General features: G+C 70.1%; 54 protein-coding genes and 2 pseudogenes (1 of these 56 cut by a window edge). 16 read left to right on the forward strand and 40 right to left on the reverse strand.

The window, feature by feature from the left end; translation table 11 throughout:
• The first annotated feature begins 180 nt into the window (after positions 1-180).
• The 3 genes from StrepF001_RS06050 to StrepF001_RS06060 all read left to right on the forward strand — a co-directional run bounded on the left by StrepF001_RS06050 (position 181) and on the right by StrepF001_RS06060 (position 2,533).
• Positions 181-747: a SigE family RNA polymerase sigma factor gene (locus StrepF001_RS06050; RefSeq protein WP_129797212.1), complete on the forward strand. Its 567-nt coding sequence runs from the start codon at positions 181-183 to the stop codon at positions 745-747.
• Positions 744-1,613 carry a hypothetical protein gene (locus tag StrepF001_RS06055; RefSeq protein ID WP_129797213.1) on the forward strand — a complete coding sequence of 290 codons (870 nt, stop codon included), beginning with the start codon at positions 744-746 and terminating at the stop codon, positions 1,611-1,613. Before StrepF001_RS06050 ends, StrepF001_RS06055 begins: the two co-directional genes overlap by 4 nt.
• Before the next feature lie 86 nt (positions 1,614-1,699).
• Positions 1,700-2,533, forward strand: coding sequence for a pectate lyase (locus StrepF001_RS06060; protein WP_129797214.1), 834 nt, complete (start codon positions 1,700-1,702; stop codon positions 2,531-2,533).
• Between the two features lie 97 nt (positions 2,534-2,630).
• On the opposite strand, the gene StrepF001_RS06065 is transcribed toward StrepF001_RS06060, so the two are convergent.
• A complete protein-coding gene (locus tag StrepF001_RS06065) occupies positions 2,631-3,785 on the reverse strand; it encodes a right-handed parallel beta-helix repeat-containing protein (protein WP_129797215.1) in 1,155 nt (384 codons plus the stop codon).
• A 277-nt stretch (positions 3,786-4,062) separates the two neighbouring features.
• Between StrepF001_RS06065 and StrepF001_RS06070 the strand changes: the two genes are divergently transcribed.
• Positions 4,063-6,273, forward strand: coding sequence for a family 43 glycosylhydrolase (locus tag StrepF001_RS06070; protein ID WP_129797216.1), 2,211 nt, complete (start codon positions 4,063-4,065; stop codon positions 6,271-6,273).
• Here StrepF001_RS06070 and StrepF001_RS06075 read toward each other — a convergent pair.
• From StrepF001_RS06075 to StrepF001_RS06160, 18 genes are all read right to left on the reverse strand, one after another.
• The gene (locus tag StrepF001_RS06075; RefSeq protein WP_129797217.1) at positions 6,254-7,381 is read right to left on the reverse strand and encodes a dienelactone hydrolase family protein; all 1,128 of its coding nucleotides are present in this window, start codon (positions 7,379-7,381) and stop codon (positions 6,254-6,256) included. The genes StrepF001_RS06070 and StrepF001_RS06075 overlap by 20 nt on opposite strands.
• Complete coding sequence (locus StrepF001_RS06080) at positions 7,368-8,528, reverse strand: pectinesterase family protein (protein ID WP_129797218.1); 1,161 nt, start codon at positions 8,526-8,528, stop codon at positions 7,368-7,370. The genes StrepF001_RS06075 and StrepF001_RS06080 overlap by 14 nt, the downstream gene beginning before the upstream one ends.
• Positions 8,529-8,622: 94 nt before the next feature.
• Positions 8,623-9,939: a polysaccharide lyase family 1 protein gene (locus tag StrepF001_RS06085; protein WP_129797219.1), complete on the reverse strand. Its 1,317-nt coding sequence runs from the start codon at positions 9,937-9,939 to the stop codon at positions 8,623-8,625.
• Between the two features lie 18 nt (positions 9,940-9,957).
• Positions 9,958-10,761, reverse strand: a complete 804-nt coding sequence (locus StrepF001_RS06090) for a rhamnogalacturonan acetylesterase (RefSeq protein ID WP_129797220.1) — start codon at positions 10,759-10,761, stop codon at positions 9,958-9,960.
• A 129-nt stretch (positions 10,762-10,890) separates the two neighbouring features.
• A complete protein-coding gene (locus StrepF001_RS06095; RefSeq protein ID WP_129797221.1) occupies positions 10,891-12,252 on the reverse strand; it encodes a sugar ABC transporter substrate-binding protein in 1,362 nt (453 codons plus the stop codon).
• Between the two features lie 51 nt (positions 12,253-12,303).
• Positions 12,304-13,374 (reverse strand): right-handed parallel beta-helix repeat-containing protein, encoded by a 1,071-nt coding sequence (locus tag StrepF001_RS06100; protein WP_129797222.1) that lies wholly within the window; start codon positions 13,372-13,374, stop codon positions 12,304-12,306.
• Between the two features lie 28 nt (positions 13,375-13,402).
• Positions 13,403-14,926, reverse strand: coding sequence for a glycoside hydrolase 43 family protein (locus tag StrepF001_RS06105; RefSeq protein WP_129797223.1), 1,524 nt, complete (start codon positions 14,924-14,926; stop codon positions 13,403-13,405).
• The gene (locus tag StrepF001_RS06110; RefSeq protein WP_129797224.1) at positions 14,923-15,801 is read right to left on the reverse strand and encodes a PmoA family protein; all 879 of its coding nucleotides are present in this window, start codon (positions 15,799-15,801) and stop codon (positions 14,923-14,925) included. Before StrepF001_RS06110 ends, StrepF001_RS06105 begins: the two co-directional genes overlap by 4 nt.
• Complete coding sequence (locus StrepF001_RS06115) at positions 15,798-16,964, reverse strand: Gfo/Idh/MocA family oxidoreductase (protein ID WP_129797225.1); 1,167 nt, start codon at positions 16,962-16,964, stop codon at positions 15,798-15,800. The genes StrepF001_RS06110 and StrepF001_RS06115 overlap by 4 nt, the downstream gene beginning before the upstream one ends.
• Before the next feature lie 70 nt (positions 16,965-17,034).
• Entirely contained in the window at positions 17,035-17,910 is an 876-nt protein-coding gene (locus StrepF001_RS06120) for a carbohydrate ABC transporter permease (protein ID WP_129797524.1), read from the reverse strand.
• A 20-nt stretch (positions 17,911-17,930) separates the two neighbouring features.
• Complete coding sequence (locus tag StrepF001_RS06125) at positions 17,931-18,866, reverse strand: sugar ABC transporter permease (protein WP_129797226.1); 936 nt, start codon at positions 18,864-18,866, stop codon at positions 17,931-17,933.
• Between the two features lie 79 nt (positions 18,867-18,945).
• Entirely contained in the window at positions 18,946-20,676 is a 1,731-nt protein-coding gene (gene araD, locus StrepF001_RS06130) for an L-arabinonate dehydratase (RefSeq protein WP_129797227.1), read from the reverse strand.
• Positions 20,673-21,581: a dihydrodipicolinate synthase family protein gene (locus StrepF001_RS06135; protein WP_129797228.1), complete on the reverse strand. Its 909-nt coding sequence runs from the start codon at positions 21,579-21,581 to the stop codon at positions 20,673-20,675. Before StrepF001_RS06135 ends, araD begins: the two co-directional genes overlap by 4 nt.
• The gene (locus tag StrepF001_RS06140; protein ID WP_129797229.1) at positions 21,578-22,246 is read right to left on the reverse strand and encodes a GntR family transcriptional regulator; all 669 of its coding nucleotides are present in this window, start codon (positions 22,244-22,246) and stop codon (positions 21,578-21,580) included. The genes StrepF001_RS06135 and StrepF001_RS06140 overlap by 4 nt, the downstream gene beginning before the upstream one ends.
• A gap of 134 nt (positions 22,247-22,380) precedes the next feature.
• Positions 22,381-23,133 carry an MBL fold metallo-hydrolase gene (locus tag StrepF001_RS06145; protein ID WP_129797230.1) on the reverse strand — a complete coding sequence of 251 codons (753 nt, stop codon included), beginning with the start codon at positions 23,131-23,133 and terminating at the stop codon, positions 22,381-22,383.
• A 41-nt stretch (positions 23,134-23,174) separates the two neighbouring features.
• Positions 23,175-23,765 carry a TIGR03086 family metal-binding protein gene (locus tag StrepF001_RS06150; RefSeq protein ID WP_206306773.1) on the reverse strand — a complete coding sequence of 197 codons (591 nt, stop codon included), beginning with the start codon at positions 23,763-23,765 and terminating at the stop codon, positions 23,175-23,177.
• Positions 23,766-23,876: 111 nt separating this feature from the next.
• Entirely contained in the window at positions 23,877-25,040 is a 1,164-nt protein-coding gene (locus StrepF001_RS06155; protein WP_129797231.1) for a hypothetical protein, read from the reverse strand.
• Positions 25,037-25,978, reverse strand: a complete 942-nt coding sequence (locus tag StrepF001_RS06160; protein ID WP_129797232.1) for a 5-dehydro-4-deoxyglucarate dehydratase — start codon at positions 25,976-25,978, stop codon at positions 25,037-25,039. Before StrepF001_RS06160 ends, StrepF001_RS06155 begins: the two co-directional genes overlap by 4 nt.
• A 233-nt stretch (positions 25,979-26,211) precedes the next feature.
• Between StrepF001_RS06160 and StrepF001_RS06165 the strand changes: the two genes are divergently transcribed.
• The 8 genes and pseudogenes from StrepF001_RS06165 (at position 26,212) to StrepF001_RS06200 (ending at position 33,924) form a co-directional block, all read left to right on the forward strand.
• Entirely contained in the window at positions 26,212-27,036 is an 825-nt protein-coding gene (locus tag StrepF001_RS06165; RefSeq protein ID WP_129797233.1) for an NAD(P)-dependent oxidoreductase, read from the forward strand.
• Between the two features lie 293 nt (positions 27,037-27,329).
• On the forward strand, positions 27,330-28,100 hold the full coding sequence (locus tag StrepF001_RS06170) for a DeoR/GlpR family DNA-binding transcription regulator (protein ID WP_129797234.1): 771 nt from the start codon (positions 27,330-27,332) through the stop codon (positions 28,098-28,100).
• 78 nt (positions 28,101-28,178) lie between these two features.
• Positions 28,179-29,548 (forward strand): annotated as a pseudogene (locus StrepF001_RS06175) (sugar ABC transporter substrate-binding protein).
• Positions 29,545-30,486 (forward strand): sugar ABC transporter permease, encoded by a 942-nt coding sequence (locus StrepF001_RS06180; protein WP_129797235.1) that lies wholly within the window; start codon positions 29,545-29,547, stop codon positions 30,484-30,486. The pseudogene StrepF001_RS06175 and the gene StrepF001_RS06180 overlap by 4 nt, the downstream one beginning before the upstream one ends.
• A complete protein-coding gene (locus StrepF001_RS06185; RefSeq protein ID WP_129797236.1) occupies positions 30,483-31,334 on the forward strand; it encodes a carbohydrate ABC transporter permease in 852 nt (283 codons plus the stop codon). Before StrepF001_RS06180 ends, StrepF001_RS06185 begins: the two co-directional genes overlap by 4 nt.
• Positions 31,331-32,320 carry a zinc-dependent alcohol dehydrogenase family protein gene (locus tag StrepF001_RS06190; protein WP_129797237.1) on the forward strand — a complete coding sequence of 330 codons (990 nt, stop codon included), beginning with the start codon at positions 31,331-31,333 and terminating at the stop codon, positions 32,318-32,320. Before StrepF001_RS06185 ends, StrepF001_RS06190 begins: the two co-directional genes overlap by 4 nt.
• A 100-nt stretch (positions 32,321-32,420) precedes the next feature.
• Complete coding sequence (locus tag StrepF001_RS06195; RefSeq protein WP_129797238.1) at positions 32,421-32,645, forward strand: hypothetical protein; 225 nt, start codon at positions 32,421-32,423, stop codon at positions 32,643-32,645.
• A 64-nt stretch (positions 32,646-32,709) separates the two neighbouring features.
• Positions 32,710-33,924 (forward strand): TerD family protein, encoded by a 1,215-nt coding sequence (locus StrepF001_RS06200; protein WP_206306783.1) that lies wholly within the window; start codon positions 32,710-32,712, stop codon positions 33,922-33,924.
• A gap of 84 nt (positions 33,925-34,008) precedes the next feature.
• Here StrepF001_RS06200 and StrepF001_RS06205 read toward each other — a convergent pair whose 3' ends face one another.
• From StrepF001_RS06205 to StrepF001_RS06225, 5 genes and pseudogenes are all read right to left on the reverse strand, one after another.
• Positions 34,009-34,392, reverse strand: coding sequence for a VOC family protein (locus StrepF001_RS06205; protein WP_129797240.1), 384 nt, complete (start codon positions 34,390-34,392; stop codon positions 34,009-34,011).
• Positions 34,393-34,451: 59 nt separating this feature from the next.
• Complete coding sequence (locus StrepF001_RS06210; protein WP_129797241.1) at positions 34,452-35,468, reverse strand: 1-aminocyclopropane-1-carboxylate deaminase; 1,017 nt, start codon at positions 35,466-35,468, stop codon at positions 34,452-34,454.
• Positions 35,469-35,508: 40 nt separating this feature from the next.
• A pseudogene (locus StrepF001_RS47295) lies at positions 35,509-35,625 on the reverse strand (GntR family transcriptional regulator); the annotation flags it as partial.
• 311 nt (positions 35,626-35,936) lie between these two features.
• Positions 35,937-37,385 (reverse strand): alkaline phosphatase PhoX, encoded by a 1,449-nt coding sequence (locus StrepF001_RS06220; protein ID WP_129797242.1) that lies wholly within the window; start codon positions 37,383-37,385, stop codon positions 35,937-35,939.
• Between the two features lie 158 nt (positions 37,386-37,543).
• Complete coding sequence (locus tag StrepF001_RS06225; RefSeq protein WP_129797243.1) at positions 37,544-38,977, reverse strand: hypothetical protein; 1,434 nt, start codon at positions 38,975-38,977, stop codon at positions 37,544-37,546.
• A gap of 260 nt (positions 38,978-39,237) precedes the next feature.
• Between StrepF001_RS06225 and StrepF001_RS06230 the strand changes: the two genes are divergently transcribed.
• Positions 39,238-41,064, forward strand: coding sequence for an endonuclease/exonuclease/phosphatase family protein (locus tag StrepF001_RS06230; protein WP_129797244.1), 1,827 nt, complete (start codon positions 39,238-39,240; stop codon positions 41,062-41,064).
• 109 nt (positions 41,065-41,173) lie between these two features.
• Here the strand turns inward: StrepF001_RS06230 and StrepF001_RS06235 are convergent, their stop codons facing one another.
• The 4 genes from StrepF001_RS06235 to StrepF001_RS49405 are packed head-to-tail and all read right to left on the reverse strand — an operon-like array spanning position 41,174 to position 43,027.
• Complete coding sequence (locus StrepF001_RS06235; RefSeq protein ID WP_129797245.1) at positions 41,174-41,734, reverse strand: DUF3618 domain-containing protein; 561 nt, start codon at positions 41,732-41,734, stop codon at positions 41,174-41,176.
• Positions 41,731-42,180 carry a phage holin family protein gene (locus tag StrepF001_RS06240; protein WP_129797246.1) on the reverse strand — a complete coding sequence of 150 codons (450 nt, stop codon included), beginning with the start codon at positions 42,178-42,180 and terminating at the stop codon, positions 41,731-41,733. Before StrepF001_RS06240 ends, StrepF001_RS06235 begins: the two co-directional genes overlap by 4 nt.
• A 23-nt stretch (positions 42,181-42,203) precedes the next feature.
• Positions 42,204-42,896 carry a hypothetical protein gene (locus StrepF001_RS06245; RefSeq protein ID WP_129797247.1) on the reverse strand — a complete coding sequence of 231 codons (693 nt, stop codon included), beginning with the start codon at positions 42,894-42,896 and terminating at the stop codon, positions 42,204-42,206.
• The gene (locus tag StrepF001_RS49405) at positions 42,893-43,027 is read right to left on the reverse strand and encodes a hypothetical protein (protein ID WP_276322797.1); all 135 of its coding nucleotides are present in this window, start codon (positions 43,025-43,027) and stop codon (positions 42,893-42,895) included. Before StrepF001_RS49405 ends, StrepF001_RS06245 begins: the two co-directional genes overlap by 4 nt.
• 176 nt (positions 43,028-43,203) lie before the next feature.
• On the opposite strand from StrepF001_RS49405, the gene dapA reads away from it, so the two are divergent.
• A complete protein-coding gene (gene dapA / locus StrepF001_RS06250) occupies positions 43,204-44,121 on the forward strand; it encodes a 4-hydroxy-tetrahydrodipicolinate synthase (protein WP_206306774.1) in 918 nt (305 codons plus the stop codon).
• Between the two features lie 114 nt (positions 44,122-44,235).
• On the opposite strand, the gene StrepF001_RS06255 is transcribed toward dapA, so the two are convergent.
• The 4 genes from StrepF001_RS06255 to StrepF001_RS06270 form a co-directional block, all read right to left on the reverse strand.
• Positions 44,236-44,460: a hypothetical protein gene (locus StrepF001_RS06255; RefSeq protein WP_129797249.1), complete on the reverse strand. Its 225-nt coding sequence runs from the start codon at positions 44,458-44,460 to the stop codon at positions 44,236-44,238.
• Positions 44,461-44,604: 144 nt separating this feature from the next.
• Positions 44,605-45,594 (reverse strand): 2,3,4,5-tetrahydropyridine-2,6-dicarboxylate N-succinyltransferase, encoded by a 990-nt coding sequence (gene dapD, locus StrepF001_RS06260; RefSeq protein ID WP_129797250.1) that lies wholly within the window; start codon positions 45,592-45,594, stop codon positions 44,605-44,607.
• 53 nt (positions 45,595-45,647) lie between these two features.
• Positions 45,648-46,226, reverse strand: a complete 579-nt coding sequence (locus StrepF001_RS06265) for a TetR family transcriptional regulator (RefSeq protein ID WP_129797251.1) — start codon at positions 46,224-46,226, stop codon at positions 45,648-45,650.
• Entirely contained in the window at positions 46,226-46,546 is a 321-nt protein-coding gene (locus tag StrepF001_RS06270; protein WP_129797252.1) for a multidrug efflux SMR transporter, read from the reverse strand. The genes StrepF001_RS06265 and StrepF001_RS06270 overlap by 1 nt, the downstream gene beginning before the upstream one ends.
• Before the next feature lie 190 nt (positions 46,547-46,736).
• Here StrepF001_RS06270 and StrepF001_RS06275 point away from each other — a divergent pair, with 190 nt between their 5' ends.
• A complete protein-coding gene (locus StrepF001_RS06275) occupies positions 46,737-47,558 on the forward strand; it encodes an AbfB domain-containing protein (protein WP_129797253.1) in 822 nt (273 codons plus the stop codon).
• A 68-nt stretch (positions 47,559-47,626) separates the two neighbouring features.
• On the opposite strand, the gene StrepF001_RS06280 is transcribed toward StrepF001_RS06275, so the two are convergent.
• Genes StrepF001_RS06280 through StrepF001_RS06315 form a run of 8 tightly spaced genes read right to left on the reverse strand, consistent with a single transcriptional unit; the run spans position 47,627 to position 54,182 of the window.
• Positions 47,627-47,959, reverse strand: coding sequence for a metal-sulfur cluster assembly factor (locus StrepF001_RS06280; protein ID WP_129797254.1), 333 nt, complete (start codon positions 47,957-47,959; stop codon positions 47,627-47,629).
• The gene (gene sufU / locus StrepF001_RS06285) at positions 47,956-48,420 is read right to left on the reverse strand and encodes a Fe-S cluster assembly sulfur transfer protein SufU (RefSeq protein WP_129797255.1); all 465 of its coding nucleotides are present in this window, start codon (positions 48,418-48,420) and stop codon (positions 47,956-47,958) included. The genes StrepF001_RS06280 and sufU overlap by 4 nt, the downstream gene beginning before the upstream one ends.
• A gap of 11 nt (positions 48,421-48,431) precedes the next feature.
• Positions 48,432-49,688 carry a cysteine desulfurase gene (locus StrepF001_RS06290; protein ID WP_129797256.1) on the reverse strand — a complete coding sequence of 419 codons (1,257 nt, stop codon included), beginning with the start codon at positions 49,686-49,688 and terminating at the stop codon, positions 48,432-48,434.
• Positions 49,685-50,449, reverse strand: coding sequence for a Fe-S cluster assembly ATPase SufC (gene sufC / locus StrepF001_RS06295; RefSeq protein ID WP_129797257.1), 765 nt, complete (start codon positions 50,447-50,449; stop codon positions 49,685-49,687). The genes StrepF001_RS06290 and sufC overlap by 4 nt, the downstream gene beginning before the upstream one ends.
• Before the next feature lie 7 nt (positions 50,450-50,456).
• Positions 50,457-50,774 (reverse strand): bifunctional 3-phenylpropionate/cinnamic acid dioxygenase ferredoxin subunit, encoded by a 318-nt coding sequence (locus StrepF001_RS06300; RefSeq protein WP_129797258.1) that lies wholly within the window; start codon positions 50,772-50,774, stop codon positions 50,457-50,459.
• Complete coding sequence (gene sufD / locus StrepF001_RS06305; RefSeq protein ID WP_129797259.1) at positions 50,771-51,955, reverse strand: Fe-S cluster assembly protein SufD; 1,185 nt, start codon at positions 51,953-51,955, stop codon at positions 50,771-50,773. The genes StrepF001_RS06300 and sufD overlap by 4 nt, the downstream gene beginning before the upstream one ends.
• 59 nt (positions 51,956-52,014) lie before the next feature.
• A complete protein-coding gene (gene sufB, locus StrepF001_RS06310; protein WP_129797260.1) occupies positions 52,015-53,436 on the reverse strand; it encodes a Fe-S cluster assembly protein SufB in 1,422 nt (473 codons plus the stop codon).
• On the reverse strand, positions 53,433-54,182 hold the full coding sequence (locus StrepF001_RS06315) for an ArsR family transcriptional regulator (RefSeq protein ID WP_129797261.1): 750 nt from the start codon (positions 54,180-54,182) through the stop codon (positions 53,433-53,435). The genes sufB and StrepF001_RS06315 overlap by 4 nt, the downstream gene beginning before the upstream one ends.
• A 181-nt stretch (positions 54,183-54,363) precedes the next feature.
• Between StrepF001_RS06315 and StrepF001_RS06320 the strand changes: the two genes are divergently transcribed.
• A protein-coding gene (locus tag StrepF001_RS06320; RefSeq protein WP_129797262.1) for an ABC transporter ATP-binding protein crosses the window boundary here: on the forward strand, positions 54,364-54,611 show its 5' portion. 676 nt of this gene lie beyond the right edge of the window; the window shows 248 of its 924 coding nt (coding positions 1-248); the start codon lies at positions 54,364-54,366; the stop codon falls past the right edge of the window.

Genomic DNA, 54,611 nt, shown 5'->3' on the forward strand with positions numbered 1-54,611 from the left:
TGGATTGTTCCCTCGTTGAACCTGTTCCAGGTTTTCTCCGTGTTACGGAATCGGGTTCGGTCCGCCATACGGCGTTCGAAGTCCCGTACGAGACACATGAGTATCGCTGGTACAGTTCCGGATCTCATCCCGGCGTACGGCAGTTCGATGCCGGGCCAACGCTTCGAGGAGAGACCGCCCGTGGGGACAGTCGTCGACGACGCCGCCTCCGTGGAGTTCCATGCCTTCTTCGAACGCCACTACGCCGAACTGGCCCGCCTGGCCCATCTGCTGACGGGTGAGGCGGACGCCGCCGACGATCTCGCGGCGGATGCGCTGCTGGCGCTGTGGCACCGCTGGGACCGGGTGCGCGCGGCCGGCCACCCGGTGGCGTACGCGCGCGGAGTGGTCGCCAATCTCGCCCGCACCCGTATCCGCAGCGCGGTGCGCGAGCGGCGCCGGATCGCCCTGTTCTGGTCCCAGCGCGAGGAGAAGACCGAGAACCCGGACATAGCGGGCTCGGTGGATGTACAGACGGCGCTGCGCAGGCTGCCGTTCCGCAAACGGGCCTGTGTGGTGCTGCGGCACGCCTTCGATCTGTCGGAGAAGGACACCGCGCTCGCCCTGGGTGTGTCGGTGGGTACGGTGAAGAGCCAGACCTCGAAGGGAATGGCCGAGCTGCAACGATTGCTCGGCACACAGCAAGCTCCGCAGAAGGTGCACGCCGCGATGGCGCGCACCGGTGAGGCCGGAGGAAGGAACCGATGACGATGCAGCGGGACGTGCACGGCGAGCTGCGCGCCCGGCTGCACGAGGCGGCCGAGGCGCACGAGCCCGACCGCGCGCGCATCCTGGCCCGGATCGACCGCGGTATGACCGAGGAGGTCCGTGGCGGCAGCGGCCACCGGGCGACCCTCCCGCCGGCGTTCGGCTGGCTGCGGGTCGCGGGTGCGACGGCCGCGGTCGCGGGTGTGCTCGCGGTAGGCGGGTACGCGGTCGCCTCCGCGGTGAAGGAGGAGGCTCCCCCGCAGCGGAAGGTCGCCGTGTCGGCGACGCCCACGCCGTCGCCGGAGGCGACGAGCCGGCCGCCCGCGTTCCCGGTGGACCCGGAGCCCAGCAGCCCGGTGGAGTCCCGGGAGGAGCCCAGCTCGCCCCCGGCGCAGTCGCCGTCCGCCTCGGCGTCCGCACCGGCACAGCTGCCCGCCGACGCCGGCGTCGAGGACGGTCCGCTGTGGTCGGACGGCTCGGTGGACCCGCACAGCAACGACTTCTGGGCGCAGAGCAACATCACTGTCAAGACCAGCGAGCAACTTACCGAGCTGACCGTGCAGTTGAGGATCGCGCAGACCGGCGGGGTCTCCTCGACCGGCGCCTGGCGGTCACTGCCGGAGGACGACTTCACGCTGTCGGTCGGCGAGCAGGACGGCTTCCTGGTGTACACCTGGGTGCTCAGGGAGGGTCGTACGGTCCCGGAGGGCGAGTGGGTGTTCGCCGGGCAGTACGACCACGAGCGCGGCGGCCGGGACGCCAAGGACGACGGCTACGCGGCGACCGCGCGGGCGGGCACCGAAGAGCTGTCCGTAGCCGGCGACTTCGCCGCCCAGGACGACGACTCGTCCGAGGGCGACTCGTAAAAAACTTCTGGAGACACGGCAACCCGTTCCTCACCGGTGACGACCACAAGGCGCAAGAGTCACCACCCCACTTGAGGAATCGGTACATGACTGCACCAGCAGAACAGCGCGTGAGGCACCGCCGCCGGGTCACCAGGCGGCGGGCCGTGATCGGCTCCGTGGCCGCGCTCGGCATCACCGGAGCGGCGTTCGCCACCACGTCGCTGCTGTCCACCGCCGGCGCCGCGTCCAGCTGGCCGACCGCCAAGGGCAACAAGGCGGTGAGCAGCACCATCTCGGTGTCGGGCACGTACGACGGCGGCTACCAGCGTTTCTACGGCAGCGGCGAACTGGGCGGCAACGGCCAGGAGGAGGGCCAGGACCCGATCTTCCAGCTGAAGGACGGCGCGGTCCTGAAGAACGTCATCCTGGGCTCCCCCGCCGCCGACGGCATCCACTGCCAGGGCAGCTGCACGCTGCAGAACGTGTGGTGGGAGGACGTCGGCGAGGACGCCGCCACGTTCAAGGGCAAGTCGGCGTCGTCCGTCTACACCGTGCACGGCGGCGGCGCCAAGAGCGCCAGCGACAAGGTCTTCCAGTTCAACGGCGCGGGCAAGCTGGTCGTGACGAAGTTCCAGGTGTCGGACTTCGGCAAGCTGGTACGCACTTGCGGCAACTGCTCCACGCAGTACAAGAACCGCTCGATCATCATCAACGACGTCGATGTGACGGCGCCGGGCAAGTCGATCGTCGGCATCAACTCCAACTTCGGCGACACGGCCGCCCTGCGCAAGGTGCGCATCCACGGCGACAGCAGCAAGAAGATGAAGGTGTGCACCCGCTTCCAGGGCAACAACACCGGTGCGGAGCCCAAGGAGCTCGGCAGCGGCCCGGACGGCACGCACTGCCGCTACACGGCCTCCGACGTCACCTACAAGTGAGTCGCTGAGAGCTGCCGGCCCGAGCCCCCCTCGGGCCGGCTGTCGACCGGCCCCCGCCGGTGACGACCGGCGGGGGCGTTCCCTTGTGTTTCCCCGGCTACTTCATCGTCGCGCCGATGCTCGTGGATCCGGTGGTCAGGAAGGTGGTCGACGGCAGCGAGCCGTCCGCACCGCGGGCGCCGTACGCGGCCTTCGCGTCCGTGGTGGCGAACGCCGGTGTGGCGACACCCGCGTCCCAGTTGTTGGCCGCCGAGACGGTGGCACCGCCGAGCTTCGCCTTCGCGTCGCCGTTGCCGACGGCGAGGTTGCGTGCGAGACGCGCCTTGCCGGTGGCGAAGTAGAAGCCGTCCTCGGTGTTGGCGTAGGCGGTGTTGCGGTACAGCACGATGGCGCCGGTGTTGGAGTTCTCGGTGAAGCCGTGCAGGGTGTTGTCCCAGGCGGCGTTGTTCTGCACCTGGTGGGCGACCAAGGCTCCGCCGCCGCCCAGCTTGAAGCCGTTGCCGTTGCCCTCGAACGCGGAGTCGGACCAGCGGTTCTTGCCGTTGCCGAACGCCCAGGAGTTCTTGATGGTGACCGGTGAGGAGAACTGCCACAGGTCGAGGCCGTCGTCCGAATTGTTGTAGAGGCGGGCGCCGTCGAGGACGTTGCCGGTGCCGGAGCCGAACTTGACGGCGATGCCGTCGGCGTTCTGGCCGTGTCCGGCGGGGTCGTAGTTGCCGTAACTGTCCAGGTTCTGCACGAGGTTGTTCGCGGTGCCGTCGCCGCGCAGGGTGAAGCCGGAGTCGCCGTTGTTCGCGGTGACGAGGTTGCGGAAGATGCCGCCGGTGGAGGAGGTGACGACGAAGCCCTGGGCCGGGGAGTTCTGGAAGGTGAGGTTCTCGACGGTCCAGTAGCTGCCGTAGATCCCGGCGAGCCAGGAGCCGTAGGGCAGCTTGGAGCCGTCGATCTTCACCTTCTCGCTGCCGTACGCCTTCAGCGTGATCCGGCTCGAACTTGTCCCGCTGGCCGTGGACCTGAGGCTCGCGGTGGGGGTGTACGTGCCGCCGCGCACCTGGATGGTCGTACCGGCGACGGCGCTCTTGACGGCCGACTCCAGTTCGGGGGTGGTGGAGACGGTGACCGTCGTCGAGGCGGCCTGGGCACCGCCTTCGGACAGGCCGAGGTACACACCGCCCGCCCCCGCGGCGACGGCCACTGCCGCGGCGATCGAGAGGGTGCGCGTCCTGCGGTGGCGTCCGGTGCTCTGACGCACTGGGGCGTTCCTTTCGTTTGCATTTGGCCGCCTCCGGGGCGCTACAGCCGCCCCCTTCGGCGCGGGGATGGGCGAAACGGGCCGGAGGGGCCGCCCCGGCCCGTTTCTGAGATCCGGTCGTCGCAGTGGCCGGAAAGGTTGCCGGGCCGCGCGAAAAGGACCGAAACTTTCGGTCCCCTCCGGCCCCGGCAGCACCGATTGACGCACCGTCCTCAGCAGATGACACTCCGAAGGCACGTCACCCAACAAAAATCCCCACACTCACACAGGATGTGCCATGCGCCGCCCCACCGTCCGCACGTTCCTTCCGCTTCCCTTCCTCGCCCTCCTCTTCACCCTGTTGACCGCCCCGCCGGGCAGCACGCAATCAGGAGCACCACCTGTGAAGGACACCCAGTACTCCGGTTATCTCTTCGCCTACTTCACCGGCGAGGGCACCGCCGACGGTGAGCAGATCCGCTACGCCCTCAGCCGCGGCAACGACCCGCTGCACTGGCGGGAGCTGAACGCGGGCAAGCCGGTCCTGACCTCCACCATCGGCGAGAAGGGCCTGCGCGACCCGTTCGTGATCCGCTCCCCCGAGGGCGACAAGTTCTACATGATCGCAACCGACCTGCGCATGTACCGCAACTCCAGCGGCAGTTGGGACCACGTGCAGCGGCACGGCAGCAAGTCCATCATGGTGTGGGAGTCCACCGACCTGGTGCACTGGACCGACCAGCGCCTGGTGAAGGTGTCCCCCGACAACGCGGGCAACACCTGGGCGCCGGAGGCCTACTGGGACGACACGCTCGGCGAGTACGTCGTCTTCTGGGCGTCGAAGCTGTACGCCGACGACGACCCGGACCACACCGGCTCGACGTACAACAAGATGCTGTACGCGACGACGAAGGACTTCCGCACCTTCAGCAAGCCGAAGGTCTGGAACGACCCCGGCTACTCGGTGATCGACTCGACGGTGGTCGAACACAAGGGGACGTACTACCGCTACACCAAGGACGAACGGGACCCGAGCTCGTCCAGCCCCTGCTCGAAGTTCATCACCGCCGAGAAGTCGACGACGCTCACCTCGACGACGTACGACTTCGTCGCCGACTGCATCGGCAACGGCTCGATGGACCGCGGTGAGGGGCCGACGGTCTTCAAGTCCAACACCGAGGACAAGTGGTACCTGTTCATCGACGAGTACGGCGGCCGCGGCTACCTCCCCTTCGAGACGACCGACCTCGACTCGGGGCAGTGGACGCCCTCGCAGAACTACCAACTGCCGGCAAGTCCCCGGCACGGCACGGTGATTCCGGTGACGCAGGCGGAGTACGACCGGCTGCTGGCGGCGTATCCCGCGAGCCCCGCCTCGGTCGTGGACGCGACGGTGAAGGACCAGAAGGGGTACGGGATCGTCACCGAGAGCGCCTCGAAGGTCGTGCTCCCGATGCAGCCGGACGCCGACCTCACTCGCCTCGCCCCGAAGCTCTGGGTCGCTGAGGGCGCCACGGTCAGCCCGCGCTCCGGCACCCGGCGCGACTTCCGCAAGCCGCAGCCGTACACGGTGACGGCCGCGGACGGAACCGAGCGCACCTGGACGGTCGAGGCCGTGCGGACCCGCAGCCCGATCCTGCCCGGTCTGTACGCCGACCCCGACATCCGCTACATGGACGGCCGCTACTGGATCTACCCGACCACGGACGGCTTCCCGGGCTGGAGCGGTACGCAGTTCAAGGCGTTCTCGTCGAAGGACCTGGTCCACTGGAAGGACCACGGCGTGATCCTGGACCTGGGGCCCGACATCTCCTGGGCGGACAAGAACGCGTGGGCGCCGGCGATCGCCGAGAAGAACGGCAAGTACTACTTCTACTTCTGCGCCGAGCAGCAGATCGGCGTCGCGGTCGCCGACTCCCCCGCCGGCCCCTTCAAGGACGCGCTCGGCAAGCCCCTGGTCGCCAAGGGCGGTTCCTGGAGCGGCCAGATGATCGACCCGGCCGTCTTCACGGACGACGACGGGACGTCGTATCTCTACTGGGGCAACGGCCGCGGATACGTGGTGCCGCTGAACGACGACATGGTGTCGTTCGACCCGGCCGAGGTGAAGGACATCACCCCGGCGAACTTCCGTGAGGGTGCCTTCGTGGTGAAGCGCCAGGGCACCTACTACTACATGTGGTCCGAGGACGACACCCGCAGCGAGAACTACCACGTCGCCTACGCCACCGGCCCCACTCCGCTCGGCCCGTGGACCAAACGGGGCACCATCCTCCAGAAGCGCCCCGAGTACGGCATCCTCGGCACCGGCCACCACTCGGTGGTGAACGTCCCCGGCACCGACGACTGGTACATCGTCTACCACCGCTTCGCCCTCAACGGCCCCGGCAGGCCGGGCGGGGACGGCACCCACCGGGAGACCACCGTCGACCGCCTTCGGTTCGCGGCCGACGGGACGATCGAGCCGGTGGTGCCGACCCTGGGATCGATCAGGCCCGTTCGGGACTGACCGCCGGACCGGGTTGCTGCTGAGAGCCTGGTTCCAGGACGGCGTCGAGCCAGCGGAGGACTTCGTCCTGCATACGGTCGACGAAGACGTGACCGAGGTCCGGCCAGGTCCTCAGCAGCAACGCCTCCTCGGCATGGCAGGAGCGCCAGACGGTCCGCAGCCTGTCGTACGCCACGCGGACGCCGGTGGCGGGAAACAGCGGATCCAGTGCGCCGTTGAAGAAGAGCATCGGCCTGGGGGCGGCGATGCTCGCCACGTCGGGGATGTCGAGATGCCGGGCGAGCCCGGGGTGGAGCATGTAGTACGCCGACTGCCCGCGCAGCGTGTTGTTACCGGGCACCATCATCTCCTTCAGGCCGGTCATCCAGCCCACGCAGGCCGCGGCCGCGATGTCGTTCGTGAGCGCGGCGGTCTGCCAGGCCCGGTAGGCGCCCATGGAGAAGCCGAACGCCGCGACGCGGTGCGGGTCGACGCGGTCCAGGCCGGCCAGGAATCCGGCGGCACGGACGTCCTCGCGGGCCATGAGCCCGGCGAGGGAGGAGCCGAGGTGGTAGAGGCTGGCGGCCAGCGCCTGCTGCTGGTCGTAGGCGAGGGGACCTCGGTCGCCCCAGCCGAGGGCGTCCACGGCGAACACGGCATAGCCGCGCCGGGCGAGTTCGTCGCCGATGAACCGCCCGCTGAAGTGCCGGTCGGCCCAGGCCTGCGCGGCGGCCTCCCGGGTGTCGTCGTACCAGGGCCGGACGAGTTTCTCCTTGCCGATGTCGAACCTGGCGCCGTGGTCGTGCAGAAGCAGCACGGCGGGGAAGGGGCCGGCGCCGTGCGGGGTGAGCAGGGCGCCGCGGACGCGCTCGTAGCCGGTGAGGGAGAGGGTCACCAGCTCCCTGGTAAAGCCGTCGCCTGGGGAGCGGGGGCCGAATGCGGGGGCGTACGGGATCGCGTCCTGGCGTCCCACGACGAGCAGTTCCTCGACCTTGGCCCGGGCGGCGCATCGCCACGCCGGGAAGGAGCGGACCGGCGAGCTGCCCCAAGCGAGCGGGAAGTCCAGCTCCGCCTTCAGGGCGGGGTGGAAGTCCGGCAGCGGCCCGTCGACGGAGTCAGGTGCGCTCATACGGCCGCCAGTCACCGAGATACGCGCGCCGGGTGTGTCCGGCCGCCGTCTCCGGCGTCAGCTGCGGCCGGTTCTCCGGCACCGAGATCACCGCCCCCGGACCCGAGTTGGCGTACTCCGTGAAACGCATCGACTGCCACGGATAGGTCTCGCGCATGTTCGCGTAGGGCGCGACCGCGTCGATGCCGGTCCCGAGCCAGGTGTCCCGCACGGTGAGCATCGGGTGGGCGGTGGTGTCGGAGCTGGGCACCCAGGGGCGGGCCAGCTTGTAGAAGGCGTCCGGGGCCTCGCTGCTGACCCGGCTGCGCGTCACGAGGTAGCCGCGCGGGTTGGCGCCCGCCGTGGAGGGTGCGAAGACGAAGCCGTACGGGGCGCCGGTCAGGTCGGTGCGGTTCAGCGTGCGGAAGTGGCAGTGCTCGTACACCGCCGTCGCCCGGCCGAAGACGAAGTCGACATCGCCCTCCACATAGCAGTGGGCGTAGTACTGGCGGGCGAACAGGCCGAGGTCGAACGAGTCGGCGTACAGGGTGTCCTGGTGACCGAGGAACCGGCAGTGGTGGAAGGCGCAGCGGTCGCCCTGCACCTTGATGGCGACGGCCTGGGTGCCGGAGACACCGGGGTGGTCGACGCGCAGCCAGTCGTTGGCGAAGGTGATCCAGCGAGCGGTGAAGCCGTCGGTGCGGATCAGGGTGGTGGCCGAGCCGCTGGTGCCGTAGGTGCCGGAACCGTCGGGCTTCGGGGTGCCGGCCGCGTTGTCGTACACGATCACCACGTCCCGCGGGTTCTCGCTCGCGCCGATCCAGGTCATCTCGGTGGCGGCCTCGGTGCGCTGCCCGGTGGCCGGGTCGACGACCCCGGCGCTCACCGTCTCACGGTAGACGCCGGGCGCGATGACCAGGGTGAATCCGGCGGTGGTGGCGGCGTCGACGGCGGCCTGGACGGTGGTGAAGTCGCCGTGCCCGTGCGGATCGACGTAGACCGTCTTCGGCGTCAGCCGCCGGGCCGGTGACCCGTAGCGGCCGAACGGGCGCCGCTGTTCATGGGCGTGCGCGGACAGCGGCGCCAGGCCGAGGGCGGCGCCGGAACCGGCGCTCGCCATGAGGAATCCCCTTCTGGACAAGGGGAGTCGGAGGTGGGACGAGGACATGCGGGTGCTCCTTCGCGGTGCGGCTCGGTCGGTGGGTGAGCGCCGGGACGGACTGCGATCGGCGCAGCCCGCCCCGGCCCGTACTGGGCGGACGTCAGCGCAGCCGGCCGGCGCCGGCACGGTCGCCGACGATCCTGGGGACCCACCGCACCGGGTCGACCTTGGTGCGCAAGGTGGGCGTCCAGCCCGCGCCGGACTGGAGGGTCTCGCCCGGGATCTCCGCGTTGTGCACGGCGATGAGGTCGGTCGGCTTCCCGTTGACGTGGTTGCCGGCGGCGGTGACGGGCGCCTCGTTCCACTTCTTCAGGATCTTCGCCGGACTGACCCCGTCCGGCAGGGTGAACGCGTTGTGCTCGGCGACGAGTCGGGACTCCTTGCCGATGCCGAAGCTGTAGGAGTAGCCGGGGCCGGCGACGAAGTGGTTGTTGTACGAGTCGACCTGTCCGAACCGGACGCGCGGCGCGCGCTCGATCAGGTTCGCGAACAGGTTGTGGTGGAAGGTGACCTTCAGATGCCCCCGGTCGCCGACGGCGGTCGACTCGCTGTCGCTGTTGCCGATCAGGATCGTCTTGTCGTGGTCGGCGAAGACGTTCCACGAGGCGGTGACGTAGTCGGCGCCCCGGACGATGTCCAGCTCGCCGTCGTGCTGCTGGTACAGCATGCCGAAGTAGGTCGGCGCGGCGCTGTCGGGGTGGTCGCCGTCCGTGAAGGTGTTGTGGTCCAGCCAGACGTGCGTGGAACCGTAGACGACCGCGCTGTCGTACTCGGAGTTCCAGTTCCCGGTCGATCCGTCCGTGGGGTCCCACTGCGGGAAGCAGTCGACGGGGCTCTCGATGGTGAGGTTGCGGACGATGACGTTGTCGACGCCCTTGATCTGGAGGCTGGCGCCCTTGAAGCCGGCGTTGTGCCCGATGCCGATGATGGTGGTGTTGGCGGGGACGAAGGCCTTGACGGCCGCGTCCTGCCGGGCCGCAGAGGCGCGGCGCAGCCCCTCGGGACTGTCGGCGGGCTCGGCACTCAGGTCGGTGTCCAGCCCCCACTTCTCCGGCGCGTACTTCTCCAGATAGGCGTCGAAGTCGTACCCGGGCGCGGCGAGGGCGTCGCACCCCTCGGCGACCGCGTCGATGGTGCCCTTCACCTTGATGATCTTCGGCGCGTCACCGCCGTCGGCGAGCGCCCGCCTGAACTCGGCCCAGCTGGTGACGGTGTACACATGCTCGGCGTCGGCGGCGGCACCTCCCGTGGTGCCGGTGCCGTACGCACCCCAGCCGTCGTTGGCGCCGAGCACCTGACGGGCGGTGTCCCGGTGCCCGTCCGCCCCGGCGGAGGCGGTCCCCGCGACGGACAGCACCAGGGCGGTGCAGCCCACGAGCGAGGTAATGACAAGTCCATGACATCCATATCTGCGCATGGTGCGGCTCTCCTCGCGTTATGCGCCCGCGGCGTCGGCCGCCTCGGGCCAGGTGATCCAGGAGGTGGGAATGTCGTCCTCCAGCCGGACGACGTCCCGCGGCGCGAGCACCCTCGTACGCAGCAGCTCCCGCGCCACCAGCCGGGCCACGGCGATCGCGCCCGGCGGATTGAAGTGCGTGTTGTCCTGCTCGGTCGCGGTCCAGTTGAAGTACGCCTTGGTCCCCTCGACCCCGAGTTCCTGCCACAACCCCAGCGACAACGCCTGAACGTCGAGCAACGCCACCCCCTCCGCCTCGGCGAGCGCACGCATCGCCGCCGGGTAGTCGCCATGGCTCGGCACCGCGTTGCCGCCCACATCGAACCTCCGACGCTCGACGGGGGTGAGCAGCACCGGCCGCGCACCACACGCACGGGCACCGTCGACGTACAGCCGCAGGTAGTCCTGGTACGTGGTCCAGGGCTCGGTGTAACGCGCGGGGTCTGCGACCTTCTCGTCGTTGTGCGCGAACTGGACGAGCAGAAAGTCACCCGGCCGTATTGCGGCGAGGATGACGTCGAGTCGCCCCTCGTCGACAAAACTCTTCGAACTCCGCCCGTTCACCGCGTGATTGGCAACAGGCCGGTCCTTGCGCAAGAAGAAGGGAAGTGCCATGCCCCACCCGCTCTCGGGCGCGGCGTCGGCGTATTTCTGGGCGGCGGTGGAATCACCGGCGATGTAGAGGGTGCGCCGTCGGCCGCCGGCCTGAGCGGTCCCACCAGCGGCGACGACAACGGGAACGGCGAGAGCAGCGGAGGCAACCTGCCGACGACTAAGAGACATGTCGATGTGCCTTTCAAACGGGGGCCAGGGGAACGCCCTCAAGGGGCGCGGGGAACTGCGCGACCAGCCAGGGACGGCCCGCAGCCTGCACACCACAGACCGCCCCACGGCGAAACCCAGCAACAAGAACTAGCCCTGCTGCTCCTTCCATTCGGCCTGCGCCTCATTCAGCTGCTCGGCCAACGTGTCCAGAAACTCCTTCGCACTCATGTCCCCCAGCAGCACCTTCTGGAAGTTCGGCTCGTTGTCCGCCTTGGAAATCGTGTTCCAGTCCGGCAGGTAGTACGGCAACTGCACGATGGTCGTGGACCCGTCACTCAGCGCATCCGCAGCCAACTTCGTCGGCTCCGCCTCGGAAATCCACGCGTCCTTCGCCGCATCGGTGTGCGCCGGCACCTGCCCCGCAGACTCGTTGAACTTCGAGTTCGCCTCGGGCGAGGTCGCGAACTCGATGAACTTCCACGCGGCTTCCTTGTTCTTGGAGCTCTTGAACACCCCGAGCCCGTCCACCGGGTTGGACACCTGCACCCGCTTGCCGCCGGGCCCGATCGGCTGCGGAATGCCCCGGAACTTGTCCGTGCCGAACGCCTTCACATGGTCCTGGTACGAGCCCAGGTTGTGGTTCAGCATGCCGATGGTGCCGGAGTCCCACTGCGCGACCATCTTGGTGAAGTCGTTGTTGAGGTCGGCGGCCGGGGTGACCTTCTTGTAGAGGGCCGCGTACTTCTCCAGCGCCGCCACGTTCTTCGCGTCGTTGACCGTGGTCTTCTCACCGCTCGCGTCCCAGAAGGACGTGATCCCGGACTGCCCGTACATGGCGTCCAGCGCCTGGGCGATCGACCCCGCCCCGCCCCGGATGGTGTACCCGAACTCGTTCTTGCCCGCGTCGGTGAGCTCCTCGGCGGCCTTGTAGAAGGCGTCCCAGGTGGTGGGGTCCTCCAGTCCCGCCTTCTTGAACAGGTCGGTGCGGTAGTACAGGACACCGTTGTTCGCGGAGGTCGGGATCGAGTACAGCGTGTCGTCGCCACCGCCGGCCGCCTTCAGCGACTCGACCATGTCCTCGTTGAGCTTGCCGTTCAGCGACGACTTGGCGAGCCGCTCGTCCAGCGGCTCCAGCGCGCCCTGCGCGGCGAACCCGGCGAGCATGGCCGCGCCGACGCCGCCGACGTCCGGCAGGCCGCCGCCCTGGATGGCGGTGTCGACCTTGGACTGGTACTCGGTGGAGGCGATCCCGACGTACTCGACCTTGATGTCCGGGTTCGCCTTCTCGAAGTCGGCGATGATCTCCTTCCAGATGTCGGTGCGGACACCGCCATTGTTGTCCCAGAAGACGATCTTTCCCTTGCCGTCGCCCTCGCCGCCCTTGTCGCCGGCCGCACCGCTGCCGTCGTCGCCGCAGGCGGTGACGGTCAGCGCGAGCACGGCGCCCAGGGCGACGGCGGCCGGCATACGACGCCTGCCGGTGCTGCTTCTGCGATTGCTGATCTTCATTGGTCGGCTCTCTTCTTCTGGATCCAGCTTCAGATGTGAAGGTGTGTGGGGTCAGTGGTGATCGGCGGGGCCGTGCAGCCCGGTGCCGATCTGCTTCTGCGGTCCTGCGAAGCGCTTGACCAGCGCCGGGACGGCTGAGGCCGGGTCCAGCCGGTAGTCGTAGAAGGCACGCGGGTCGAAGGCCGCGCCCCACTCGTCGTGCCGCCCGGTCGTGCCCTTGAGGATCGACCCGCGCTGCACCAGCTCGGCCGTGCCGTCGGCCTGGTAGGGGTGCTGGACGTTCTCGTAGTAGGAGTTCTCGATGACCATGCGGGTCCGGCCGCGCGACCAGTTCCCGTACGTCCACACGGGGTCGCCCGGATCCGCCTGCGCGGTCAGGTGGTTGTTGTAGAGATGCGCGTAGGCGGCGTTGTCGACGGAGGGGTTGCGCTGCTTGGTGTTGGCGAACAGGTTGTGGTCGATCGTGATCTGCGTCCTGACGTCGGTCGTCCAACCGAGCCCGAACGTCTTGTTGTTGTTCTCGAACCGGTTGTAGGAGACGGTCACGTACTCGCTGTTCTTGCGGACGTCGAGCTGCCCGTCGCAGATGTTCGAGAAGCGGTTGTGGTCGACCCACACATGGTGGACGGTGTCCATCTGGATGCCGTCGAAGTCGGTGTCCTTGCAGTCCCAGTTGCCCTCGATCGCCGAGTCGCGGATCGTCAGGTTGCGGATGATCACGTTGTGGGTGCCGGGGCTGAGATGGAACTCGCCCTGCACCAGCTCACCGCTCGTCCCGACGCCGACGATCGTCTTGTCCGGGGCGACCTCGATGCTCGCGCCGAACGGCTGCGCGGTGATCGTGCCCTGGACGCGGATGACGTACGGCTCGGGCGCCGCCGCGTACTGCGCCAGCGAGGCCTGGTCGGTGACGGTGACGACCTTGCCGCCCGCACCGCCGGTCGTGCCGCCGGCCAGGGAGGCAAAGCCGTGGGGGCGGTCGGTGAAGCGGTCGGCCGTGACCGGAGCGGTCGGGGCGGCGTCCGCCTCGACCGCGCCCAGTCCCAGCGCGGCGACCAGGCCCATGACGGCGGCCAGGGCTCTGCCCGCTCCTGGCAAGCGCTCGCTTCGGAAGTGCGTCATTGCGGCTCCCCACAGGCGTGCGGTGACTTCACATGGCGGTGATGCGGAAGTGCGTGAACATGCCCGCGCCGGCATGCCCCGGCCCGTCCTCGGGCGCGAGGGCGAACAGGCCGAGCAGGGCGCCGACCCACCGCCAGGGGGTGGCGGCGAAGACCTGCCCGGAGGGACGCGGGCCGTCGCCGACGTCGTGGAAGAAGCGGCAGCGCGCCCCGGATCCGATCTCGATCCGCAGCAGCGCCCGCCCCTCGGGTGCCGGCCGCGGATGATCGGCGTCCCGCTCCCGCTCGGCCACCCCCTCGGCGAATCGGTGCACGAGCTGGACGGTCCCGTCGGCCGCCCGCTGCAACCCGATCCAGCTGAACGCGTCCCCGAGCACCGCGAGCCCGGCCCGTGCCCCCGGTTCCTCACTGTCGAGCCGCAGTTCCACCTCGACGACGGCCGGCCTTCCGGGCAGCCGCTGGGTGAGGATGCTCGGCAGTCTGCGCAGGTCGTGCGCGTCGGCCGAGCGGACGCAGGTCAGCCGTAGCCCGTCACCGGAGTGCTGGGTGGCCCAGCCGTCATGGGGGTTGGCCGCCCACTGCCACTGGCGGCCGTACCGCCCGCCGGGGAAGTCGTCGTCGGTGGCAGGCGCGGCCGGCGGCTGCGGTGGCAGGTCGGGCCGTTCGTGTACGGCGACGGGGGCGCCGTCGTCTCCCAGCACCGGCCAGTTGTCGGCCCCCCAGCGCATCGGCTGGAGGTGCACCACCCGGCCGTAGGCGCCGCGCTGCTGGAAGTGCACGAACCAGTCCTCGCCGGACGGGGTGCGCACCCAGCCGCCCTGGTGCGGTCCGTTGACGTCGGTGTCCTTCTGCTCGAGGACGACCTTCTCCTCGTACGGCCCGAAGAAGCCGCGTGAGCGGAAGGCACCCTGCCAGCCGGTCTCCACTCCCCCGGCGGGCGCCAGGATCCAGAACCAGCCGTCGTGCCGGTAGAGCTTGGGCCCTTCGAGGGTGAACCAGCCGGGGATGCGGTCGCCGTCGACGATCACCTTGCCCTCGTCGAGGAGGGAGGTCGCGTCGGGGTGCATACGGTGGCCGGTGAGACGGTTCTTGATCCCGGAACGGGATCTGGCCCAGGCGTGTACGAGGTAGGCCTCGCCCGTTTCGTCGTCCCACAGGGGGCAGGGGTCGATCAGGCCCTTGCCCGCCTTGATGAGGTGCGGGCGGGTCCAGGGGCCGCGTATCTCCGGGGCGTTGATCTGGTAGATGCCCTGGTCGGGGTCGCCCCAGAAGATCCAGAAGCGGTCGTCGTGATGGCGCAGGGACGGTGCCCAGACGCCGCAGTCGTGCCGGGGCGTGGCGAACGCGTCCGCCGGTTCCAGGCGGTCCAGGGCGTGTCCGACCAGCGTCCAGTTGACCAGGTCGCGGGAGTGCAGCAGGGGAAGGCCGGGGACGCGGCCGAAGCTGGAGGCGGTGAGGTAGAAGTCGTCGCCGACACGGATGACGTCCGGGTCGGACCAGTCGGCGTCGAGGATCGGGTTGCGGTAGGTGAGGTCGGTCTGCTGTGCGGTCACTGGGTCACCGCCTTCCGGGCCAGGGCCGCGGCCTCGTCCCGGCCGAGCCGGCCGTCGGCGACAACGGTGACGATCCGGCGGACGACGGTGTCGCCATGGGGGCACCTCCCACGCCTTTCGGGCAGTGGGGGAGGGATCGGCAGCCGCTCGTCGTGGGCGAGCGAGGAGCCGACGCCGGGGTATTCGGCGGTGCGGACGAACCAGGGGTCCCGGCGGGTGGCCTCGGTGGCGCCGGCGAAGACCAGCGTCCAGCTGCTGCCCGCGAGGGCCAGCCAGTCGGCGCGGGTGCCGTGCACCTGCTCCTCGCCCTGGCCGCCCGGAGTGAAGACGTCCGGCACCGATGCCTCCTTGCGGGCGCGCCAGAAGAAGCCGCCGTAGGCCGCTCCGGGGCGCCCGTTGGTGGCGGGACTGCCGATCGACAGCGGGCCGGAGGTGATGTTGGTGAGGGCGAAGGTGAAGTCCAACGCCCATGCGGTATCGGTGAGTTCGGTCGCGGCGACCGTACGGCGCTCGCGCAGCACCTCGGCTCCCGCGGCCACCCAGCGCAGTTCCTCGACGAATCCGTCGGGATCGCGGAGCTGGAAGGCGACGTGCCGCTGGGCGCCGTGGTTGTCGAGCTCGGTCGGGCCCCGGTCGCGGACATAGGTGCGCCCGCCCCAGAAGTTGTGCCCCTCGACGTCGGGAACGGCGACACCGACGCCGAGGTGGTGCAGGTGGTCGGCGGGGCTCAGCTCGGTGACCGCCGTGCCGGCCAGGGTGGTGACGGGGTGCAGGTACGGGCGCGGGGAGAGCCGGTCCGGGAGTTCGGGCCGGGTGACGTACCGGCCGACCGGGCGGCCCGCGACGCGCAGGACCGGGGAGTCGTGGGTCGTCATCGGGTGCTCACCTCCTTACGGTCGTTCCGCAGCGCGTTCCCGGGCGCCCAGGGAGCGCCCAGCTCCGAGTAGAGGGTCAGGGTGTCGGCGGCGGCCGCGACGAGTCCGTCGACGCCGGGCACCACCCGCCGGTGCTCGCCGGGGAGGAGATGCCAGGCGGAGTCGGGCAGCGGGGCCGGGTCCGGGGCCTGCCGGATCGCCTCCACGATCCGCATGAAGGCGCCCGTCGTGTCCGGCGGGACCAGCAGGTCGGCGCCGGTGGTGAGGTGCTCGACCAGGTTCTCCAGGAGGTCGGTGCGGCCGTGATCGAACTCCTCGGGGCCGTGGTCCGCCCGCTGGAGCAGGACGCGGTCCTGCTTGTACCAGAAGGTGATCCGGCCCTGGCTGCCGTGCACCAGCACGTACGGCTCGTCGGGCCGCTCGGCGCACAGGGTGGCGGCAACGGTGACCGGGCGGCCCTCGACGGTGGTGACGCGGACGCAGGAGGTGTCGTCGGCCTCGATGGCGTTGGCCCGCCACAGCTCGGTCTCGATGGCGGTGACGTCCTCGGCGCGGGTGGCACCGCTGAGGGCGAGCGCGGTGGCCACGGCGTGCGCGAGCGGGTTGGTGAGCGCCCCGTCGATCACGTCGACGCCGTTCATCCTGCGCCGGCCCGCCCACGGTGCCCGCCGGTAGTACGCCTCGTCGCGCGCCCAGGCGCCGGCCCCGCCGACCCCGGCCACCTCGCCGATCGCACCGTCGGCGATCAGCTGCCGGATCGCGGGCACGGCGTGCGAGCCCAGCGACTGGAAGCCGATCTGACAGGCGACGCCCGCCTCGGCGACCCCGTCGGCCATCCGGCGGAACTCGGCGTACGACGGCGCCGGCGGCTTCTCCAGCAGGAGGTGGACGCCTCTGCGCGCGGCCGTCAGCGCAAGGTCGGTGTGCGTGGGGATCGGCGTGCAGATGACGGCGGCACGGGCGCCGGTGGAGTCGAGCAGCGCGCCGAAGTCGGCGGACTGGGCCGGGAGTTCACCGCCGAACTCCTCCTCGGTGAGCGGGGTCAGCTCGCAGATACCCGCCAGTCGTACGAGACCCCGGTCCTGGAGCCGGCGGATGTTCTGCACGTGCCAGCGGCCGTGCCCTCGGGCGCCCGCGAGTACCACGGGCAGTGGTGTGGTCATGGGATCCTCCCCGCGCCCGCTCCGTGTGCCACGTCTCCGGCGATCCGGATGATCCTCCGACGTGTCCTCATCACCCCTTCACCGCCCCTGCGCTGAACCCGGTGATCAGCCACTTCTGGATGAAGGCGAACACGAGCACCACCGGGACGGCGGCGATGATGCCGCCCGCCGCGAGGGCGCCCAGGTCGACGCTGTCCGCGCTCATCAGGGTGTTCAGGCCGACCGGGATGGTCTGCTTCTGCTGGTTGTTGAGGAACATCAGGGCGAACAGGAAGTGGTTCCAGGAGTGCACGAAGGCGAAGGAACCGACCGCGATCAGCCCGGGGCGCAGCAGCGGCAGTACGACGACCCGGAAGGCGGTCATGCGGTTGCAGCCGTCGACCCAGGCCGCCTCCTCCAGCGAGTACGGCACGTTCTTGATGAAGTTGCTGATGAGGATCATCGACAACGGCAGCTGGAAGACCGTCTCGGCCAGGATGACACTGCCGAGCGAGTTGATCATCTGCAGTTCGGCGAAGATCTCGAACAGCGGGACCAGCAGCAGCGCGCCCGGCACGAACTGGGAGCAGAGCAGGGCGAGCATGAAGGCCCGCTTGATGCGGAAGTCGAACCGGGCGAGCGCGTAACCGCCTGCCAGGGCGACGACGGTCGTCAGGAAGAGGGTGGCGAGGCCGACGAGCACGCTGTTCTGGAAGTAGGTGCCGAAGGACCGCTCCGTCCAGACCTTCTCGAAGTGGTCGAAGGTCATCGGCCAGGGGACCAGGGAGGTCGAGCCGGCCGGGCGCAGGGCGAAGAGCAGGATCCAGTAGAAGGGGATGAGGGTGAAGAGCAGGTAGATCGACAGCGGCAGGTAGATCTGCCAGCGCGGGGCCTCGTCCCAGGCGCGGCGCTTCTTCGCCGGACGCTGCGGCTCGCGCACCGTGCGCCGGGGCGCGGGCGCGACCATGGTGGCCTCCTTGGTGGTGCTCACTTGTCCTCACCTCCGAACTTGCTCAGCCGCAGATAGACGATCGAGCAGAAGAGCAGGATCACGAATGCGACCGTGGTCAGGGCCGACGCGTAGCCGAAGTTGTGGGCGTCGACGCTGGTGTTGGCGATGTACAGCGGGAGTGTCGTGGTCTCGCCGGCCGGTCCGCCGCCGGTGAGGGTGTACAGCAGGTCGACGTTGTTGAACTCCCACACCGCACGCAGCAGCGTCGACAGGACGATGGCGTCCTTCAGGTGCGGAAGGGTGATGTGCCAGAACTGCTTGAGCCGGCTCGCCCCGTCGACCTCGGCGGCCTCGTACAGGTCCTTCGAGACGGACTGGAGGTCGGCGAGGATGAGGATCGCGAAGAACGGCACGCCGCGCCACAGGTCGGCGACGATCGCCGCCGGGAAGACGGTGGAGGTGTCCGACAGCCAGCTGGTGCCGTACGAGCCGATGCCCATGTCGGCGAGGTAACGGGTGATGCCGGTCTGGGAGTTGTAGAGCAGCACCCAGATCGCGGAGGTCAGCACGCCGGAGACGGCCCACGGGGAGAAGACCATCGCCCGGCCGACGGCCCGGCCCACGAACGTCTGGTTGACGATGAGGGCCAGCGCCAGACCGAACAACAGCTGGAGTCCGACCTCGACGACGACCCACTTGGCGCTGAAGATCAGCGTGTCCCAGAAGAGCGGGTCCTCGGTGAAGGCGTGGACGAAGTTGTCGAAGCCCGCGAAACCGTTCCGCCATGGCTTGGTGGGGTTGTAGTCCTGCAGGCTGTAGTAGAAGACGCTGAGCACCGGGTAGGCGATGAAGCCCAGCATCAGCAGGGCCGCCGGGGCGATCAGCAGGTACGGCAGCCTGCGTGGCGTGGCGGAGGCACGGCGCCGCCTCGGTGGCGCGGGCGGTTTCGCCACGGCTGCGGCTTGGGCCATGACTGTTCTCCGTTCTCGTACGTCGTGCGGGAAGCGCTTTCTCGAAGTGCAGGGTGATGCGAGGTCGTGCTGCTGCGGGTCAGCCGGCGTACGGGTCCTGCACCTTTCCCGGCCGCGCCAGGAACTCGAAGTCGCAGCCGGTGTCCGCCTGGGTGATCTGTTCGTTGTAGAGGGCGCCGTAGCCCCGCTCGTAGCGCACGGGCGGCGGCGTCCATTCCGCCCTCCGACGCTCCAACTCCTCGTCATCCACGTTGAGTTGGAGGATCCGCGCCTCGACGTCGAGGGTGATGCTGTCCCCGGTCCGGACGAGCGCCAGCGGTCCGCCGATGTACGACTCGGGCGCCACGTGCAGCACACACGCGCCGTAACTCGTGCCGCTCATCCGTGCGTCGGAGATCCGCACCATGTCCCGTACGCCCTGCTTCAGCAGGTGGTCGGGGAGCGGCAGCATGCCGTACTCGGGCATGCCCGGGCCGCCCTTGGGTCCGGCACCCCGCAGCACCAGCACGCTGTCGGCGGTGATGTTCAGCGACGGGTCGTTGATGGTGCGCTGCATCGTCCGGTAGTCGTCGAAGACGACCGCGGGGCCGGTGTGCTTGAGCAGATGCGGCTCGGCGGCGATGTGCTTGATGACGGCGCCGTCCGGGCAGAGGTTGCCGCGCAGGACGGCGACCCCGCCCTCACCCGCGACCGGATTGTCGCGCGGGCGGATGACGTCGTCGTTGTGCACCTGGGCGCCGGCGATCTGCTCGCGCATCGTGTCGTACGACACCGTCGGCCGGTTCAGGTGGAGCAGGTCCGGGATCCGGGACAGGAACCCGGGCAGGCCGCCGGCGAAGTGGAAGTCCTCCATGAGGTACGTCTGTCCGCCCGGCCGTACGTCGGCCAGCACCGGGACGGTGCGGGCGATCCGGTCGAAGTCGTCCAGCGTGAGCAGGACCCCGGCCCGGCCGGCCATGGCGATGAGGTGGATGACGGCGTTGGTGGAGCCGCCGAGGCCGAGGACGGTCGTCACCGCGTCCGCGAAGGCCTCCCGGGTGAGAATCTCGCTCAGCTTCCGGTCGCGGTGGACCAGTTCGACGGCGACCATGCCGGCCTTCGCGGCCATCCGGTCGTGTCCGGAGTCGACGGCCGGGATGCTGGACGCGCCCGGCACGGTCACGCCGAGCGCCTCGGCGGCGGCGGTCAGTGTGGACGCCGTACCCATCGTCATGCAGTGACCGGGCGAGCGTGCCAGGCCGCTTTCCAGTTCCTGCATCTCGCAGTCGCCGATGAGTCCGGCGCGCTTGTCGTCCCAGTACTTCCACATGTCGGTGCCGGAGCCGAGAACCTCGTTGCGCCAGTGGCCCGGCAGCATGGGCCCGGCGGGCACGAAGACAGCCGGCAGGTCGACACTGGCCGCCCCCATGAGGAGGGCGGGCGTCGACTTGTCGCAGCCGCCCATCAGCACGGCCCCGTCGACGGGGTACGACCGCAGCAGCTCCTCGGTCTCCATCGCGAGCAGGTTGCGGTAGAGCATCGGGGTCGGCTTCTGGAAGGTCTCGCTGAGCGTGGAGACCGGGAACTCCAGCGGGAAGCCGCCCGCCTGCCACACGCCCCGCTTCACGGCCTGGGCGCGGTCGCGCAGATGGACGTGGCAGGGGTTGATGTCGGACCAGGTGTTGAGGATCGCGATGACGGGCTTGCCCAGGTGTTCCTCGGGCAGGTAGCCGAGCTGGCGGGTACGGGCCCGGTGACTGAAGGAGCGCAGTCCGTCGGTCCCGTACCACTGATGACTTCTGAGCTCCTCGGGGCGCTTGATGTCGGTCATGTGGACCATCCGGCGGCGATGGCGGCGACCTCGGCGCGCTCGTTCTCGGGCAGCGGCCTGCTGGGCGGGCGGACCTCGCGGCGGCACAGCCCGAGCGAGGCGAGGGCCTCCTTGACGACCGTGACGTTGTTGGCGGAGCCGTTGGCGGCGCGCAGCTCCTCGAAGCGGCGGATCTGCTCCCAGACCTTCATGGCGGCCGGGTAGTCGCCGGATCGAAGCGCTTCGATCATGTTCAGCGAAACGGACGGGGCGACGTTCACGAGTCCCGAGGTGAAGCCGGTGGCGCCCGCGGAGAAGTAGGAGGGGGCGTACGGCTCGGCGAGGCCGGCCACCCACACGAACCGCTCCAGGCCGGCGTCGCGGGCGAAGGCGGCGAACCGGGCGGCGTCCGGGACGGCGTACTTGACGCCGATCACGTTGGGGCAGGCGTCGGCCAGCTCGGCGAGGCGGGCGCCGGTGAGCTGGCCGTTGCGGAGGTACGGGACGACGCCCAGCTCGGGCACGGCCTCGGCGATGGCCCGGTGGTAGTCGACCCAGCCGCTCTGCGAGACGTACGGGTGGACGGGCTGGTGGACCATCACCATCTGGGCGCCGAGTTCCCGGGCGTGCCGGGCGGAGGCGACGGCGGTCGGTACGTCGTGGCCGACGCCGACCAGGATCACGGCGCGGTCGCCGGCCTCGTCGATGGTCAGCTCGGTGACCAGCTGCCGTTCCTGCGGGGTGAGGGCGTAGAACTCGCCGGTGTTCCCGTTGGGGGTGAGGGTCCTGATCCCACCGTCGAGCAGACGACGCAGCAGGGCCCGGTGGGCGCCGGCGTCGACGGAGCCGTCCTCGGCGAACGGGGTCACCGGGATCGCCACCACGTCGGCCAGGGCCGCCCGCTGGGTCTCGAACGTCGTTGTCATTCCTGACCGTCCTCTCCCTGGGCCTCGGTCCCCGCGTCCGGGAAGGCCCGCTCGACGAACGACGCGATGTGCGCGTGGAGGGCGCGCGCGGCGCCGTCGGCGTCTCCGTCCAGAGCGAGCCGCAGGATCTCGCGGTGCTCCTGTGCCTCCCGGTCCCAGGAGGGGTCGGCGGCCCAGGCCACGGCGGAGACGAGGGCCGCCTGGTCGCGGACCTCGTCCAGCATCCGGCCGAGCAGCGGGTTGCCGCACGGCACGTACAGGGCGCGGTGGAACTCCCGGTTGGCCAGCGAGCGTTCGGCGGTGTCCGTGGCGTCGTCGGCCCTGGTCAGCGCCGACCGTGCGGCGTCCAGGGAGGCCCCGCGCCGTACGGAGCGCCGCAGCGCCTCCGGCTCGAGCAGCAGCCGCACGTCGTAGACCTCGCGCGCCATGTCCGCGTCCACCATGCGCACGGTGACGCCCTTGTACTGGCTCATCACCACCAGTCCGGTCCCGGCCAGGGTCTTGAGCGCCTCGCGCACCGGGGTCTTCGACACCCCGAACTGTGCGGCGAGTTCGGTCTCCACCAGAGCCTGACCGGGCGTCAACTGTCCGGTGAGGATGCGGCGTTTGATCTCCTCCAGCACGTACTGCGTGCGGGAGGGGATCGGCGTGGGCACAGAGGTCATGCGCGCCTCTCGGATCTCGCGTATGGGATCTCGCGTATCGCGTCTCATATATGACGTACGAAGTACGACGCGTTGAAGGTAGGAGCGGCCCTGTGTTTCGTCAATGCTTCTGACAAAGGAAGTCGAGGTTGCCGTCAGGCGCGCCGGAGGTCGCCCTCGCGTGCGGTGGCGGTGGGCCCGCCGAAGGCCGCCGCGGCACGGGCGGTCGCCGATTCGGGGGTGAGGGTGGGTCCGACATGTGTGACGAGCAGTTCCCCGGCGCCTGCCGCGCGGGCGGTCGTGCCGGCGTCCTCGGGCGTCAGATGGACCTGTTCGCCTTCGCGATGCGCGTCGATATCGGCCTCACACAGGAACAGGTCGGCGTCCCGGGCGAGTTCGGTGAGGGCGGCGCAGGGTCCACTGTCGCCGGAGTACGCCAGCACGCTCCCCGCGCACTCGGCGCGCAGCCCGTACGCCTCGGTGTCATGGACGACGGCCCGGGCGGTCAGGAGCAGCTCGCCGTGCCGGGCCGTATGGCCGTCGTACAGCGGCCGGAAGTCGAGAATGCCGCGCAGGAAGGCCACGTCCGGCCGGCCGAGGAACCCCGCGAGGCGCCCGGGGCAGTCCGCCGGGGCGTACACCGGGATGGGCGTCGGCGGGGTGAGACCGCCGAAGGCGAACGCGTAGACCGCGGACAGCAGATCGGTGCTGTGGTCGGCGTGCAGATGGGAGATCCAGATCGCCGTCAGCCGTGTGGGATCGGTGTGCCGCTGCAATTCCGCGAAGGTTCCGGGCCCGGCGTCCACCCACACCTCGGCGCCTGAGCCGCGCAGCAGGTACCCGGAACACGGGCGATCCGGCTGCGGGTGCGGGGAGGCGGTGCCGAGGACGGTGAGGGTGAGGGCCATGCGGGGAGCGTACGTTCAGTCTCCCGCGCCCCGCGCGCGCGTTACGGCTTCCAGTCCGGCTCCCTCCCGCTCAGCCCCACCGCCCGGTCCAGCAGCGGTGCGTCGGCCGGGACGGAAACGACGGGGCCGAAGATGCCGCCGCCGCGGTCGTCCTCGTCGGCCGCCGCGCGCAGAAAGTCGTACGACACCTGCAGCGCGGCCGGGTCGGGGGCGTACTCCTGGCCGGTGGCCCGCGCGAGGTCCCAGCCGTGGATCACCAGCTCGTCGACGGCGACGGCGCCCGCGACGGCGCCGGGCAGATCCACGCCGCCCGCGCGGGTCATGCCGGTCCAGGCGGCCGGGTCGCGCCATGCGTCGGCGAGCTCGTCCAGGACCTTGGGCAGCTCCTGGCGCCAGCCGGGCCCGATGTCCGGGACGGACGCGTCCGGGCTGGTGTCGGTGGTGACGCCGAGGTGCTTTCGGCCGGCGTCGCGGAAGGCCACGGAGAGCCCCGTCAGGTGCCCCAGCAGGTTGCGCACCGCCAGCTCCGGGCACGGCGTCCTGTCGGACAACTGCTCGTCACGCACGCCGCCCGCGAGGCGGGCGATGATCCGGGTCTGCGGTCCGAGGTCGAGGGTGGTCATGTCGGTCATCAGCTGTCTCCTCAGAGGTGCGTCCAAGGAGGTAGACCGAGACCCGCCCCGAAACTCATCGCCTGCGCGCACGCCGGTCCACGGCACCTCCCCGAGCCCCTCCCCCGCTCCTCAGACCGACGAGAGCGCCGCCCGCACGGACCCGAGGTCGCCGTCCGACGCCAGCCCGGCGTGATAGAGCCGCAGTTCCGTGGCACCGAGGTCCCGCGCGCGTGCGGCGTCCGCGGCCAGGGCGCCGGGGCGGCCGCCCATCCCGGAGACCACGGTGAAGTTGGCGGCGAGCACGGCACCCTCGCGCCGCTGCTCGGCGAACGGCGTCAGCAGGCCCGCGCCGCCCGTGCAGGGCACGACCACACCGTCGGCCACGGACAGAATGTGCGCGGGGTCCACGCCCGCGTTGGCGCCGCAGTGGTACGACACCGGGTCGGCGTGCAGGAGGACCTGGAAGCCGTCGGGCGCCGCGGCGCGGACCGCGGTGACGGCCGCCTCCTGGAGCGTGCGGGCGGTTTCGTCCCGCCACGCGCGCGTGGCGGCCGCTTTTGTCTCCCCGAGGAGTTTCCCGACCCCCGGCCAGCCCCCGTCGGAGGGCGCCCCCTGCCACACCGGTTCGAGCGCGGTGCGTACGGCGTCCGCCAGCTCGTCGGGGTCCAGGCCCTGTGCACCGTAGCCGGCCCGGCAGGCGGGGCAGAAGCACAGCGACATCAGGTACTGACCGGCGTCCCCGAGACCGACCCCGGCGGTCTTGTCGTGGGCGTGCAGATGCGCCAGCCCGTACCAGCCGAGGGATTCCAGCTCCGTGCCGCGCGCGCCGGGGCGTACGGCGGCCTCCACGGCCAGATCCACGAGGTACGCGCGCGTGGCGGGCTGGGCGATGCACGGCGCCCAGGGGTAGCGGTCGCCGTAGGCGTTGACGACCGAGGTGTCCGGATGCTCGGCGCCCAGGCGGGAGTTGTGCGCGAGCACCACCCAGGTGTGCACCTGAAGGCCTGCGCCGGCGAGCTGCTCCGCCGCTTCCCCGTAGGCGTCGCCGGGCGCCCAGTCACCGGCCGGGTACGGGCGCAGGGTCCGGCCCTCCCAGCGGGCGTCCGTGGGGTAGAGCACGGCGGCATGCTCGGCCGTGACGATGCGGTGGCGCGGGTGACGGGGCGTGACGGCGCGGGTGGAGTGGTAGGCCGCGGCGAGCGTCACCTGCGCCACGCCGAGCGCGGCGATCCGCGCCGGTGCCTCTGGGTCCCCGTTGACGTCCCAGGGGTAGACGAACGCCGACGTCTTCACATGTCCTCCTCGAGCAGCGCGTACCCGCGCTCGATCACCTGAGCGAGCTGCTTGACATGATCCTCGCCCGGCTCGTGCAGCGGCGGCCGTACCTTCCCCACGTCGAGCCCGCGCAGCCGTACGCCCGCCTTGACAAGGGAGACGGCGTAGCCGCGGCCCTGGGCGCGCAGTTCGACGAACGGCCGGTAGAAGCCGTCGAGCAGGCGGCGCACGGTGACGTCGTCGCCGGACTCGAGCGCCCGGTGGAAGGCGAGGGCGATCTCCGGGGCGAAGCAGAACACGGCCGAGGAGTAGAGGGTGATGCCGATGCCGCGGTAGGCGAGCTGGGTCTGCTCGGCGGTCGGCAGCCCGTTGAAGTAGAGGAAGTCGCCGGGGGCCTCGGTGCGCACGGCGCTGACGATGCGCTGCATCAGGTCCAGGTCGCCGAGGCCGTCCTTGAGTCCGATGATCCCGTTCGTGCGGGCCAGTCCGACGACGGTCTCGGGTGTGAACACGGCGTTGTCGCGCTGGTAGACGACGACCGGCAGTGGGGTCGCCGCTGCGATCTCCCGGTAGTGCCGCAGCAGCCCCTCCTGCCCGGGGACGACGAGGTACGGCGGCATGGCGAGCAGCCCGTCCGCTCCCGCCCCGGTCGCGAGCCGCGCATACCGTACGGCGAGCGCGGTCCCGTACCCGGCGCCGGCCACGACCGGTACGCGTCCGGCGGACTCCGCCACGGCCGCTCGCAGGCACGCCTCGTACTCCTCCGGCGTGAGCGCATGGAACTCTCCGGTGCCGCAGCACGCGAAGACGGCGGCGGCTCCGGCCTCGATGCCGCGGCGGATGTGGGCACGGTAGGCGTCAAGGTTGACGAAGCCGTCGGGGCTGTAGGCGGTGACCGGGAAGAACAGCGGCCCGCTGGGGACGCTGAGGCGGGCGGCGAGCGGGGCTGACGTCACGGGCACTCCAAGGTCCACTGTCCAAGGCCCACATTCATGTTCTGCGTCCACATTCCTGAACCCGCTCACGCTATGGCGGGCCCCCAGGAGGGGTCAAGCGTGCCAACCCCCAACACACCAGCGGATTCCTCTCCTCCGCGGCACACTTGACGCACAACGGCCCGCTCCTTAGCGTGTCCACGCATGTGAATGCGGTATATGAATGCGGCCGTTCGATTCAAGGAGACCCGAGGATGCCCGCTCCCCGCACCGTTCTGCTCACCGGCGCCGCCGGCGGCCTCGGCACCCTGATGCGGGACCTGCTCCCCGACCACGGTTACGCACTGCGCCTGCTCGACCTGCGCCCCGTCGAGGGCGCACCGGACGCCATCACCGCCGACCTCGCCGACAGGCCGGCCCTGAGCGAGGCCATACGAGGCGTCGACGCGATCATCCACCTCGCGGGCATCTCCCTGGAAGCCCCCTTCGAGAAGATCCTCAAGGCGAACATCGAGGGCACCTACAACCTGTACGAGGCCGCCCGCGAGGAGGGCATCCGGCGCATCGTCTTCGCCTCCTCCAACCACGCGGTGGGCTACACCCCCCGCCCCCAGGGCGACACACCTCTTGATTCAAGCGCGCTCATCCCGGTCGACACCCCGCGCCGCCCGGACACCTTCTACGGCCTGTCCAAGTCCTTCGGTGAGGATCTTGCGCAGTTCTACTGGGACAAGCACGGCATGGAGACCGTCTCCGTGCGCATCGGCTCCTGCTTCCCGGAGCCGACCAGCGTGCGCATGCTGTCGGTCTGGATGAGCCCCGCCGACGGCGCCCGTCTCTTCCACGCGGCCCTGACCGCCGAGAACGTCGGCCACACCGTCGTCTACGGCTCCTCCGCCAACACCCGCCTGTGGTGGGACCTGTCCACCGCGCGGGCGCTCGGCTACGCACCGCAGGACGACTCCGAGCCGTACGCCGAGAAGCTCATCGCCGAACAGGGTGAGCTCGACCCGGACAACCCGGCCCACGCCTGCCTGGGCGGCCACTTCGTGAACGACCCGCCGATCTGGCCGTACTGATCTCCCCGTACTGATCTCCTACTGACCTCCTACTGACCGAAAGCCGACGACGGGCGGGCACCGAACGGGCCCGCCCGCAGTCATGTTCGGGCGTACACCCCGCCCGATCTCACACCCCGCCCCGCAACGTCGCAGGTCCGAGGCGGGCACACACCGCGTCGAACGGGCACACACGGGCAGCATCGGGCCCGCATCAGACCTGGTCAGTGCCGCACACCCGCTGTAGAACTTCACCCAAGGGCCGCACCGGGCCCGAACGGGCAGCACAGCACCACTGAAGGCAGGTGTCGGCCATGAGCACGAGTTCGGCGGAGGAACGCCAGCGGGAGATCGTGCGGGTCGCGCGCGCCGCAGGGTCGGTCGACGTCACCGCGCTCGCCGGCCTGCTGGGCGTGGCCAAGGAGACCGTACGGCGAGATCTGCGTGCTCTGGAGGACCACGGTCTGGTCCGCCGTACACACGGCGGCGCCTACCCCGTGGAGAGCGCCGGCTTCGAGACGACCCTCGCCTTCCGCGCCACCAGTCACGTCCCCGAGAAGCGCCGGATCGCGGCCGCCGCGGCCGAGCTGCTCGGGGACGCCGAGACGGTCTTCGTCGACGAGGGCTTCACCCCGCAGCTCATCGCCGAGGCACTCCCCAGGGACCGGCCGCTGACCGTGGTCACCGCGTCCCTGCCGGTCGCGGGCGCGCTCGCCGAGACGGAGGGCTTCTCGGTGCTGCTGCTCGGCGGCCGGGTCCGCTCCGGCACGCTGGCCACCGTCGACCACTGGACGACGAAGATGCTCGCCGGCTTCGTCGTCGACCTCGCCTACATCGGCGCCAACGGCATCTCCCGGGAGCACGGCCTGACCACTCCCGACCCCGCGGTCAGCGAGGTCAAGGCGCAGGCGGTGCGGGCCGCGCGGCGCACGGTCTTCGCGGGCGTGCACACCAAGTTCGGGGCGGTCAGCTTCTGCCGGTTCGCGGAGGTCGGCGCGCTGGAGGCGATCGTCACGAGCACGCTGCTGCCGACGGCCGAAGCGCACCGCTACTCACTGCTCGGACCCCAGGTCATCCGCGTCTGAAAACCCGACTCATCCCCCTGTAGGGCACCTTCACGCCCGACAGTGCCCTTTATCTCCCCATATGTTCAGGAGCGATCCATGCGAACCCAGAGCCGACGGAGGCCGCGAGCCACGCTCGCCGCGGCCGCCGCAGGGACGCTGCTCGCCCGCTGCTCTCCGGCTGCTGGGTCGGGGCGGGCGGGGCAGGATCGGGCGGCAACTCGATCAACGTCCTGATGGTCAACAACCCCCAGATGGTCGAGCTGCAGAAGCTCACCGCCGCCCACTTCACCAAGGACACCGGCATCAAGGTGAACTTCACCGTGCTGCCGGAGAACGACGTCCGCGACAAGATCAGCCAGGACTTCGCCAACCAGGCCGGCCAGTACGACGTCGCCACCCTCTCCAACTACGAGATACCGATCTACGCCCGCAACGGCTGGCTGCACGAGATGGACTCCTACGTCGCCGAGGATCCGGCGTACGACGAACAGGACGTCCTGAAGCCCATGCGCGAGTCCCTCACCGGCGACGACGGCAAGCTCTACGGCCAGCCCTTCTACGGCGAGTCGTCCTTCCTGATGTACCGCAAGGACGTGTTCGAGAAGGAGGGCCTGACGATGCCCGCGCACCCCACCTGGACGCAGGTCGCCGACCTCGCCGCCCGGGTGGACGGCGCCGAGCCCGGCATGAAGGGCATCTGCCTGCGCGGACTGCCCGGCTGGGGCGAGGTCATGGCCCCCCTGACGACCGTCGTGAACACCTTCGGCGGCACCTGGTTCGACGAGAACTGGAAGGCCCGGCTCGACTCCCCCGAGTGGGAGAAGGCGACGAAGTTCTATGTCGATCTGGTCCGTGAGCACGGCGAGTCCGGCGCCGCCCAGTCCGGGTTCGCCGAGTGCCTCAACAACATGACCCAGGGCAAGGTCGCCATGTGGTACGACGCCACCTCCGCGGCCGGTTCCCTGGAGTCCGCCGACTCCCCGGTCAAGAGCAAGGTCGGCTACGCCCCCGCCCCCGTCGAGAAGACCGAGTCCTCCGGCTGGCTCTACACCTGGGCCTGGGGCATCCAGGACGCCTCCCGCAACGCCGACAAGGCGTGGCAGTTCGTGTCCTGGGCGTCCGGCAAGGAGTACGAGCAGCTGGTCGGCGACGAGATCGGCTGGTCGAACGTTCCCGCCGGCAAGCGCGCGTCGACGTACGACAACCCCGACTACCGCGCGGAGGCCGCCGCCTTCCAGGAGATGACGAAGGAGGCCATCGAGGGCGCCCGCCCGGGCGACCCCGGTGTGCAGCCGCGTCCCGCGCCCGGCATCCAGTTCGTCGGCATCCCCGAGTTCACCGACCTCGGCACCAAGGTCTCCCAGGAGATCAGCGCGGCCATCGCCGGACGCCAGTCCGTCGACGAGGCCCTGAAGAAGTCCCAGCAGCTCGCCGAGCGCATCTCCGAGGAGTACGAGGGACGATGACCGCCACCACCACGGCCCCCGTGGCCGCCCCGTCCGTCCGCACCGACAACCGCGAGCCCTCGGCCCGGCTGCGCGCCTGGGCCACCCGGGCCCCCCTCCTCCCCGCCCTGATCTTCATGATCGTCGTGACCCAGCTGCCGTTCGTGGCCACGCTGGTGATCTCCTTCTTCGACTGGAACTCCCTCTATCCCGACGCCCGCCACTTCACCGGCGTGGACAACTACCGCCAGGTGCTCACCGACACCGACCTGCGCAACTCGGTGTGGACGACGATCCTGCTGACGGTGACGGTGGTGCTGGTCAGCCTGGTCCTCGGCCTGGTCCTGGCCCTGCTGCTGGACCGCAGGTTCAAGGGCCGGGGCGTCGTCCGCACCCTGCTGATCGCGCCCTTCCTGGTCGTCCCCGTGGCGGCGGCGCTGCTCTGGAAGCACGTCCTCTACAACCCCGAGTACGGCCTGCTGAACGGGTTGTTGCACTACGTCGGCGGCCCACAGCCCGACTGGATCTCGGGCACCCCGCTGCTCGCGGTCGAGGCCTCGCTGGTCTGGCAGTGGACCCCGTTCATGATGCTGATCATCCTGGCCGGCCTGCAGAGCCGCGACCCGCAGCAGATCGAGGCCGCGAAGGTCGACGGCGCGAGCGACTGGCAGATCTTCCGCCACCTCACGCTCCCGCATCTGCGCCGCTACCTCGAGCTCGGCGCCCTGCTCGGCTCGATCTACATCGTCCAGAACTTCGACGCGGTCTTCACGATCACATCCGGCGGCCTGGGCACCGCGAATCTCCCCTACACCGTCTACCAGAGCTTCTACCAGGCCCACGAGAACGGCCTCGCCTCGGCCGCGGGCGTCCTGGTCGTCATCGGCTCCATCATCATCGCGACCTTCGCGCTGCGCGTGGTGTCGTCCCTGTTCCGCGAGGAGGTGAACCGCGGATGAGCGGCATCGCCGTACGAGTCCGTCGTATCCGCCGTAAGGGCGTCGGCCTGGGCCTGGTGGCCTGGCTGGCCGGCATCGTCTTCTTCCTGCCCATCGCGTGGATGGCCCTGACGTCCTTCCACTCCGAGGAGGACGCGGCGACCAACCCGCCGTCCTTCGGGGCCGCCCTCACCCTGGACGGCTACCGCGAGTTCTTCGGCACGGGTGGCGGGGCGAGCCCATGGCCGTCCCTGATCAACTCGACGGTGGCATCGGTGAGTTCGACCCTCCTGGTCCTGCTCCTGGCGCTCCCGGCGGCCTACGCCCTGTCGATCCGGCGGGTGCGCAAATGGACCGACGTCCTGTTCTTCTTCCTGTCGACGAAGATGCTGCCGGTGGTGGCGGGCCTGCTGCCGATCTACCTCTTCGCCAAGAACGCGGGGATGCTGGACAACATCTGGCTCCTGGTCATCCTCTACACCTCCATGAACCTGCCGATCGCGGTGTGGATGATGCAGTCGTTCCTGGCCGAGGTCCCGGTGGCGGTGATCGAGGCGGCACGGGTGGACGGCGCCCGCCTCCCCACGGTCCTGACCCGCGTGATCGCTCCCATGGCCCTCCCTGGCATCGCCGCCACCGCCCTGATCTGCTTCATCTTCAGCTGGAACGAGCTGCTGTTCGCGAGGGTGCTGACGGGCGTCGTAGCCGAAACAGCCCCCGTCTTCCTGACCGGCTTCATCACCAGCCAGGGCCTGTTCCTGGCGAAGGTGTGCGCCGCGTCGCTCGTCATCTCCCTGCCGGTGCTCGCCGCGGGGTTCGCCGCCCAGGACAAGCTGGTCCAGGGCCTGTCGTTGGGAGCCGTGAAATGAAGGCCGCCGTCATCGAGTCCGTGGGCAAGGCCGTCGTCGCCGAGGTCCCGGACCCGACGCCGGGCCCGCGCGAGGTCGTCGTCGAGGTCGCCGCGTGCGGCCTGTGCGGCACGGACCTGCACATCCTCCAGGGGGAGTTCGCACCCGAGCTCCCCATCGTGCCGGGGCACGAGTTCGCAGGCGAGGTGGTCGGGGTCGGCACCCAGGTCACGGAACTGTCGGTGGGCGACCAGGTGGCGGTGGACCCGTCCCTGTACTGCTACGAGTGCCGCTACTGCCGCACCGGTCACAACAACCTGTGCGAGCGCTGGGCAGCGATCGGCGTGACGACGGCGGGAGGCGCGGCGCAGTACGCGGTGGCGCCGGTGGCGAACTGCGTGAAGCTCCCCGAGCACATCCGCACGCAGGACGCGGCACTGGTGGAGCCGCTGTCGTGCGCGGTACGTGGCTATGACGTGCTCCAGTCCCGCCTGGGCGCCCACGTCCTGATCTACGGCTCCGGAACGATGGGCCTGATGATGCTGGAACTGGCGAAACGGACGGGCGCCGCGAGCGTCGACGTGGTCGACGTCAACCCGACCCGCCTGGAGACGGCCCGCCGCCTCGGCGTCTCGGCGTCCGCCGCGAACGCCGACGAACTGGACCGCCCGCAGGGCTGGGACGTCGTGGTCGACGCGACGGGGAACGCGGCGGCGATCCAGGACGGGCTGGACCGGGTGGCGAAGGCGGGGACGTTCCTGCAGTTCGGCGTCGCGGACTACGCGACCCGGGTGACGATCGATCCGTACCGCATTTACAACCAGGAGATCACGATCACCGGCTCGATGGCCGTCCTGCACAGCTTCGAACGAGCGGCGGAGCTCTTCGCGACGGGCGTCCTCGACCCCGAGGTCTTCATCAGCGACCGCCTGCCGCTGAACAGCTATCCCCAGGCCCTTGAGCAGTTCGCGTCGGGCGTCGGCAGGAAGATCGTGGTTGTGCCGTAGGGCTTTTCTCGCCCCCGCCGCCCCTGCCCGTCCCGTCCTCCAGGGGGGGGGGGGCGAAAACCGCTGGGCCCGTCACCGCCCACCCCCCTACGATCCGGACATGCCACGCCCCCATGGATTCCGCTACGACACCCACGCCGACGGCACCGTCACCATCACCCACCACAACCGCCCCGCCACCACCCTCCACGGCCCCCGCGCGCAACAGTTCCTCGCCGAGACAGCCTCCGCCCCGGACCCCCAGCTGGTCATGGCCCGCTGGACCGGCAACTACAAACGCGGCAACGAACGCACCGCCCGCAACCACCCCCGCAACCGCCGGTGACCCGATCGGCCGCCCGGTAAGGGAACGGTAAAGCGGCGTCGATCGTTCACCCGGCATGACAGCTATGACCCCCGGCTCGAACATCCCTCTCCCCACCGCCCACGTGACGGTGGACGTCGCCGCCCCGGTGCGGCTCGACGTATCGGGCCTGCTGCTCACCGCCGACGGCAAGGTGCGCTCCGACGACGACTTCATCTTCTACAACCAGCCGGCCGGCCCGGGCGTGACGTACCGCTCGGGCGGCGGCACGGCCCCCGACGCGATCACTGTCGACACCGCCGCAGTCCCCCCGGGCATCGAGAAGATCGTCGTCACGGCGAGCCCGGACGCCGCGGGCCAGACCTTCCAGGGGATCGAGCCCACGGCCACGATCCGCAACGCGGACGACAACAGCGTCCTGGCCACCTTCACGCCCCCGCAGCTCGGCGCCGAGACGGCCCTGGTGGTCGTGGAGATCTATCTGCGCAACGGCGCCTGGAAGGCCCGCGCGGTCGGCCAGGGCTACGCCAACGGCCTGGCCGGCATCGCCACCGACTTCGGCGTCACCGTGGAGGAACCGGCCCCGGCCCCCGTCGCCCCGCCCCAGCCGGTCACCCCGCCGCCCGCCACGATGCAGCCCCCGGTGACCCCGCCGGCCCCGCCCATGGCCACTCCCCCGGCCCCGGCAGCGCCCCCCGCTCCGGCCGCCCCGCCCGGCGCCGGGAAGATCAACCTCGACAAGGGCCGGGTCAGCCTCCAGAAGAACCAGACCGTCTCCCTGGTCAAGGGCGGCCGCCCGCTGCTCTCCCAGGTCAAGATGGGCCTCGGCTGGGAGCCCGCCTACCGCGGCAAGGACATCGACCTGGACGCCTCGGTCATCGCGTACGGCCCGCAGCGCAACCACATCGACAGCTGCTACTTCGGCAAGCTCCAGATCGTGGGCGGCGCGATCCGCCACTCCGGCGACAACCTCACCGGCGAGGGCGGCGGCGACGACGAGGTGATCACCGTCGACCTCGGCCGCCTCCCGCAGGAGGTCACCGGCCTGGTCTTCACCGTGAACTCCTTCTCCGGCCAGAAGTTCACCGAGGTCGCCAAGGCCTACTGCCGCCTCATGGACGCCGCCACCGGCGAGGAACTCGTCCGCTTCGACCTCACCAACGCCGAGCCCCAGACCGGCGTCCTCATGGCGAAGCTCATCCGCCAGTACTCCGGCGAGTGGGACATGACGGCCATGGGCGACTTCGTCAAGGCCCGCACGGTCCGCAACATGGTCAAGCCCGCCGCCCAGGCGCTGTAGAGAATGCGTAGTTGAGAGCCGTCGAGCGGTCGTTGCGTCGCCCCAAGGGGCCCGATTCTTGGGGCGACGCAGCCGCGACGAGGTTCAGGATTTCATCGCGGCTCGGTCGGACTCGCTGCGAAGAACGCAGAACTCGTTGCCCTCGGGGTCGGCGAGGACCGCCCAGCCGGAGCCATCGGGATTCCGGTGATCGCTGACAAAGGTGGCACCGATCCCCAGCAGCCGATCCACTTCCTGGTCACGCGAGGTCTCAGGGCGCAAACACAGATGGATCCGGTTCTTGATCTTCTTGGACTCCGGCACCTGGTTGAAGTACAGCACCGGGCCCTCCGCCAGCAGCACCTGAGTCTCCCGATCACCCGGTTCGTCCTCCGGATGCAGAGGACGGCCAGTCACCCTGCTCCAGAACCGGGCCAGCTCATAGGCGTCCGCACAGTCAATCGCCACGTTCTGCAGTACCGAAACCATGCGCGCCAGCCTTCCTGACTCCCGCTCCGGACGCCACCGAGTTGCTGAGCGAGCGGGAGTCAGAACAACGCGCTGTACGCGTTCAGTGCCGGCTGACCGCCCAAGTGCGCGTACAGCACCGTCGACTCCCGCCCGATCTCCCCCCGCGTCACCATGTCGATCAACCCGGCCATCGACTTCCCCTCGTACACCGGATCCGTGACCATCCCCTCGGTCCGCGCCGCGAGCCGCATCGCCGCCAGTGTCGTCTCGTCGGGGATGCCATACGTCCCCGCGTGGTACCGATCGTCCAGTTCGACGTCCGCCTCGGTCAGCTCCTGACGTACACCGATCAGTTGCCCGGTGCCCCGCGCGATCCGCGCGATCTGCTCCCGGGTCCGGGCGGGCGCCGCCGACGCGTCCACCCCAATGACGCGCCGCGTCCGCCCACCGGCCTCCTCCAGCGCCCGGAACCCGGCAATCATGCCCGCCTGCGTCGATCCGGTCACCGAGCAGACGACCACGGTATCGAAGAAGACCCCCAACTCGCGCTCTTGTTCGGCCACTTCATACGCCCAGCCCGCGAAGCCCAACCCACCCAGCGGGTGGTCGGAAGCCCCGGCGGGAATCGCGTACGGCTTGCCGCCCGCCTCCTCCACCTCCCTGAGCGCCTGCTCCCAGCTCTCCTTGAAGCCGATCCCGAACCCGGCCCGCACCAACCGCACATCCGCTCCGGCCAGCCGGCTGACCAGGATGTTGCCGACCTTGTCGTAGACCGAGTCCGGCCAGTCCACCCAACTCTCCTGCACCAGCACACACTTGAGCCCGGCGCGGGCCGCCACCGCGGCGACCTGGCGGGTGTGGTTGGACTGCACCCCGCCGATCGAGACCAGCGTGTCGCAGCCCTTCGCGAGCGCGTCGGCGACCAGGTACTCCAGCTTGCGGGTCTTGTTCCCGCCGTACGCGATCCCGGAGTTGCAGTCCTCGCGCTTGGCCCAGAAGGCGGCGCCGCCGAGTTGCTCGGTGAGGCGCTCCAAGGGGTGCACGGGTGACGGGCCGAAGAGGAGGGGGTAACGCTCGTAGGAGGAAAGGGACATGGGGCGCCTCCAAGGGCAACGGCGTCGGTGGGTGTCGGCGTCAGTCGGAGTCGGCCAGGTCGGCGAGGGTGCGCCAGATCTCCGCCGTGACGCGGACCGCTCCGTCCACGTCACCGGCGGCACACGCCTCGATCAGCCGCTCGTGCAGCCCGGCCGAGGGACGACTGAGACGAGTTCGCCAACCGAATGGTCTCGCGGACCTTGGTTGGCCCCGTATCGAACAGGCCTGGTATCCCACTCCTTGCTGTACGCAAGCACGGGGAGGTGCCTCGCGACGACTTCCTCAATGGCCCTCACCGAGCCGTCTGGAAGCCATACTCGAGAGCCCTCGGCAAGCCCTCCCCGCGGTTGCACGCCCATGGATCCTCAGCGCCTCGTACGGAAACCATTTCGATGCAGGAACGCTATTCCGAGAAAGCGAGGCACTCAGGAAAACCGATCAATGTCACTCGATCGGAGGATCCGAACCTATGACCGCCGCTGGCGCTTCCACGGCCCGGTGATGGCCAGCATGATGCCCGGGTCCTGGATGTTGGCGTAGAGGGTCCGGCCATGGGGGGAGAAGGTGACGCCGGCGAACTCGCTGTACTCCGGCTCCTCTTCGGTGCCGACGTTCAGGTCGTTGCGGGCGATGGGGTACGTACGGCCGCTGTCCGTCGCGCCGAAGAGGTGCGAGACGCCCTCGCCGTCCTCGGCGAGGATCAGGCCACCGTACGGGGAGACGGTGATGTTGTCGGGGCCGTCGAAGGCGCCGTCCTTGGAGGGGTCGGGGTTCACTCCGAGCAGGACCTTCAACGTCAGCGTGCGGCGCTTGGGGTCGTAGAACCAGACCTGTCCGTCGTGCTGCACCGGGCTCTCCTCGCGGGCGTACGAGGAGACGATGTACGCGCCGCCGTCGCCCCACCACATGCCCTCGAGCTTGCGGGCGCGGGTGATCTCACCGTCGGCGAACTGCTTGCGCACGGCCACGGTCCTGGCGTCGCGGTCCGGTACGTCGGCCCAGTCCACTCCGTACACCGTGCCGACCTTCGTGGCGCGGGAGAGGTCGTCGACGAACTTGCCGCCGGAGTTGTAGCACTTGGGCGCCTGCAGGACGCCGGCGTCGTCGGCGAGGGTGCGGAACCTGCCGCGGCCGTACTCGAAGCCCTTGGGCGGGGTCCAGCGGTAGAAGAGGCCGTTGGGCTCGTCGTCGTCCTCGGTGAGGTAGGCGTGGCCGCGCTTGGGGTCGATGACGACGGCCTCGTGGTCGTAACGGCCGAAGAACTTCAGCGGCTTGGGGTCGCGGTTGGCACGCCGGTCGCGGGGGTCGACCTCGAAGACGTAGCCGTGGTCCTTGGTCATGCCGTTGGTGCCGGCCCGGTCGGAGTTCTCCTCGCAGGTGAGCCAGGTGCCCCAAGGGGTGCTGCCGCCCGCGCAGTTGGTGGAGGTGCCGGCGATGCCCACCCATTCGGCGACCTGTCCGTCGGGGCGGACCTCGACGACCGTGCAGCCGCCGGAGGCGGCGGGGTCGTAGACGAGACCCTCGGTGAGGGGGACGGGGTACTTCCAGTTGGCGCGCGGGCCCTTCAGCTCGTGGTTGTTGACGAGGAGGGTGGTGCCGCGCGGGCCGTCGAAGGTGGCCGTGCCGTCGTGGTTGGAGGGGGTGAACTCGCCCGACTCCAGCTTGGTCTTCCCGCTGTAGGTGATGATGCGGTACTTGAAGCCGGCGGGCAGCGCGAGGATGCCCTTCGGGTCGGGGATCAGAGGGCCGTAGCCGACCCCGCCGGACGCGTCCGCCGACTCCTCCCCCGCGCTGTCGGTGTCGTAGGACGCAAGGGCGCCCGGAGCGGTGGCGAGAGCGCCGACGCTGCCCGCCAGCGCGACACCGGCGCCGGTGATCGCGGATTTTCTGGCGAAGTCCCTGCGGGTGAGCGACATGGTGTCTCCTGTGACGGTGGGAATGCCGTGGAGGGTGGCGTGCGGACCTCGGTCGGCGCCACGGTTCCGCCCGGTTCTGAACGCGAGTTGAACACCGGGCTACTCCCCCGGGCTCGCTTCCGTGAATCCGTGCACCCCGTCACAGGGTGTGACAGCCGTCAGCCGCCCTGCTGGGACCGTGCCTTGAACGCGGCCTTCCGGGCCTGCTTCGCGATCTTCTTGTCGGGGTGGATGCGCCCCATCGCCTCCAGGACGTCCGCGGTGGCCGGGTGGTCGACCCGCCAGGCCGCCGTGAAGAAGCCGCTGTGCTGCTGTGCGAGGCCCTCGACGAGGGCGCGGAGTTCCTCGGAGTTGCCCTCGGCGGCGAGCTGGGCGGCGAGGGTGTCCACGGTGAGCCAGAAGACCATCGCCTCGGACGGGGGCGGTACGTCCGTGCAGCCGTGCTCGGTCAGCCAGACCCGGGCGAGGCCGCCCAGTTCGGCGTCGTCGAGGACCTCCCGCAGGGCGGGTTCGGCGTCGGTGCCGACCAGGGAGAGGGCCTGCTGGCAGCGCAGCCGGCGCAGGGGGGCGCCGGAGTCGTTGCCGCGCGCTGCGGACAGCAACTCGCGTGCGGCGGCGAGGGGTTCACGGCGGGCCAGCCACTGTTCGGTCTCGGCCTGTGCGGCGCTCGGCCCGAAGCCGGCCGTTCCGTCGAAGAGGGCGTCGGCGCCCTTGTCGGCCAGGTCACCGACGGCGGGCGCCTCGACGCCGGCTTCCAGCAGTCGCGCCCGCAGCCCGTACCGGCCGAGCGGGGTGAGCCGGACCATGCCGTAGCGGGTGACGTCGGTCTCGTCGAGGGCGGACGGTTCGTCGGCAGCGTCCTCGGTGTCCGCCATCAGGGCGTCGTCGACCGGCTGGTACTCGACCAGCCCCACCGGTTCCAGCAGCCGGAACTGGTCGTCCAGCCGCATCATCGCGTCGGACACCTGCTCCAGCATGGCGTTCGTGGGCTCCGCCAGGTCGCCGGGGACGATCACCGACGCGGCGAGCACGGGCAGCGGCACGGGCGCCGGCCCCGGCCCGTCCTCGCTGACGGACAGCAGGTAGAGGTTGCCGAGCACTCCGTCGAGGAACTCGGCCTCCGCCTCCGGGTCCCAGTCCAGCGAGGAGAAGTCGACCCGGCCGCCCTCGTCCATGGCGTCGATCAGATCGTCGAGGTCGGGCACGCTCGCGTCGGCGAGCACCGTCTCCAGGGCGGCCAGCCACACGCCGAGCACGTCGTGCGGCGAACCGCCGGTGAGCAGGGCCAGCTCCGCGCCCGCCGCGACCGTGCCGGCCGTCTCGTCGACAACCTCGACGAGCCCGGTGTCCACGGCCACCCGCCAGGCCTCGCTCGCCAGCGCCGCGGCGTCGTCCCCGCTCAGCCCGAGCGCCTCGGCCGCGGCCGGCAACTGCTCGTCGACCAGCCCGCCCCCGGCGTCCACGCGGGTGTCCGGCCCGGCCCAGCGGGCGAGCTGCGCGGCCCGGGACAGCAGCGGCGTGGACAGCGCGTCGCGCGCCAGCTCCGCTTCGGAGGTCGGCCGGACCGGCGGCAGGGGGGCGCTGTCAGACATCGGGAGGTTCTCCTAGGGCGACATACGGCTCAGCCGCTCAGCCTAGACGGATTTCCACCGATGCCGCCCGGTTCATCTCCTCGTCAGGCCCCGTACATGGCCGAAACCTTGACAACTGGCCTGGGCAGCCTGGAAATTGACGCGCGTAGAAACCGGGAGGACAACTGTTCACTGCGTTCCCTGTTCTCTACGCGCGTCGCCATGTCCGCACATGCTCCACCCTCGTCCCGGCACCCACGTATGTCCCCGGAGGGATCCCGTTGCCGAGCAAGTCTTCCGCGCGCCTTGCCGCGCTCACCGTCGCCGCCGTCTGCTCCGCGGCGTCCGTCGTCGTCCTCACCTCGCCCGCGCACGCGGACAGCGTGCGCATCCGTGACATCCAGGGCAGCACCCGAATATCCCCGTACGCCGGTCAGCAGGTCACGGACGTGGCCGGAATCGTCACCGGTGTGCGGACCTACGGGTCGTCGAGAGGCTTCTGGATCCAGGATCCGACCCCGGACGACGACGCGGCCACCAGCGAGGGCATCTTCGTCTTCACCGGCTCGACCCCGAAGGTCGCCGTCGGTGACTCGGTGACGGTCTCGGGCACGGTCTCGGAGTACGTCCCGGGCGGCACCTCCTCCGGCAACCAGGCCCTCACGGAGATCACCCGGCCGACGGTGACGGTCGTTTCCGGCGGCAACGCCGTCCCGGCGCCGACGGTCGTCGACGCCCGCTCCGTCCCCTCCCGGTACGCCCCGGCCGGCGACACCGCCGCGAACGGTTCGATCAACGGCCTCACCCTGCGGCCGGCGCAGTACGCCCTGGACTTCTACGAGTCCCTGGAGGGCATGAACGTCCAGGTCGCCGACACCCGTGTGGTCGGCGCCACCGACCCGTACACAGAGCTGTGGGTCACGGTGAAACCGCGGGAGAACACCAGCCGCCACGGGGGCACCGTCTACGGCTCGTACACCTCGCAGAACACCGGCCGCCTCCAGATCCAGTCCCTCGGCAAGGCCGCCGACTTCCCGGACGCGAACGTCGGCGACACCCTCACCGGCACCACGACCGGCCCGCTGGACTACAACCAGTTCGGCGGCTACACGCTCGTCGCCAACGAGATCGGCGCACTGAAGCAGGGCGGCCCGGAGCGCGAGACGACCCGCAAGCAGCGGCGCGGCGAGCTTGCGGTGGCCACCTACAACGTCGAGAACCTGGACCCGGCGGACGCCACGTTCGAGGAGCACGCCGCCGCGATCGTGAACAACCTCCAGTCGCCCGACATCGTGTCCCTGGAGGAGATCCAGGACAACAACGGCGCCCAGAACGACGGCACGGTCGCCGCCGACCGGACGATGACCAAGCTGATCGACGCGATCGTCGCGGCGGGCGGCCCGGCCTACGAGTGGCGCTCCGTCGACCCGGTCGACCTCGCCGACGGCGGCGAGCCGGGCGGCAACATCCGCCAGGTGTTCCTGTTCAACCCGGAGCGGGTGTCCTTCACCGACCGTGCGGGCGGCGACGCGACGACCGCCGTCGGTGTCACCAAGGTGCGCGGCAAGGCGCGGCTGACCGCCTCGCCGGCCCGGATCGACCCGGCGAACTCGGCGTGGGCGAACAGCCGCAAGCCGCTGGTCGGCGAGTTCGTCTTCCGCGGCGAGACGGTGTTCGTGATCGCCAACCACTTCAACTCCAAGGGCGGCGACCAAGGTCTGACCGCGCAGTACCAGCCGCCGACGCGCAGCTCGGAGACCCAGCGGCACCTCCAGGCGACCGCGGTGAACGCGTTCGTCAAGGAGATCCTGGACACGCAGAAGAACGCGGACGTCGTCACGCTCGGCGACATCAACGACTTCGAGTTCTCCGGCACCACCGAGATCCTCGAGGGTGACGGCGAGCTGTGGTCGGCGGTCAAGTCGCTGCCCAGGAGCGAGCGTTACTCGTATGTCTACCAGGGCAACAGCCAGGTCCTGGACCAGATCCTGATCAGCCCGTCGATCCGGCGCGACTGCGACTTCGAGTACGACAGCGTGCACATCAACGCCGAGTTCCACGACCAGATCAGCGACCACGACCCGCAGGTGCTGCGCTTCCGCCCGTAGCAACCCGGGTGCTCAGGGCTGGCTGAAGGTCCCTTCAGCCAGCCCTGCCAGGCGGTCTCGGCCGCCTTGCGTCGGCGTCCGGCGCGAAGTCGCGCCTGGGCGCGCGCCCCTACCGCCCGTCGTGCCGTCGCCGCAGCAGCACCGTCGCGGCGATCACCGCGACGGCGGCCCCGGCGACGAGCAGCGGCCGAGGATGCCGGAGCCCCGCCTGCACGACCGTGCGCACGGGCTGCGGCGCACGGCGCTCGACGGCGTGACCGGCCCGCGTCGCCCGTCCCTGAACCGTGCCGCCGGCCTGCGCCGCCTTGCCCTGCACGGCATGACCGACGTGCGCCGCCTTGCCCTGCACCGCATGGCCGGCGTGGCTCGCCTTGCCCTGGACTGCGTGCCCGGCATGACTCGCCCTCCCCTGGACCGCATGGCCGACCTGCGTCGCCCGGTCCTGGACCGCGTGGCCCGCCTGGGCGGCGGTGCTGCGCAGCTGGACGGTCATCGCGCCCGCCTTGTCCCTCAGGTCGGCCGCCCGGGTCATGGCCCGGCCCTTCACGTCCGCCTTGGCCGCCAGCTCCTCGATGGTGTCGCCGAGCTGGCTGCGGGTGTGTTCGATCTGCCGGCGCAGCTCGTCGGGGCCCTTGGCGCCGCCTGTGCCGCGCGTCCTCCTGTGTGTCATCGATGTGCCCTTTCCCTGATCTCCTCGACATCGGCCCTGACGCTGCCGAGAGTCACCTCGGGTGTGGGAGGTACCGCGCGGCGCAGCTGGGCGCGGCCGGCCACGGCCAGCACACCGGCGAGTGCGAAGAGCACCGCCGTGACGATGAGCGCCGCGGCCCAGACGGGCAGCGTCAGCGAGAGCGCGGCGGCGGCCGTGGCGGCGAGGGCGAGCAGTCCGGCGTAGGCGAGGGCGCCCGCGGCCCCCAGAAGGCCGCCGCCGCGGCCCGCGCGCCGGCCCTTCTCGGTCAGTTCCTCCTTGGCGAGGCCCACTTCCTGCCGTACGAGACGGGAAAGCTGTTCGGTTGCCTGGCCGACGAGTTCGCCCACCGAGTGACGCTCGTCGCGCACGGGCTTGACGTCCGGGATCCCGGTCACGGTGTTCCGCCTCCTCTCGGTTCGGAACATCCGGGTACCCGGCCCGGCCTGCGCTACCCGTTCCCCGCGCTGCCGCTGCCGGGCTCGCCGAGCCGTGCCAGCTGGGTCTGGAACCAGTCGAGCCGGGCCTGCAACAGGGCTGCCTCCGCGACGAGTTCGGGCACGCCGAGCCCGTCGGACGCGTCGAGCCCGGCCGGCCCCGCCCGGCCGCCGCCGGATGCCGCCACGCGCAGCCCGTCCCCGGCCAGCCGGGCGAATCCGGCCAGGGACACGGACGTACGGCCGCGCAGGCAGCCCGCACAGGAGGGCGCGAGGGCGTGCCAGCCGGGCCTGCCCCAGCCGGCGTCGGTCAGCGCCACGGCGGTCGTACCGCAGGCGCAGGGGCCGACGGTCGCCGTGCGCACCCGCTGACGGGCGTAGCGGAAGCCGCGCTCGAACCGGATGTAGCGGCCGAGCACCAGGACCTCGAGCAGGACGGCCGCCCGGTGCTCGGCGGTGCACAGCAGCTCTTCGGCCACCGAGCGGTCGTGCACACAGTGGAAGCCGCAGTCGCAGCGGCGGTGCGGTGCCGCGTGCCGCAGGCCGTAGACGCAGGACGCGTCGGCCACGACTCCGTACGGCAGCGCGCCGCCCAGCGACACGCCGGTGAAGGCGGCCCGGGTGCCGTCCTGGGACAGCACCGGATGGGCGATCTTGTATCCGGTCGGCGGCTCCGTCGGGCGTTCCCCGGGAAGCCGCAACCTCATCGCGCGGCCGGGACCTCTTCGGGCGCGACCTGAGCGAAGTCCTTGGTTTCTTCGGGGAGTTCGAGTTCTTCGTCGTGCACGACCGGCCGCTCTTCCGCGACCCCGGTGGCGAGTGCCTTGCCGAGCTTCATGACGCCTCCCATGCCCCATGTCCGGTGGTGGACCGTCCCGGCCATGGTGACCCACGAAGGGCCGCATTGGACATAGGGCCCCGGAGCAGGAAGCCCGGCACGTCACAGTAATACTTATCAATACATCGTAGAAGAATTAAGTGGAGCTGAACGGTCGGGCTGCCGAGACTACTCCTATGACGAACCTTGACGAACCCCACCACCACCGCCGCCCTCCCTTCGGCCGCGTCCTCTGCGCGATGATCACACCCTTCACCGAGTCGGGCGCACTCGACGTCGACGGCGCCGGGCGGCTCGCCGAGCGGCTGGTGGCGCAGGGCTGTGACGGTCTGGTGCTCAACGGCACGACGGGCGAGTCGCCGACCACCTCGGACGCGGAGAAGTCGGCGCTCGTGCGGGCGGTCCGGGAGGCGGTCGGGGACCGCGCGTCGGTCGTCGCGGGAGTGGGGACGTCCGACACCCGGCACACGATCGAGCTCGCCCTTCAGGCCGAGAAGGCGGGCGCGGACGGGGTGCTGGTGGTGACGCCGTACTACAGCCGGCCGCCGCAGGACGCGGTCGAGGCGCATTTCCGCGAGGTGGCGGACGCGTCCGGGCTGCCGGTCGTCCTGTACGACATCCCGGGGCGCACCGGCACCCGGATCGAGCCGGAGACGATCATCCGTCTCGCCGGGCATCCGCGGATCGTCGCGGTCAAGGACTGCTCCTACGACTTCCTCGGTACCCAGAAGGTGCTGTCCCGCACGGACCTGGCGTACTACGCCGGTTGCGACGAGCACAACCTCGCCCTGTACGCGGTGGGCGCGGCCGGCTGCATCAGTACGGTGGCAAACGTGACGCCCCGTCACATCCGTTCCGTGCTGGACGCGTTCGACGCCGGCGACACGGCCGGCGCGGCCCGCCGCCAGCAGCGGGCCACCGGGCTCATCGAGGCGATGATGTCCGCGGGCCTGCCCGGCACGGTCACCGCCAAGGCCGTCCTCGGCGCGCTGAACCTGCCCGCCGGCCCGGTCCGCCCACCCCTGCGGCCCGCCGACCGTGCGGCGACCGACCGGCTGCTGGCGGAGTACGAGCGGCTGACGGCCACCGGCTGATCGTCAGGGGGTGCGCGACGTTCGTCCCGGCGTCAGCACGGACGCCGTGAAAGGCCCGTGGCCCGTACCGCGTCGGTGTGCGGTACGGGCCACGGGCCGTGCGGGGATGACCGGTCAGCCCCAGATGTACTCGTCGCCGATCAGGCCGACGTGCTGCAGCACGTCCTCCATCGGGTCGTCGACCTGGCCGGTGTTGATCAGGCCGATCCGCGGGCCGTTGTGCGAGGCCGTGTTGGTCTCGTCCGCGTGCGCGGCACCCGCCGGAAGCCAGCACACCGTCGCCGCGGCAACCACTCCGGCCAGCCGGCGCACCGCGATCCTCACCCGCTCGTTCGTCATTGCTCGTCCTCGTCTCAGCGGTTCGGCATCCGATCGGACCCCGTGCCGCGACAGGCACTGGCGTCCACTCGTTCATCTGCAGAAGCCGCCCCGAGGACACGGACGGTAATCCTTTTAAGCGATCGTCGCGAGCGAGGCGTGACGTCAGTTGTGGCTGTGCAGCACCTCGTTCAGACCGCCCCACTCGGCGTTGTTCGGGCGGGCCTCGACCGTGCCGGTGACGGAGTTGCGGCGGAAGAGGATGTTGGAGGCGCCGGACAGTTCGCGGGCCTTGACGATCTGACCGTCGGGCAGGGTGACGCGGGTGCCGGCAGTGAGGTAGAGGCCCGCCTCGACCACGCAGTCGTCGCCGAGCGCGATACCGACACCGGCCTCGGCGCCGACCAGGGAGCGCTCCCCGATGGCGACCCGCTCCTTGCCGCCGCCGGACAGCATGCCCATGGTGGAGGCGCCGCCGCCGATGTCGGAGCCGTCGCCGACGACGACGCCCTGCGAGATCCGGCCCTCGACCATCGACGTGCCGAGGGTGCCGGCGTTGAAGTTGACGAAGCCCTCGTGCATGACGGTGGTGCCGGCGGCGAGGTGGGCGCCGAGGCGGACACGGTCGGCGTCGGCGATGCGCACGCCGGCCGGGGCCACGTAGTCGGTCATGCGCGGGAACTTGTCGACACCGAAGACGCTCAGGTGCAGGCCGCGGGCGCGGGCGGCGAGGCGGACGGTCTCCAGGGTGTCGACGGCGACCGGGCCGAGCGAGGTCCAGGCGACGTTGGCGAGGAGACCGAAGATGCCGTCCAGGCTCTGCTCGTTCGGCCTGACCAGGCGGTGCGAGAGCAGGTGCAGGCGCAGATAGGCGTCGTGGGTGTCGAGCGGCTTGTCGTCCAGCGAGGAGATGACCGTACGGACCGCCACGACCTCCACGCCGCGCACATCGTCCTTGCCGAGGGCGGCCACGCCGTGCTCGCCGAGCAGCTCGGCGGTGCGCGCCTCGTCGAGGCGCTCGGAACCGGCGGGGCCGGGCTCGGCGGTGAGCTCGGGCGCGGGGAACCAGGTGTCGAGAACGGTGCCGTCGGCGGCGATCGTGGCAAGGCCGGCGGCCACGGCGCCGGTGGTGCGAGGAGCAGTCTTGTCGGTCATGAGGGCAACCTAACCGGCCGGGGCCCACCGATGCGAACCCACAGCCGGGCGTCTCAGGTGCCGGGCGCGTCGACGGGCCGCGCACCGCTTCCACCCTCGGGGATCACCCGGGCCAGCACCTCCCGGGCGTACTCCTTGTCGTATGCCACGTCGGTGAGCAGCACCTGCAGACAGAGGCCGTCCATCAGCGCGATCAGCGCCCGTGCCGTGACCGGGTCCGTGCGGCGGGTGAGCAGCTCGGCCACTCCGTCGGCCCACTCGGCGGCGACGGGGCGCAGGGCGGGGCGGCGCAGAGCGGCCAGATAGAGCTCGTACTCCAGCTCGACGCCGGTGCGGTCGCCGGCAAGCCAGTCGCCCAGCAGGGCGGCGAGTTCGCCGGCCAGGTCCGTGCCGGGGTCGCTCAGGGAGCCGTGCGCGGCGATCACCTTGGCGAAGCCCTCGCCCGCCTGCCGCAGCGCGGCGACCAACAGCTCGTCGAGCGTCTTGAAGTGGTACGTGGTGGAGCCGAGAGGCACATCGGCCTCGGCGGCGACGGACCGGTGGCTCAGCCCGGCGATGCCCTTGGCGCCGACGACCCGGATCGCCGCGTCGATGATCCGCCGGCGCCGCTCGGGGTCGTACCGCCGGGCCATCAGTGCGCGCCTCCCAGGTTGAGCACCACGACCCCGACGATGATCAGCGCGATCCCCGCGGCCTTGGTGAGGCTCATCCCCTCCCCCAGGAACAGCATGCCGATCACCGCGACGACGGCCGTACCGACGCCGGCCCAGATCGCGTACGCCGTGCCGACCGACACCGTCTTCAGCGTCTGCGCGAGCAGCGCGAACGCGACGGCGTACCCGAGCGCGGTCAGCAGGGAGGGCCACAGCCTGCTGAAACCGTCGCTGTACTTCATGGCGGTGGTGGCGGCCACCTCGGCGGCTATGGCTCCGGCGAGCAGCAGATATCCCATGTGTACGACCGTACACAACGATACGTACGCCCGTACACATCCCGGCCCGGACAACACCCGGGAACCGATGTGGAAAACGCTTGCGGAATCGGCTGCTGGACGGTCGCCGTGTCCACTAGTGTTTCACCGCTCAAGTACCGGACCGTCACGGCCGCGACCGTCGCCACGGGCGTCGCTGGAGGAACCGCGCATGCCAGAAAGCACGTCTCGGCGCCCGCAGAACCAACCGTGGGAGAACAACTGGACCCCCGACACCTCCCGGGTGCCCGGCACCCGACGGCTCTGGCTGGCGGGCGCCCTCGCCTCGGCCACGATCGTCGCGTGCGTGACCGCGATATCCGTCATGCAGACGCAACCTGACGAGCAGTCACCCCTGAGCCAGTCCCCCGCGACCGACGAGGCGTCCATACCCGGCCTGATCTCCTTCGCCACTCCCTCGGCGAGCGCCACCATCACCCCGCCCGGCGGGAAGAGCGCCCTGCCGTCCGCACAGCCCACCCGGACGGCATCCCACCGGCCCACCCCCACCGTCACCGCGTCCAAGTCCCCCACGCCCCACACCACTTCACCGGCCCCGAAGCCGCCGTCGACCACCTGGCGCTCCCTGCGCTCGGTCAACTACCCGGACCACTACTGGCGGGTGAGCCACGGACAGGTCACGCTCGAGGCGATCACCTCGTCCTCGGACCGCAGGGACGCGACCTTCAAGCTGGTGCAGGGCCTGGCCTCCCCCTCCTGCCACTCCTTCGTCACCGCCGACGGCAGCTACCTGCGCCACCGCGACTTCCAGCTGCGCGCCGAACGCCACGACGGCTCCCGCCTCTTCCAGCAGGACGCCACGTTCTGCCCCCGCTCCACCGGCCACTCCGGCGTGATCATGCTGGAGTCCGTCAACTACCCGGGCCGCTTCCTGCGCCACCAGAACTTCCGCCTGCGCCTGGACGAGTACCGGCACGGCGACCGGAACTTCTCCGCCGACTCGGCGTTCCGCCTGGTGGATGGCCTGAACTGAGGCCGGGCACAACAGTGGCCCCCGGCGCTGCCGCCGGGGGCCACTGAAACAGCTGGGGGAAAACAGGCTCAGACGTTGAACCCGAGCGCCCGAAGCTGCTCGCGCCCGTCGTCCGTGATCTTGTCGGGACCCCACGGCGGCATCCAGACCCAGTTGATGCGCAGCTCGCTGACGAGGCCGTCCGTGGCGGACTTGGCCTGGTCCTCGATGACGTCGGTGAGCGGGCAGGCCGCGGACGTCAGGGTCATGTCGACGGTCGCCACATTGGAGTCGTCGATGTGAATGCCGTAGATCAGGCCGAGGTTGACGACGTCGATGCCCAGCTCGGGGTCGACGACGTCCATCAGGGCCTCGCGGAGCTCCTCCTCCGAGGCCGGCTTCATCTCCAGGGTCTCGCTCATGCCGTCTTCCTTTCCGCGTCGGCGCCCAGCGCCTGGGCCGTCGCGTCCTTCCACGCCATCCAGCTCAGGAGGGCGCACTTGACCCGGGCCGGGTACTTGGACACCCCGGCGAACGCGACCGCGTCCTCCAGGACGTCCTCCATCGCGTCGTCGGGCTCGATCCTGCCCTTGGACTGCATCAGCTCCAGGAAGGTCTCCTGGATCTTCTGCGCCTCGGCCAGCTCCTTGCCGACGAGGAGTTCGTTCAGTACGGAGGCGGAGGCCTGGCTGATCGAGCAGCCCTGGCCCTCGTAGGAGACGTCGCTGATCGTCGTGCCGTCGTACTTCACGCGCAGCGTGATCTCGTCGCCGCACGTCGGGTTGACGTGGTGCACCTCGGCGTCGCCATCCCTCAGACCACGCCCGTGCGGGTTCTTGTAGTGGTCCAGGATGACTTCCTGGTACATCGAATCCAGCTTCACCGATCAGCCTCTCAGCCGAAGAAGTTCCGTACGTGCTCCAGTCCGTCGACCAGAGCGTCGATCTCGGCCGGCGTGGAGTACAGATAGAACGACGCTCGTGTGGTCGCAGGAATTCCGTACCGCAGGCAGACCGGCCGTGCGCAGTGGTGGCCGACCCGGACCGCTATGCCCTGCTCGTCGAGGACCTGGCCCACGTCGTGCGGGTGGATGTCACCGAGCGTGAAGGAGATCGCGGCGCCGCGGTCCTCGGCCGTCGTCGGACCGATGATGCGCAGGTCGGGGACCTCGGCCAGCCGCTTCACCGCGTACTCGGTGAGCGCGTGCTCATGGGCGAGGATCTTGTCCATGCCGATCGAGGTGAGGTAGTCGATCGCCGCGCCCAGACCGACCGCCTGCGCGATCGGCGGGGTGCCCGCCTCGAACTTGTGCGGGGCGGGGGCGTACGTCGACGAGTGCATCGACACGGTCTCGATCATCTCGCCGCCGCCGAGGAACGGAGGCAGGTCCTCCAGCAGCTCCTGGCGGCCCCAGAGGACGCCGATGCCGGTCGGGCCGCACATCTTGTGGCCGGTGAAGGCCACGAAGTCGGCCTGCAGGGCCTGCACGTCCAGGGGCATGTGCGGGGCGGCCTGCGAGGCGTCGACGCAGACCAGCGCACCGACCTCCTGCGCGCGCCGCACGATCGCCTCGACGGGGTTGACCGTGCCCAGGATGTTGGAGACCAGCACGAAGGAGACGATCTTCGTCTTCTCGGTGATGATCTCCTCGATGTCGGACAGGTCGAGGCGGCCGTCGTCGGTCAGGCCGAACCACTTCAGCTTCGCGCCCGTGCGCTGCGCCAGCAGCTGCCACGGCACGATGTTGGAGTGGTGCTCCATCTCCGTGATGACAATCTCGGTCTCGGAGTCCACCCGGTAGGGCTCGTCGGCCCAGCCGAGCATGTTCGCCACGAGGTTGAGCGACTCGGAGGCGTTCTTGGTGAAGATCACCTCGTCGCGGCTCGGCGCGTTGATGAACGCGGCGACCTTGTCGCGCGCGCCCTCGTACAGCGCCGTGGCCTCCTCGGCGAGCACATGCACACCGCGGTGGACGTTGGCGTTGTAGCGCTCGTAGTACTCGTTCAGGGCGTCCAGCACCTGGCGCGGCTTCTGCGAGGTCGCCGCGTTGTCCAGGTACACGAGCTTCTTGCCGTCGTGGATCTGTCGGTCCAGGACGGGGAAGTCCTTGCGGATCGCCTCGGTGTCGAGGAGGCCCGGCAGCTGTGTCACGCGGATGCGCCACCCTTCACGTATGCCTCGTAGCCCTCGTTCTCCAGCTTGTCGGCGAGCTCGGGACCGCCGGACTCGGCGATCCGGCCGGCCGCGAACACGTGGACGTGGTCGGGCTTGATGTAGCGCAGGATGCGCGTGTAGTGCGTGATCAGCAGGGTGCCGACCTCGCCCGTCTCGCGGACGCGGTTCACACCCTCCGACACGATGCGGAGCGCGTCGACGTCCAGACCGGAGTCCGTCTCGTCGAGGATCGCGACCTTCGGCTTGAGCAGCTCCAGCTGGAGAATCTCGTGGCGCTTCTTCTCACCGCCGGAGAAGCCCTCGTTGACGTTGCGCTCGGCGAAGGAGGGGTCGATGTTGAGGCGCTCCATGGCCTCCCTGACCTCCTTCACCCAGGTGCGCAGCTTGGGAGCCTCGCCGCGGATGGCGGTGGCGGAGGTGCGCAGGAAGTTGGAGACCGAGACGCCGGGGACCTCGACCGGGTACTGCATCGCCAGGAACAGGCCCGCGCGGGCGCGCTCGTCGACGGACATCTCCAGGACGTCCTCGCCGTCGAGGGTGACGGTGCCCTGGGTGATCGTGTACTTCGGGTGACCCGCGAGCGAGTAGGCGAGGGTCGACTTGCCCGAGCCGTTGGGGCCCATGATGGCGTGCGTCTCGCCCTGCTTCACGGTGAGGTCGACGCCCTTGAGGATCTCCTTCGTGGCGTTGTCGGCCTCGACGGTGACGTGCAGGTCTCGGATTTCAAGCGTTGCCATGGGTGCCTCAGGACTCCTGGGTGAGGGAGACGAGAACGTCGTCCCCTTCGATCTTTACGGGGTATACGGGGACGGGGCGCGTCGCGGGGAGGCCGGACGGCTTGCCGGTGCGCAGGTCGAAGCTGGAGCCGTGCAGCCAGCACTCGATCTGGCAGTCCTCCACCTCGCCCTCGGAGAGCGAGACGTTCGCGTGGGAGCAGATGTCGTAGATCGCGAACACCTCCCCCTCGGTGTGCACGATGGACACCGGCGTGCCGTCGAGTTCCACCCGCTTCGGGGTGTCCTCCTCCAGCTCACTCAGCGCACATACGCGTACGAAGGTCATCCGACCGACGCCTCCAGCTCCTCTTCGATCCTGGCGATCAGTCGCTCCTCGATGTCCGCGATGCCGATCTGCTGGACCAGCTCGGCGAAGAAGCCGCGAACCACCAGGCGGCGGGCCTCGTGCTCCGGGATACCGCGGGCCATCAGGTAGAACAGCTGCTCGTCGTCGAAGCGGCCGGTGGCGCTCGCGTGGCCGGCGCCGACGATCTCGCCGGTCTCGATCTCCAGGTTCGGCACCGAGTCGACCCGCGCGCCGTCCGTGAGGACGAGGTTGCGGTTCATCTCGTACGTGTCCGTGCCCTCGGCCGCGGCCTGGATCAGCACGTCACCGATCCACACCGCGTGCGCCTCGTCGCCCTGGAGCGCGCCCTTGTAGGCGACGTTGGACTTGCAGTGCGGGGTGTTGTGGGTGACCAGCAGTCGGTGCTCCTGGTGCTGCCCGGCGTCGGTGAAGTACAGGCCGAACAGCTCGGCCTCGCCGCCGGGGCCGGCGTAGGTCACGCGCGGGTGGAGGCGTACGACGTCGCCGCCGAAGGTGACGACGATCGACTTGAAGCTCGCGTCCCGCCCGACGAGGGCGTTGTGCTGGGCGACATGGACGGCCTTCTCGTCCCAGTCCTGGACCGAAACGACGGTCAGCTTGGCGCCGTCACCCAGGATGTAGTCGACGTTGCCGGCGAGGACGGTGTCACCGGTGTGGTCGATGACGACGACGGCCTCGGCGAAGGCTCCGAGCTCGATGACCTGGTGGCCGTAGGCGACCCCGCCCTGGCCGTGCACGGCGATCCGGATCGGCTCGGTGAGCACCGTCTCCTTGGGGACGGTGACGACACCGGCCTTCTCGAACGCCGAGTACGCCTGGGCGGCGATGCGGTCCACCGGGGTGCCGGCCCTGCCGAGCCGCGCGTCGTCGCGGCCCACGGTCTCGACGACGACGCCCGCGGGGGCCTCGACCTCGACCTTCACGCCCTCGCCGGTGGCGACGGCGGTGCCGTCGTGCAGGCCGCGCAGGCGCTCCAGCGGGGTGAACCGCCACTCCTCCTCACGGCCGTGCGGGACCGGGAAGTCCGCCACGTCGAAGGACGGGGGCGCGCTCATGCGCGTGGCGACGGTCGACTCGGCCGCAACGGCGATCGAGCCGGCGGTGGTGGAGCCCACCGGGATGTTCTGAGCCTCAGCCATGGCTGTCGTTGTGCTCTCTTCCTACGTCAGAAATCTGCTGCTGCTTCTCGGGGGTACGGTCAGCCGACCGCGCCTTCCATCTGCAGCTCGATCAGCCGGTTGAGCTCAAGGGCGTACTCCATGGGCAGCTCCTTGGCGATCGGCTCGACGAAGCCGCGCACGATCATCGCCATCGCCTCGTCCTCGGAGAGACCACGGCTCATCAGGTAGAAGAGCTGGTCCTCGGAGACCTTGGAGACGGTCGCCTCGTGGCCCATGGACACGTCGTCCTCACGGACGTCCACGTACGGGTAGGTGTCGGACCGGGAGATCGTGTCGACGAGCAGAGCGTCGCACAGCACGTTGGACTTCGCGCCCGGAGCGCCCTCGCCGATCTCGATCAGACCACGGTAGGACGTACGGCCGCCACCGCGTGCCACCGACTTGGAGACGATGTTGGACGAGGTGTTCGGCGCCATGTGGACCATCTTGGCGCCGGCGTCCTGGTGCTGGCCCTCGCCCGCGAAGGCGATGGACAGGGTCTCGCCCTTGGCGTGCTCGCCCATCAGGTAGACGGCCGGGTACTTCATCGTCACCTTGGAGCCGATGTTGCCGTCGACCCACTCCATGGTCGCGCCCTCGTAGGCGACGGCGCGCTTGGTGACCAGGTTGTAGACGTTGTTCGACCAGTTCTGGATGGTCGTGTAGCGGCAGCGGGCGTTCTTCTTGACGATGATCTCGACGACCGCGGAGTGCAGCGAGTCCGACTTGTAGATCGGGGCGGTGCAGCCCTCGACGTAGTGCACGTAGGCACCCTCGTCGACGATGATCAGGGTCCGCTCGAACTGGCCCATGTTCTCCGTGTTGATCCGGAAGTAGGCCTGGAGCGGGATCTCCACGTGCACGCCCGGCGGCACGTAGATGAAGGAACCACCGGACCACACGGCGGTGTTCAGCGACGCGAACTTGTTGTCACCGGCCGGGATGACCGTGCCGAAGTACTCCTTGAAGAGCTCCGGGTGCTCCTTCAGCGCGGTGTCGGTGTCGAGGAAGATGACGCCCTGCTCCTCCAGGTCCTCGCGGATCTGGTGGTAGACGACCTCCGACTCGTACTGGGCGGCGACACCGGCCACGAGGCGCTGCTTCTCCGCCTCGGGGATGCCGAGCTTGTCGTACGTGTTCTTGATGTCCTCGGGCAGGTCCTCCCAGGACTCCGCCTGCTTCTCCGTGGACCGCACGAAGTACTTGATGTTGTCGAAGTCGATGCCCGACAGGTCCGATCCCCAGTTCGGCATGGGCTTCTTCTCGAAGAGCTTCAGGCCCTTGAGGCGGAGCTTGGTCATCCACTCCGGCTCGGACTTCTTCGAGGAGATGTCCCGGACGACGTCCTCGTTGAGGCCGCGCTTCGCCGCAGCACCGGCCTCGTCGGAGTCGGCCCAGCCGTATTCGTACTTGCCCAGGCCCTCGAGTTCGGGGTGAGCAGTCTCCGTGGGGAGAGTCATGCGGGGTTCCTCCCGGCCGTGCTTGCAGATGCGTTCTGGGTGGTGGAAGTTTTCGGGGTCTTCGGAATGAAGGTGGTACAGACACCGTCGCCGTGCGCGATGGTGGCCAGCCGCTGTACGTGAGTACCGAGCAACTCGGCGAAAAATTCCGTCTCGGCCTCGCACAGTTGCGGAAACTGCTCGGCGGCATGGGCGACCGGGCAGTGGTGCTGGCACAACTGCTCGCCGGTGGGGGCGCTGCGCGCCGTAGCAGCGTACCCGTCCACGCTCAGGGCCTTGGCCAGCGCTTCCGTCCGCTCCTCGGGGGCGGCCGCCTCGACCGCCTTGCGGTACGCGGCTGCCTGGGCGGCGATCCGGGCGCGGGCGAAGGCGGCGACCGCCTCGCTGCCGCCCTCCCGCTCGGCGATCCAGCGCAGCGCGTCGACGGCAAGCTTGTCGTACGACTGGTCGAAGGCGTCCCGGCCGCAGTCGGTCAGGGCGAACACCTTGGCGGGCCGGCCACGCGTCCGCGCCCCGTAGACCCGCTGCTCGCGCGCCTCGACGACATCGTCGGTGACCAGCGCATCCAGATGCCGCCGTACGGCCGCCTGGGTGAGTCCGAGCCGTCCGGCGAGTTCGGCGACGGTCGACGGGCCGTGGTCCAGGATGGACCGCGCGACCCGGTTGCGCGTCGAGCGCTCCCCGGTCGCGAACTCCTCCTGAGGGGCCCCCATGGGGGTCTCCCGAGCCTCGCCGACGTTTTTCACAACGCCATTGTTGCGTAATTCCTCAGAGCGTGACAAGCGGCGTCCGGACCGGCGGCTGGTGCGCTGCGTCACTTAGGCATACCTAAGCTGACCTGCGAAAACGATCATTGATCGATCAGATCGAGCAGTTCTCGCCCCCGCCCGACCGAGGGACCGGGCCCCTTACCTAGACTCTGGACCCATGCGAAGCGAGCCCGTGCTCCAGGTCCAGGCCTTGGTGAAGCGGTACGGCGACAAGACCGCGGTGAACGGCCTCGACCTGGTGGCCGGGGCGGGCATCACCGCCGTTCTCGGACCCAACGGCGCCGGCAAGACGACCACCGTCGAGACGTGCGAGGGGTACCGCAGGCCGGACTCCGGCACCGTGCGCGTCCTGGGCCTCGACCCGGTGCGGCAGACCCGCGAGCTGCACCCGCGGATCGGCGTGAT

Origin of the sequence: Streptomyces sp. F001, assembly GCF_004187715.1 — a bacterium.
In the GTDB taxonomy this organism is placed as follows: domain Bacteria; phylum Actinomycetota; class Actinomycetes; order Streptomycetales; family Streptomycetaceae; genus Streptomyces; species Streptomyces flavusporus.

Bases quoted from the DNA above. Each gene is read 5' to 3' on its own strand.
- StrepF001_RS06265 (WP_129797251.1), bottom strand. From the start codon at position 46,226: ATGGCCCGGCGGTACGACCCCGAGCGGCGCCGGCGGATCATCGACGCG.
- StrepF001_RS06120 (WP_129797524.1), bottom strand. From the start codon at position 17,910: ATGGTCGCGCCCGCGCCCCGGCGCACGGTGCGCGAGCCGCAGCGTCCG.
- StrepF001_RS06245 (WP_129797247.1), bottom strand. From the start codon at position 42,896: ATGAGGTTGCGGCTTCCCGGGGAACGCCCGACGGAGCCGCCGACCGGA.
- StrepF001_RS06085 (WP_129797219.1), bottom strand. From the start codon at position 9,939: ATGCGCAGATATGGATGTCATGGACTTGTCATTACCTCGCTCGTGGGC.
- StrepF001_RS06275 (WP_129797253.1), top strand. From the start codon at position 46,737: ATGCCAGAAAGCACGTCTCGGCGCCCGCAGAACCAACCGTGGGAGAAC.
- StrepF001_RS06255 (WP_129797249.1), bottom strand. From the start codon at position 44,460: ATGACGAACGAGCGGGTGAGGATCGCGGTGCGCCGGCTGGCCGGAGTG.
- StrepF001_RS06100 (WP_129797222.1), bottom strand. From the start codon at position 13,374: ATGACGCACTTCCGAAGCGAGCGCTTGCCAGGAGCGGGCAGAGCCCTG.
- StrepF001_RS06220 (WP_129797242.1), bottom strand. From the start codon at position 37,385: ATGTCGCTCACCCGCAGGGACTTCGCCAGAAAATCCGCGATCACCGGC.
- sufD (WP_129797259.1), bottom strand. From the start codon at position 51,955: ATGGCTGAGGCTCAGAACATCCCGGTGGGCTCCACCACCGCCGGCTCG.
- StrepF001_RS06195 (WP_129797238.1), top strand. From the start codon at position 32,421: ATGCCACGCCCCCATGGATTCCGCTACGACACCCACGCCGACGGCACC.
- StrepF001_RS06140 (WP_129797229.1), bottom strand. From the start codon at position 22,246: ATGACCTCTGTGCCCACGCCGATCCCCTCCCGCACGCAGTACGTGCTG.
- StrepF001_RS06270 (WP_129797252.1), bottom strand. From the start codon at position 46,546: ATGGGATATCTGCTGCTCGCCGGAGCCATAGCCGCCGAGGTGGCCGCC.
- StrepF001_RS06235 (WP_129797245.1), bottom strand. From the start codon at position 41,734: ATGACACACAGGAGGACGCGCGGCACAGGCGGCGCCAAGGGCCCCGAC.
- StrepF001_RS06125 (WP_129797226.1), bottom strand. From the start codon at position 18,866: ATGGCCCAAGCCGCAGCCGTGGCGAAACCGCCCGCGCCACCGAGGCGG.
- StrepF001_RS06210 (WP_129797241.1), bottom strand. From the start codon at position 35,468: ATGTCCCTTTCCTCCTACGAGCGTTACCCCCTCCTCTTCGGCCCGTCA.
- StrepF001_RS06110 (WP_129797224.1), bottom strand. From the start codon at position 15,801: ATGACGACCCACGACTCCCCGGTCCTGCGCGTCGCGGGCCGCCCGGTC.
- StrepF001_RS06280 (WP_129797254.1), bottom strand. From the start codon at position 47,959: ATGAGCGAGACCCTGGAGATGAAGCCGGCCTCGGAGGAGGAGCTCCGC.
- StrepF001_RS06090 (WP_129797220.1), bottom strand. From the start codon at position 10,761: ATGTCTCTTAGTCGTCGGCAGGTTGCCTCCGCTGCTCTCGCCGTTCCC.
- StrepF001_RS06135 (WP_129797228.1), bottom strand. From the start codon at position 21,581: ATGACAACGACGTTCGAGACCCAGCGGGCGGCCCTGGCCGACGTGGTG.
- sufC (WP_129797257.1), bottom strand. From the start codon at position 50,449: ATGGCAACGCTTGAAATCCGAGACCTGCACGTCACCGTCGAGGCCGAC.
- StrepF001_RS06150 (WP_206306773.1), bottom strand. From the start codon at position 23,765: ATGACCGACATGACCACCCTCGACCTCGGACCGCAGACCCGGATCATC.
- araD (WP_129797227.1), bottom strand. From the start codon at position 20,676: ATGACCGACATCAAGCGCCCCGAGGAGCTCAGAAGTCATCAGTGGTAC.
- StrepF001_RS06095 (WP_129797221.1), bottom strand. From the start codon at position 12,252: ATGAAGATCAGCAATCGCAGAAGCAGCACCGGCAGGCGTCGTATGCCG.
- StrepF001_RS06080 (WP_129797218.1), bottom strand. From the start codon at position 8,528: ATGTCCTCGTCCCACCTCCGACTCCCCTTGTCCAGAAGGGGATTCCTC.
- StrepF001_RS06240 (WP_129797246.1), bottom strand. From the start codon at position 42,180: ATGTTCCGAACCGAGAGGAGGCGGAACACCGTGACCGGGATCCCGGAC.
- StrepF001_RS06145 (WP_129797230.1), bottom strand. From the start codon at position 23,133: ATGGCCCTCACCCTCACCGTCCTCGGCACCGCCTCCCCGCACCCGCAG.
- StrepF001_RS06185 (WP_129797236.1), top strand. From the start codon at position 30,483: ATGAGCGGCATCGCCGTACGAGTCCGTCGTATCCGCCGTAAGGGCGTC.
- StrepF001_RS06055 (WP_129797213.1), top strand. From the start codon at position 744: ATGACGATGCAGCGGGACGTGCACGGCGAGCTGCGCGCCCGGCTGCAC.
- StrepF001_RS06115 (WP_129797225.1), bottom strand. From the start codon at position 16,964: ATGACCACACCACTGCCCGTGGTACTCGCGGGCGCCCGAGGGCACGGC.
- StrepF001_RS06225 (WP_129797243.1), bottom strand. From the start codon at position 38,977: ATGTCTGACAGCGCCCCCCTGCCGCCGGTCCGGCCGACCTCCGAAGCG.
- sufB (WP_129797260.1), bottom strand. From the start codon at position 53,436: ATGACTCTCCCCACGGAGACTGCTCACCCCGAACTCGAGGGCCTGGGC.
- StrepF001_RS06190 (WP_129797237.1), top strand. From the start codon at position 31,331: ATGAAGGCCGCCGTCATCGAGTCCGTGGGCAAGGCCGTCGTCGCCGAG.
- StrepF001_RS06170 (WP_129797234.1), top strand. From the start codon at position 27,330: ATGAGCACGAGTTCGGCGGAGGAACGCCAGCGGGAGATCGTGCGGGTC.
- dapD (WP_129797250.1), bottom strand. From the start codon at position 45,594: ATGACCGACAAGACTGCTCCTCGCACCACCGGCGCCGTGGCCGCCGGC.
- StrepF001_RS06180 (WP_129797235.1), top strand. From the start codon at position 29,545: ATGACCGCCACCACCACGGCCCCCGTGGCCGCCCCGTCCGTCCGCACC.
- StrepF001_RS06205 (WP_129797240.1), bottom strand. From the start codon at position 34,392: ATGGTTTCGGTACTGCAGAACGTGGCGATTGACTGTGCGGACGCCTAT.
- StrepF001_RS06070 (WP_129797216.1), top strand. From the start codon at position 4,063: ATGCGCCGCCCCACCGTCCGCACGTTCCTTCCGCTTCCCTTCCTCGCC.
- dapA (WP_206306774.1), top strand. From the start codon at position 43,204: ATGACGAACCTTGACGAACCCCACCACCACCGCCGCCCTCCCTTCGGC.
- StrepF001_RS06300 (WP_129797258.1), bottom strand. From the start codon at position 50,774: ATGACCTTCGTACGCGTATGTGCGCTGAGTGAGCTGGAGGAGGACACC.
- StrepF001_RS06060 (WP_129797214.1), top strand. From the start codon at position 1,700: ATGACTGCACCAGCAGAACAGCGCGTGAGGCACCGCCGCCGGGTCACC.
- StrepF001_RS06200 (WP_206306783.1), top strand. From the start codon at position 32,710: ATGACCCCCGGCTCGAACATCCCTCTCCCCACCGCCCACGTGACGGTG.
- StrepF001_RS49405 (WP_276322797.1), bottom strand. From the start codon at position 43,027: ATGAAGCTCGGCAAGGCACTCGCCACCGGGGTCGCGGAAGAGCGGCCG.
- StrepF001_RS06165 (WP_129797233.1), top strand. From the start codon at position 26,212: ATGCCCGCTCCCCGCACCGTTCTGCTCACCGGCGCCGCCGGCGGCCTC.
- StrepF001_RS06075 (WP_129797217.1), bottom strand. From the start codon at position 7,381: ATGAGCGCACCTGACTCCGTCGACGGGCCGCTGCCGGACTTCCACCCC.